General features: G+C 62.1%; 56 protein-coding genes and 2 pseudogenes (1 of these 58 only partly in view). 26 read left to right on the forward strand and 32 right to left on the reverse strand.

What is annotated here, in order from left to right:
- Positions 1–311: 311 nt before the first annotated feature.
- Positions 312–1,223: pseudogene (locus DMO26_RS26315) on the forward strand (YifB family Mg chelatase-like AAA ATPase); the annotation flags it as partial.
- 112 nt (positions 1,224–1,335) lie between these two features.
- Here the strand turns inward: DMO26_RS26315 and cysK are convergent.
- Positions 1,336–2,298: a cysteine synthase A gene (gene cysK / locus DMO26_RS26320; protein WP_117195303.1), complete on the reverse strand. Its 963-nt coding sequence runs from the start codon at positions 2,296–2,298 to the stop codon at positions 1,336–1,338.
- A gap of 278 nt (positions 2,299–2,576) precedes the next feature.
- On the opposite strand from cysK, the gene DMO26_RS26325 reads away from it, so the two are divergent.
- Positions 2,577–3,098 (forward strand): Dps family protein, encoded by a 522-nt coding sequence (locus DMO26_RS26325; protein WP_117195304.1) that lies wholly within the window; start codon positions 2,577–2,579, stop codon positions 3,096–3,098.
- Between the two features lie 33 nt (positions 3,099–3,131).
- Here the strand turns inward: DMO26_RS26325 and dut are convergent, their stop codons facing one another.
- Complete coding sequence (gene dut / locus DMO26_RS26330; RefSeq protein ID WP_117195305.1) at positions 3,132–3,602, reverse strand: dUTP diphosphatase; 471 nt, start codon at positions 3,600–3,602, stop codon at positions 3,132–3,134.
- Positions 3,603–3,692: 90 nt separating this feature from the next.
- Here dut and DMO26_RS26335 point away from each other — a divergent pair, with 90 nt between their 5' ends.
- Complete coding sequence (locus tag DMO26_RS26335; RefSeq protein WP_117195306.1) at positions 3,693–5,276, forward strand: peptide chain release factor 3; 1,584 nt, start codon at positions 3,693–3,695, stop codon at positions 5,274–5,276.
- Positions 5,277–5,285: 9 nt separating this feature from the next.
- Here the strand turns inward: DMO26_RS26335 and DMO26_RS26340 are convergent, their stop codons facing one another.
- Entirely contained in the window at positions 5,286–5,672 is a 387-nt protein-coding gene (locus DMO26_RS26340) for a RidA family protein (RefSeq protein WP_117195307.1), read from the reverse strand.
- Positions 5,673–5,751: 79 nt separating this feature from the next.
- On the opposite strand from DMO26_RS26340, the gene DMO26_RS26345 reads away from it, so the two are divergent.
- Positions 5,752–6,279 (forward strand): Lrp/AsnC family transcriptional regulator, encoded by a 528-nt coding sequence (locus DMO26_RS26345; RefSeq protein WP_117195308.1) that lies wholly within the window; start codon positions 5,752–5,754, stop codon positions 6,277–6,279.
- Between the two features lie 15 nt (positions 6,280–6,294).
- On the opposite strand, the gene DMO26_RS26350 is transcribed toward DMO26_RS26345, so the two are convergent.
- Positions 6,295–7,233, reverse strand: a complete 939-nt coding sequence (locus DMO26_RS26350) for a threonine/serine dehydratase (protein WP_117195309.1) — start codon at positions 7,231–7,233, stop codon at positions 6,295–6,297.
- Positions 7,234–7,284: 51 nt separating this feature from the next.
- On the opposite strand from DMO26_RS26350, the gene DMO26_RS26355 reads away from it, so the two are divergent.
- The gene (locus DMO26_RS26355; RefSeq protein ID WP_117195310.1) at positions 7,285–7,587 is read left to right on the forward strand and encodes an ArsR/SmtB family transcription factor; all 303 of its coding nucleotides are present in this window, start codon (positions 7,285–7,287) and stop codon (positions 7,585–7,587) included.
- Positions 7,588–7,852: 265 nt separating this feature from the next.
- Here the strand turns inward: DMO26_RS26355 and DMO26_RS26365 are convergent, their stop codons facing one another.
- On the reverse strand, positions 7,853–8,758 hold the full coding sequence (locus DMO26_RS26365; RefSeq protein ID WP_117195311.1) for a LysR substrate-binding domain-containing protein: 906 nt from the start codon (positions 8,756–8,758) through the stop codon (positions 7,853–7,855).
- 108 nt (positions 8,759–8,866) lie between these two features.
- Between DMO26_RS26365 and DMO26_RS26370 the strand changes: the two genes are divergently transcribed.
- Positions 8,867–9,574, forward strand: coding sequence for a glutathione S-transferase family protein (locus DMO26_RS26370; protein WP_117195312.1), 708 nt, complete (start codon positions 8,867–8,869; stop codon positions 9,572–9,574).
- Positions 9,575–9,801: 227 nt separating this feature from the next.
- Here the strand turns inward: DMO26_RS26370 and otsA are convergent, their stop codons facing one another.
- Complete coding sequence (gene otsA / locus DMO26_RS26375) at positions 9,802–11,178, reverse strand: alpha,alpha-trehalose-phosphate synthase (UDP-forming) (RefSeq protein ID WP_117195313.1); 1,377 nt, start codon at positions 11,176–11,178, stop codon at positions 9,802–9,804.
- Positions 11,175–12,002 carry a trehalose-phosphatase gene (otsB, locus tag DMO26_RS26380; RefSeq protein ID WP_226951429.1) on the reverse strand — a complete coding sequence of 276 codons (828 nt, stop codon included), beginning with the start codon at positions 12,000–12,002 and terminating at the stop codon, positions 11,175–11,177. The genes otsA and otsB overlap by 4 nt, the downstream gene beginning before the upstream one ends.
- Positions 12,003–12,197: 195 nt before the next feature.
- Here otsB and DMO26_RS26385 point away from each other — a divergent pair, with 195 nt between their 5' ends.
- Positions 12,198–13,004 carry a class II glutamine amidotransferase gene (locus DMO26_RS26385; RefSeq protein ID WP_117195314.1) on the forward strand — a complete coding sequence of 269 codons (807 nt, stop codon included), beginning with the start codon at positions 12,198–12,200 and terminating at the stop codon, positions 13,002–13,004.
- 16 nt (positions 13,005–13,020) lie between these two features.
- Here DMO26_RS26385 and DMO26_RS26390 read toward each other — a convergent pair whose 3' ends face one another.
- Positions 13,021–13,386 (reverse strand): MmcQ/YjbR family DNA-binding protein, encoded by a 366-nt coding sequence (locus DMO26_RS26390; RefSeq protein ID WP_117195315.1) that lies wholly within the window; start codon positions 13,384–13,386, stop codon positions 13,021–13,023.
- Position 13,387: 1 nt separating this feature from the next.
- On the reverse strand, positions 13,388–14,599 hold the full coding sequence (coaBC, locus tag DMO26_RS26395) for a bifunctional phosphopantothenoylcysteine decarboxylase/phosphopantothenate--cysteine ligase CoaBC (RefSeq protein ID WP_117195316.1): 1,212 nt from the start codon (positions 14,597–14,599) through the stop codon (positions 13,388–13,390).
- A 263-nt stretch (positions 14,600–14,862) separates the two neighbouring features.
- Between coaBC and DMO26_RS26400 the strand changes: the two genes are divergently transcribed.
- Positions 14,863–15,417 (forward strand): glyoxalase superfamily protein, encoded by a 555-nt coding sequence (locus tag DMO26_RS26400; RefSeq protein ID WP_117195317.1) that lies wholly within the window; start codon positions 14,863–14,865, stop codon positions 15,415–15,417.
- Here DMO26_RS26400 and DMO26_RS26405 read toward each other — a convergent pair whose 3' ends face one another.
- Positions 15,418–16,290, reverse strand: a complete 873-nt coding sequence (locus tag DMO26_RS26405) for a LysR family transcriptional regulator (RefSeq protein ID WP_117195318.1) — start codon at positions 16,288–16,290, stop codon at positions 15,418–15,420.
- A gap of 89 nt (positions 16,291–16,379) precedes the next feature.
- Between DMO26_RS26405 and DMO26_RS26410 the strand changes: the two are divergent.
- A pseudogene (locus tag DMO26_RS26410) lies at positions 16,380–17,627 on the forward strand (MFS transporter).
- On the opposite strand, the gene DMO26_RS26415 reads toward DMO26_RS26410, so the two are convergent.
- The 5 genes from DMO26_RS26415 to ubiE all read right to left on the reverse strand — a co-directional run bounded on the left by DMO26_RS26415 (position 17,624) and on the right by ubiE (position 23,891).
- The gene (locus DMO26_RS26415) at positions 17,624–18,406 is read right to left on the reverse strand and encodes a COG3904 family protein (protein ID WP_117195319.1); all 783 of its coding nucleotides are present in this window, start codon (positions 18,404–18,406) and stop codon (positions 17,624–17,626) included. The pseudogene DMO26_RS26410 and the gene DMO26_RS26415 sit on opposite strands and share 4 nt — an antisense overlap.
- Entirely contained in the window at positions 18,393–19,736 is a 1,344-nt protein-coding gene (locus tag DMO26_RS26420; protein ID WP_117195320.1) for a hypothetical protein, read from the reverse strand. The genes DMO26_RS26415 and DMO26_RS26420 overlap by 14 nt, the downstream gene beginning before the upstream one ends.
- 108 nt (positions 19,737–19,844) lie before the next feature.
- A complete protein-coding gene (locus DMO26_RS26425) occupies positions 19,845–21,440 on the reverse strand; it encodes an aromatic amino acid ammonia-lyase (RefSeq protein WP_117195321.1) in 1,596 nt (531 codons plus the stop codon).
- A gap of 107 nt (positions 21,441–21,547) precedes the next feature.
- Entirely contained in the window at positions 21,548–23,110 is a 1,563-nt protein-coding gene (gene ubiB, locus DMO26_RS26430; RefSeq protein ID WP_117195322.1) for a 2-polyprenylphenol 6-hydroxylase, read from the reverse strand.
- A gap of 4 nt (positions 23,111–23,114) precedes the next feature.
- Entirely contained in the window at positions 23,115–23,891 is a 777-nt protein-coding gene (gene ubiE, locus DMO26_RS26435; protein WP_117195323.1) for a bifunctional demethylmenaquinone methyltransferase/2-methoxy-6-polyprenyl-1,4-benzoquinol methylase UbiE, read from the reverse strand.
- Positions 23,892–24,042: 151 nt separating this feature from the next.
- Between ubiE and mutM the strand changes: the two genes are divergently transcribed.
- The 6 genes from mutM (at position 24,043) to DMO26_RS26470 (ending at position 30,080) form a co-directional block, all read left to right on the forward strand.
- Positions 24,043–24,921 (forward strand): bifunctional DNA-formamidopyrimidine glycosylase/DNA-(apurinic or apyrimidinic site) lyase, encoded by an 879-nt coding sequence (mutM, locus tag DMO26_RS26440; protein WP_117195324.1) that lies wholly within the window; start codon positions 24,043–24,045, stop codon positions 24,919–24,921.
- A gap of 60 nt (positions 24,922–24,981) precedes the next feature.
- Positions 24,982–25,755: an enoyl-CoA hydratase gene (locus DMO26_RS26445; protein ID WP_117195325.1), complete on the forward strand. Its 774-nt coding sequence runs from the start codon at positions 24,982–24,984 to the stop codon at positions 25,753–25,755.
- Between the two features lie 182 nt (positions 25,756–25,937).
- Positions 25,938–26,204 carry a 30S ribosomal protein S20 gene (rpsT, locus tag DMO26_RS26450; protein WP_117195402.1) on the forward strand — a complete coding sequence of 89 codons (267 nt, stop codon included), beginning with the start codon at positions 25,938–25,940 and terminating at the stop codon, positions 26,202–26,204.
- 859 nt (positions 26,205–27,063) lie between these two features.
- Positions 27,064–28,626: a chromosomal replication initiator protein DnaA gene (dnaA, locus tag DMO26_RS26460; RefSeq protein WP_117195327.1), complete on the forward strand. Its 1,563-nt coding sequence runs from the start codon at positions 27,064–27,066 to the stop codon at positions 28,624–28,626.
- A 220-nt stretch (positions 28,627–28,846) separates the two neighbouring features.
- A complete protein-coding gene (locus DMO26_RS26465; RefSeq protein WP_226951430.1) occupies positions 28,847–29,467 on the forward strand; it encodes a LysE family translocator in 621 nt (206 codons plus the stop codon).
- A 4-nt stretch (positions 29,468–29,471) separates the two neighbouring features.
- Complete coding sequence (locus tag DMO26_RS26470) at positions 29,472–30,080, forward strand: class I SAM-dependent methyltransferase (RefSeq protein ID WP_117195329.1); 609 nt, start codon at positions 29,472–29,474, stop codon at positions 30,078–30,080.
- A gap of 72 nt (positions 30,081–30,152) precedes the next feature.
- Here the strand turns inward: DMO26_RS26470 and hemW are convergent, their stop codons facing one another.
- The 5 genes from hemW to rph form a co-directional block, all read right to left on the reverse strand.
- Positions 30,153–31,331 (reverse strand): radical SAM family heme chaperone HemW, encoded by a 1,179-nt coding sequence (hemW, locus tag DMO26_RS26475; RefSeq protein ID WP_117195330.1) that lies wholly within the window; start codon positions 31,329–31,331, stop codon positions 30,153–30,155.
- Positions 31,332–31,338: 7 nt separating this feature from the next.
- Positions 31,339–31,983: an RdgB/HAM1 family non-canonical purine NTP pyrophosphatase gene (rdgB, locus tag DMO26_RS26480; protein WP_117195331.1), complete on the reverse strand. Its 645-nt coding sequence runs from the start codon at positions 31,981–31,983 to the stop codon at positions 31,339–31,341.
- Between the two features lie 58 nt (positions 31,984–32,041).
- Positions 32,042–32,347, reverse strand: coding sequence for an antibiotic biosynthesis monooxygenase family protein (locus DMO26_RS26485; protein WP_117195332.1), 306 nt, complete (start codon positions 32,345–32,347; stop codon positions 32,042–32,044).
- A 79-nt stretch (positions 32,348–32,426) separates the two neighbouring features.
- The gene (locus tag DMO26_RS26490; protein ID WP_117195333.1) at positions 32,427–32,834 is read right to left on the reverse strand and encodes a VOC family protein; all 408 of its coding nucleotides are present in this window, start codon (positions 32,832–32,834) and stop codon (positions 32,427–32,429) included.
- Positions 32,835–33,011: 177 nt separating this feature from the next.
- Entirely contained in the window at positions 33,012–33,728 is a 717-nt protein-coding gene (gene rph, locus DMO26_RS26495; protein WP_117195334.1) for a ribonuclease PH, read from the reverse strand.
- Positions 33,729–33,947: 219 nt separating this feature from the next.
- Here rph and hrcA point away from each other — a divergent pair, with 219 nt between their 5' ends.
- Together hrcA and grpE are read left to right on the forward strand one after the other, a co-directional pair.
- Complete coding sequence (hrcA, locus tag DMO26_RS26500) at positions 33,948–35,027, forward strand: heat-inducible transcriptional repressor HrcA (RefSeq protein WP_117195335.1); 1,080 nt, start codon at positions 33,948–33,950, stop codon at positions 35,025–35,027.
- A 144-nt stretch (positions 35,028–35,171) separates the two neighbouring features.
- Positions 35,172–35,816, forward strand: coding sequence for a nucleotide exchange factor GrpE (gene grpE, locus DMO26_RS26505; protein ID WP_117195336.1), 645 nt, complete (start codon positions 35,172–35,174; stop codon positions 35,814–35,816).
- 39 nt (positions 35,817–35,855) lie between these two features.
- Here grpE and DMO26_RS26510 read toward each other — a convergent pair whose 3' ends face one another.
- The 8 genes from DMO26_RS26510 to lptC all read right to left on the reverse strand — a co-directional run bounded on the left by DMO26_RS26510 (position 35,856) and on the right by lptC (position 42,522).
- Complete coding sequence (locus DMO26_RS26510; RefSeq protein WP_117195337.1) at positions 35,856–36,092, reverse strand: hypothetical protein; 237 nt, start codon at positions 36,090–36,092, stop codon at positions 35,856–35,858.
- A gap of 92 nt (positions 36,093–36,184) precedes the next feature.
- On the reverse strand, positions 36,185–37,189 hold the full coding sequence (locus tag DMO26_RS26515) for a serine hydrolase domain-containing protein (RefSeq protein ID WP_117195338.1): 1,005 nt from the start codon (positions 37,187–37,189) through the stop codon (positions 36,185–36,187).
- A gap of 158 nt (positions 37,190–37,347) precedes the next feature.
- Positions 37,348–37,812 carry a PTS IIA-like nitrogen regulatory protein PtsN gene (gene ptsN, locus DMO26_RS26520; protein ID WP_117195339.1) on the reverse strand — a complete coding sequence of 155 codons (465 nt, stop codon included), beginning with the start codon at positions 37,810–37,812 and terminating at the stop codon, positions 37,348–37,350.
- A gap of 78 nt (positions 37,813–37,890) precedes the next feature.
- Positions 37,891–38,466 carry a ribosome hibernation-promoting factor, HPF/YfiA family gene (hpf, locus tag DMO26_RS26525; protein WP_117195340.1) on the reverse strand — a complete coding sequence of 192 codons (576 nt, stop codon included), beginning with the start codon at positions 38,464–38,466 and terminating at the stop codon, positions 37,891–37,893.
- A gap of 250 nt (positions 38,467–38,716) precedes the next feature.
- A complete protein-coding gene (gene rpoN / locus DMO26_RS26530; protein WP_117195341.1) occupies positions 38,717–40,273 on the reverse strand; it encodes an RNA polymerase factor sigma-54 in 1,557 nt (518 codons plus the stop codon).
- A 191-nt stretch (positions 40,274–40,464) separates the two neighbouring features.
- Complete coding sequence (gene lptB / locus DMO26_RS26535) at positions 40,465–41,259, reverse strand: LPS export ABC transporter ATP-binding protein (protein WP_404947089.1); 795 nt, start codon at positions 41,257–41,259, stop codon at positions 40,465–40,467.
- Between the two features lie 24 nt (positions 41,260–41,283).
- On the reverse strand, positions 41,284–41,841 hold the full coding sequence (locus DMO26_RS26540; protein WP_117195343.1) for an LptA/OstA family protein: 558 nt from the start codon (positions 41,839–41,841) through the stop codon (positions 41,284–41,286).
- 12 nt (positions 41,842–41,853) lie between these two features.
- Positions 41,854–42,522 (reverse strand): LPS export ABC transporter periplasmic protein LptC, encoded by a 669-nt coding sequence (lptC, locus tag DMO26_RS26545; protein WP_117195403.1) that lies wholly within the window; start codon positions 42,520–42,522, stop codon positions 41,854–41,856.
- 198 nt (positions 42,523–42,720) lie between these two features.
- Here lptC and sppA point away from each other — a divergent pair, with 198 nt between their 5' ends.
- From sppA to DMO26_RS26560, 3 genes are all read left to right on the forward strand, one after another.
- Positions 42,721–43,677 (forward strand): signal peptide peptidase SppA, encoded by a 957-nt coding sequence (sppA, locus tag DMO26_RS26550; protein ID WP_117195344.1) that lies wholly within the window; start codon positions 42,721–42,723, stop codon positions 43,675–43,677.
- Positions 43,674–44,003: an integration host factor subunit beta gene (locus DMO26_RS26555; protein WP_264319374.1), complete on the forward strand. Its 330-nt coding sequence runs from the start codon at positions 43,674–43,676 to the stop codon at positions 44,001–44,003. The genes sppA and DMO26_RS26555 overlap by 4 nt, the downstream gene beginning before the upstream one ends.
- Positions 44,004–44,158: 155 nt before the next feature.
- Positions 44,159–44,494 (forward strand): LapA family protein, encoded by a 336-nt coding sequence (locus DMO26_RS26560; protein WP_117195404.1) that lies wholly within the window; start codon positions 44,159–44,161, stop codon positions 44,492–44,494.
- Positions 44,495–44,530: 36 nt separating this feature from the next.
- Here DMO26_RS26560 and DMO26_RS26565 read toward each other — a convergent pair whose 3' ends face one another.
- Positions 44,531–44,986, reverse strand: a complete 456-nt coding sequence (locus tag DMO26_RS26565; RefSeq protein WP_117195346.1) for an SRPBCC family protein — start codon at positions 44,984–44,986, stop codon at positions 44,531–44,533.
- A gap of 195 nt (positions 44,987–45,181) precedes the next feature.
- On the opposite strand from DMO26_RS26565, the gene DMO26_RS26570 reads away from it, so the two are divergent.
- The 5 genes from DMO26_RS26570 (at position 45,182) to DMO26_RS26590 (ending at position 50,496) form a co-directional block, all read left to right on the forward strand.
- A complete protein-coding gene (locus tag DMO26_RS26570) occupies positions 45,182–46,327 on the forward strand; it encodes a class I SAM-dependent methyltransferase (protein WP_117195347.1) in 1,146 nt (381 codons plus the stop codon).
- Positions 46,324–47,199: a TrmH family RNA methyltransferase gene (locus DMO26_RS26575; protein WP_117195348.1), complete on the forward strand. Its 876-nt coding sequence runs from the start codon at positions 46,324–46,326 to the stop codon at positions 47,197–47,199. Before DMO26_RS26570 ends, DMO26_RS26575 begins: the two co-directional genes overlap by 4 nt.
- Positions 47,196–47,699 carry a signal peptidase II gene (gene lspA / locus DMO26_RS26580; RefSeq protein WP_117195349.1) on the forward strand — a complete coding sequence of 168 codons (504 nt, stop codon included), beginning with the start codon at positions 47,196–47,198 and terminating at the stop codon, positions 47,697–47,699. The genes DMO26_RS26575 and lspA overlap by 4 nt, the downstream gene beginning before the upstream one ends.
- Positions 47,700–47,754: 55 nt before the next feature.
- Entirely contained in the window at positions 47,755–49,524 is a 1,770-nt protein-coding gene (locus tag DMO26_RS26585) for a hybrid sensor histidine kinase/response regulator (RefSeq protein WP_117195350.1), read from the forward strand.
- 99 nt (positions 49,525–49,623) lie between these two features.
- Positions 49,624–50,496, forward strand: a complete 873-nt coding sequence (locus DMO26_RS26590; RefSeq protein ID WP_117195351.1) for a GNAT family N-acetyltransferase — start codon at positions 49,624–49,626, stop codon at positions 50,494–50,496.
- 6 nt (positions 50,497–50,502) lie between these two features.
- On the opposite strand, the gene DMO26_RS26595 is transcribed toward DMO26_RS26590, so the two are convergent.
- The 3 genes from DMO26_RS26595 to DMO26_RS26605 all read right to left on the reverse strand — a co-directional run bounded on the left by DMO26_RS26595 (position 50,503) and on the right by DMO26_RS26605 (position 53,507).
- Positions 50,503–50,769, reverse strand: coding sequence for a type II toxin-antitoxin system VapC family toxin (locus DMO26_RS26595; RefSeq protein WP_226951431.1), 267 nt, complete (start codon positions 50,767–50,769; stop codon positions 50,503–50,505).
- A gap of 118 nt (positions 50,770–50,887) precedes the next feature.
- A complete protein-coding gene (locus DMO26_RS26600) occupies positions 50,888–51,145 on the reverse strand; it encodes a type II toxin-antitoxin system Phd/YefM family antitoxin (RefSeq protein WP_117195352.1) in 258 nt (85 codons plus the stop codon).
- A gap of 64 nt (positions 51,146–51,209) precedes the next feature.
- On the reverse strand, positions 51,210–53,507 hold the full coding sequence (locus tag DMO26_RS26605; protein WP_117195353.1) for an NADP-dependent malic enzyme: 2,298 nt from the start codon (positions 53,505–53,507) through the stop codon (positions 51,210–51,212).
- Between the two features lie 212 nt (positions 53,508–53,719).
- Here DMO26_RS26605 and mutS point away from each other — a divergent pair, with 212 nt between their 5' ends.
- A protein-coding gene (gene mutS / locus DMO26_RS26610; protein WP_226951432.1) for a DNA mismatch repair protein MutS crosses the window boundary here: on the forward strand, positions 53,720–55,428 show its 5' portion. Its footprint extends 940 nt past the window's final position; the window shows 1,709 of its 2,649 coding nt (coding positions 1–1,709); the start codon lies at positions 53,720–53,722; its stop codon lies beyond the right edge, outside the window.

The raw sequence follows: 55,428 nt of genomic DNA on the forward strand, positions 1-55,428 counted from the left end.
GACATAGCTGAAGAGTTCCCCCGTCCGAACATCGCCGCCACGCATTCCATAATCCCCAAAGCCCCTCGGACGCAGTGAATCATTTCGAAGCAGTCAATGCCAGTGGCTTTTTCAACAGCCTGCTAGATAGAGGGCGAGCACGGCGCAACCGTCAATAGGTTTTCACCATCTATGTGGGCGAAGTGTTGCTTTGAATTTTCGTCGCGGCAACGGGAGGAAGTGAAGCGCGATCCCGAGTGAAACCCAAGACAGGTATCGATCCTCATTGCCGTTTTTAGGTCGGTTGGCAGAAAATCACGAGAGTGACCTGAGGCGGACCTATTTTGCTGATGGTCGGCCCGCCCGGCTCGGGAAAGTCCATGCTCGCGGCACGCCTGCCGTTCATCCTGCCGCCGCTTTCGGCCGCCGAACTTCTGGAAGTCTCGATGATCCATTCGATCGCCGGGCAGCTTTCCGGCGGCAAGCTTTCCGATCGACGGCCCTATCGCGCGCCGCATCATTCCGCCACCATGGCGGCGCTGGTGGGCGGCGGCCTGCGCGCCAGGCCGGGTGAAGCCTCGCTTGCTCATCATGGTGTGCTCTTCCTTGATGAGTTTCCGGAATTCTCGCCCCAGGTGCTCGACGCGCTCCGCCAGCCGCTGGAAAGCGGAGAATGCATCATCGCCCGGGCCAATCATCGCGTTTCCTATCCCGCCAGCATCCAGCTCGTCGCCGCCATGAACCCCTGCCGCTGCGGCATGGCCGGCGAGCCGGGCCATAGCTGCGCCCGCAGTCCGCGCTGCGCAGCCGACTATCAGGCTCGCATTTCCGGCCCACTGATGGACCGTATCGACATTCGCATCGACGTACCTGCTGTCTCGGCCGTCGATCTCATCCGCCCGGCGCCGGCGGAAAAAAGCGCCGACGTGGCAAAACGGGTCGCCGGCGCCCGCGAGCTGCAGAGGGAACGTTTCGAACGGGCCGGTGCCTCGGGCACGCTCACCAATGCGCGCTGCTCGACCTAGCTGATCGAGACATTCGCCGAACCGGAGCCGAGCGGGCTGCAATTGCTGCGCGATGCGGCGGAGAAGCTGAAGTTCTCCGCCCGAGGTTATCACCGCGTATTGAAGGTTGCCCGCACGCTCGCCGACCTGGAGGGCAAGGCGACGGTCGGCCGTATCCATCTTGCCGAGGCGATCTCCTATCGCATCGCCGGCGAACGGCTGGCGACCGCGGTGGCGTGAATAGGGTGGGTGGTGAATGAGTTGTTGGGGATGGTGTTTTGCGGTTGCCGATGGCCGGTACCCGCCGATACTACCCACTACCCACTACCCACTACCCACTACCCACTACCCACTAATTCCCCAGCCCTTCGAACAGCGCCGTCGAAAGATAACGTTCGGCAAAGGAAGGAATGACGACCACAAGGTTCTTGCCGGCGTTTTCCTCGCGGCGGCCGACTTCGATGGCTGCGGTCAATGCGGCACCCGAGGAAATGCCGACGGGCACGCCTTCGAGCTTGGCGACAAGACGGGCCATCTCCATTGCCTCGGTGCTGTTGACGGTGACGATCTCGTCATAGATGTGCGTGTCGAGGATCCTCGGCGCAAAGCCGGCGCCGATGCCCTGGATCTTGTGCGGGCCAGGCTGGCCGCCGGACAGTACGGGGGATTCCTCCGGCTCGACGGCGATCACCTTGAGGTTCGGATTGCGGCCTTTCAGCATCTGGCCGGCACCGGTGATCGTGCCGCCCGTGCCGATGCCGGAGACGAAGATGTCCACCTTGCCCTCCGTATCGTTCCAGATTTCTTCGGCCGTCGTCTTGCGGTGGATTTCCGGGTTAGCCGGGTTTTCGAACTGCTGGGGAATGATCGCATCGGGCAGCGAAGCAGCCAGTTCCTCCGCTTTCGCAATTGCACCCTTCATGCCTTTGGGGCCTTCGGTCAGCACCAGTTCGGCGCCGAGCAGCGCCAGCATCTTGCGACGCTCGACCGACATGGTCTCCGGCATGGTAAGGATGAGCTTGTAGCCCTTGGCGGCAGCGGCGAAGGCGAGCGCGATGCCCGTATTCCCAGAGGTCGGCTCGATGAGCGTCGTCTTGCCGGGCGTGATCTTGCCCTCGGCCTCCAGGCTCTCGATCATGGCGACGCCGATACGGTCCTTCACCGAGGCGATCGGATTGAAGAACTCGAGCTTGGCGAGCAGGTTGGCCTTGACGCCCTTCTCCTTCGCCAGCTTGTCGAGCCGCACGATCGGCGTATCGCCGATCGTTTCGGTGATGGAGGAGTAGATCCGGCCGCGGCCCGGCTTCTTGGACATGTGCTTTCTCCCTGGTCGGTCACTGAGCTGTCTGAGAACATAGGTACAAAGGGGCCAGGAAGCCAGCCGGCTTTGATCCGGGATAAGCCGTTCCCGGAGAAAAACATGCGCTTGGAAAAGAGGATTAGGAATGGTTTGCTCATTGTTGACTGCGACAGAAGGTCCTCGCAATTCGGAAAATGTTCCCATTGAAATTGCCGCGGACGGCGGCACTTTAAATCACGTGGTCGCGAGGTTCCCGATGAACTCGCACTCGATCTTTCAAGGGGATTGGATCCATGTCCGACGACAGTACCGCTAAGAACCGTAAGCATGCAGCGCTTTCCACGCCGTCCGATCTCGGCTCGAATGCTGTGAAGGATATTGCCGCCGCGCTGACGACGCTGCTTGCCGATGTGTTTGCCCTTTATCTCAAGACCAAGAATTTCCATTGGCATATGTCCGGTCCGCATTTCCGGGATTATCATCTGCTTCTCGACGAGCAGGCCGAGCAGATCTTCGCGATGACGGACGAGATTGCCGAGCGCGCCCGCAAGATCGGCGGCACCACGCTGCGCTCGGTCGGTCATGCTTCCCGCCTGCAGCGCCTTTCCGACAACGATGCCGATTTCGTCACGCCGGACGATATGCTGGCGGAGCTTCGGGATGACAACAAGCGGCTGATCGGGCTTCTCAGGGAAACCCATGATCTCTGCGACGAGCACAACGACGTCGCGACCGCCAGTCTCCTCGAAAACTGGATCGACGAAGCCGAACGCAGACACTGGTTCCTGTTCGAGACCACCCGTCGCGAAAGATAGTTTCTCGTGCCGTTTTGAAATGCCGGCGTCGCCTCAGACGCCGGTCGAACCGAAGCCGCCCGCACCGCGCGCGGTGGCGCTCGTCTCCGAAATCTCCGCGACCCGCGCTTGCGTTACCGGCGCCACGACGAGCTGGGCGATCCGCAGGCCTCGGGTGATCACGAAATCCTCGTCGCCGAGATTGATCAGCAGCACCTTCACCTCGCCGCGATAATCGCTGTCGATCGTGCCGGGCGTGTTGAGGCAGGTAATGCCGTGCTTGAAAGCAAGACCGGAGCGCGGGCGTACCTGCATTTCGAAGCCTTCCGGGATTTCGAAGATAAAACCGGTCGGCACCAGCGCCCGCTTGCCCGGCGCGATCGTCAGCGGCGCCTCTTCCGCAACGGCAGCCCGGACGTCCATGCCGGCGGCGCCGGCGGTTTCATAGGACGGCAGGTCGAGGCCCGCGCCATGCGGCAGGCGGACGAGATTGAGCTTGGGCGAGGATGGGGTGTGGATGTTCATAGGGCATTACTTTGCCGCCAAGGCCTGCAGGTCAATTGCATTGACGGGCTTTAATCGCTAGATACGCCCGCAATTCACAGGATTTAAAAAATGCCCGAGACCATTGCCGAGGCGGTATCCCGCCGTCGCACATTCGCAATTATTGCCCATCCGGATGCCGGCAAGACGACGCTCACCGAAAAGCTGCTGCTGTTCGGCGGCGCCATCCAGCTTGCCGGCGAAGTGAAGGCCAAGAAGGATCGCATCCAGACCCGTTCCGACTGGATGAAGATCGAGCGCGAGCGCGGCATCTCGGTCGTCACCTCGGTCATGACCTTCGAATATGACGGCAACGTCTTCAACATTCTCGATACGCCCGGCCACGAGGACTTCGCCGACGACACCTATCGCACGCTGACAGCGGTGGACGCAGCGGTGATGGTGATCGACGCGGCAAAGGGTATCGAGCCGCGCACGCTGAAGCTTTTCGAAGTCTGCCGCATGCGCGATATCCCGATCATCACATTCGTCAACAAGATGGACCGCGAAAGCCGCGATCCCTTCGAGATTCTGGATGAGGTCGAAGAAAAGCTGGCGCTCGACTGCGCCCCGGTCACCTGGCCGATCGGCCGCTCGAAGACCTTCTGCGGCTCTTATCATCTTGCCGAAAATACGGTGCGCGGCTCGGATACCGAGGTGACGCCGACCAAGGTCAACGGCCCGCAATCCGTCGCCGACCGCCTGCCGGAAAACGAGCGCGACGCCTTCGTCGAAGAGACGGAATTGGCGATCGAGGCCTGCAGGCCCTTCGACAGGCAGGCCTTCCTTGAAGGCCATATGACGCCGGTCTTCTTCGGCTCGGCGCTCAGGAATTTCGGCGTCCGCGATCTTATCGATGCGCTCGGTGACTTCGCGCCGCCGCCGCGTGATCAGGTGGCCGACATCCGCAAGGTGCATGCCGCCGAAGACAGGATGACCGCCTTCGTCTTCAAGATCCAGGCGAACATGGACCCGAACCATCGCGACCGCATCGCCTTTGCCCGCATCTGCTCCGGCAAGTTGGAGCGCGGCATGAAGGCGCGGCTGTCGCGCACGGGCAAGCAACTGGGATTGACGGCGCCGCAATTCTTCTTCGCCTCGCAGCGCCAGTTGGCGGACACAGCCTATGCCGGCGATGTGGTCGGCATCCCGAACCACGGCACGCTGCGCATCGGCGACACGCTGACCGAGGGCGAGCCGCTGGTCTTCCAGGGCGTCCCGAACTTCTCGCCTGAAATCCTTCGCCGCGTCCGGCTGGAAGATGCCATGAAGGCGAAAAAGCTCAAGGAGGCCCTGCAGCAGATGGCGGAAGAGGGCGTCGTGCAGCTCTTTTCGCCGGAAGACGGCTCGCCGGCCATAGTCGGCGTCGTCGGCGCACTGCAGCTTGACGTCTTGAAGGAGCGGCTATCGGCGGAATACGGCCTGCCGGTTTCCTTTGAAATGTCGCGTTTCTCCGTCTGCCGCTGGGTCTCGTCGGACAATCCCACCGACCTCGAAAAATTCCTGACGGTCAAACGCGGCGACATTGCCCGCGATCTCGACGGCGATCCCGTCTTCCTGGCGCAGGACGCATTTTCCCTGCGTTATGAAGCGGAGCGGTATCCGACGATCAAGATGGTGGCGATCAAGGAATATCATGTCGCTAAGGCGGCGTGATTTCGCGCGTCACGCTGCGGCGATGATCTCGATCTCAACCAGCCAGTCGTCGCTCAGCGTTGCGACGACAATGGCGGTGGTCGGTATGCGGCGGCTTCCAAGCGCCGCCAGCCGCGCGTTCTGGTTCGCCTCCACATAAGAGGCGTCACGCAGATAGCTGGTCAGTCTCACGATATTGCTCGTGGTCATTTCCGCTTCGGCGAGAATGCGTTCCAGGTTCGACCAGATAAGGGCGAGCTGCGCATCGAGGTCGGTACCCGGGACCCCTGTCTTGTCGAGCCCCATCGTGCCGCTGACGAAGAGAAAGCGCTGCGGGTGGCGCACTTCCATGGCATGCACATAATCGGGCGTGGCGGCATAAATGTCGTCCGCGGGGTTTCTGACGATGAGGTACATCTATTTCTCATGGATTTTATCTGGCACTGGCGCAATCTTGCCGAAGATTATTCAGGAGAGAAGCGGAAGATTCGGAAAAATGGAAAATATAGAAGACATTCGGCCGAAGCGGCGGGAGCCGGCCGTACTCGATTCCTTCGACCGAAGAATATTAGCCGCGCTCGCTGCCGATGCGGACCGGAGTTATGCCGCGCTCGGCGAAAAGGTCGGCCTTTCGCCGCCGGCGGTACATGAGCGGGTGAAACGGCTGAAACGCTCCGGTGTGATCCGCGACGTGGTGGCACGGCTGGATGGCACCGCGGTCGGCAAGCCGCTGATCGCTTTCGTGCATGTCGAGGCTGCTGGCTGGGGCAAGAGCGAGCGATTGATGCAGATCGCCCGCTTTCCGGAAGTCGAGGAAATGCATTCCGTCGCTGGCGATGCGAGCATGATCCTCAAGGTGAGGATGGAAAGCCCGCAGGCGCTGGAATTCCTGCTGGGCCAGATCCATTCCGTGCCCGGAGTGCGCGGCACGAAGAGCTATATCGCGCTTTCCACCTATCTCGACCGGCCGGTTCAGGCAGAGGTCACGGCCGACTGGCCGAATGTGCCCCTTCCGCCGGAATGAGGATTGCCGGTGTTTTTAGCCGAACTTGACGGCCGTTGTGTTGGAACCGCAGACCAGCACGCAAACCTTCTCGTCCGGCCCCGGCACATATTTCCCGGAAAGCAGCGCCGCGAAGGCTGCCGCTCCGCCCGGTTCTGCAACGAGCCGTGCGCCGGCCCACAGCGCTTTCTGGGCATGGAGGATATCTTCATCCGTGACCAGCACCGGCGGCTCGACGAACCGCTGCGCCACGGGGAACATCAACTGCCCCACCTGTTTCGGCGCCAGCGAATCCGCCGCGATGCCACCGGCCGGCGCATCCACCGGCTTGCCGGCCTTGAAGGCTTCGTGAAGCGTCGGCGCACCGTCGGATTCGACGGCGACGATCTTCACCCGCCCGCGCAGCCACGACGCAATGCCGCCAATCAGCCCGCCACCGCCGACCGCGACCAGCAGCGTGGTCATATGTGGCAGGTCTTCCTCGATCTCCTTGCCGAGTGTCCCCTGGCCGGTCAGCGTTTCCGCCTGGTCATAGGCATGGATCGGCAGTGCGCCGCTTGTCTCCACATAGGTTTCGCTCGCAGCCAGCGCATCCGCATAACGGTCGCCGCCCACCACCAGTTCGGCGCCATAGGAGCGGATCAGGTCGATCTTGGCCTGTGAGGCGACGCTCGGCACGAAGATATGCGCCGGCACGCCCCGTTCCCGCGCAGCATAGGCCACCGCCGCGCCGTGATTGCCGCCCGAGGCGGCGACGACGCCGGCCGACGGAACTTCACGGGTCAGGAGGCTGGTAAAGGCGCCGCGCACCTTGAACGAGCCGGAATGCTGCAGGAGCTCGAGCTTCAGATCGGCCGGCATGGCCTTGCCCCCGAAATCCTTCAGATCGATGCGCATGACCGGCGTGCGGCGGATGAAGGGGCGGATGAGCTTTTCGGCTTCGGCTATGCGTTCCTGCGTGACTTCGATCGACATGATGACCTCTTGGAATATTGACTTTAGTTCGTTACTTGGCAAATTAACGAAATGCAAGATTCCGATATTCTGAAAGCCTTCGCCAACGATCGCCGGCTCGTCATTCTGGATTGGCTGAAGTGCCCACGCGAGCATTTTATGCCGCAGGTCGATGGCGATCTGGTGGAGGACGGCGTCTGTGCCGTGTTGATCGCCGAAAAGCTCGGAGTCTCGCCGGCAACGCTCAGCGAACATATGCGCATTCTCGTCCAGGCGGAACTCGTGCACGCCAGACGAATCAAGCAGTGGATCTTCTATCGCCGCAACGAGGAAAGGATCGAGGCACTGAAGAACGGGCTCTTCGCCAACCTTTAGAGCGTTTCCTGGTTATATTGAAGCATTCTGCCGGAGCAGGTTTTCGTCAGGGCGGAGGCGATTGGCGAGAGGCATACCTCGTGGTACGTCCGAGCCGATCGCCTCCGCCCTGACGGAAAGATGCCCGGCCCTCGGGTTGGCTGAAACGGGCCGCCTGATCGACCGGCCGGCTTGGCCGTAGAGCCTGGCTACGACGCGCGCCGGCCGGTCGACCATCCGACTCCGTTTGAGCCAACAGAATGCTTCAATATAACCAGGAAACGCTCTAACACGCTTCGACCCCGATCTTCTCGCTGAGGAAATCCACCACTGCCCGCACGGCTGGAAGCTGACCGCGGCGGTGCGGCATCAGGATCGTGGTGGTGATGCTGCCGACGGTCCATTCGGGCAGCAGACGGACGAGCCTGCCATCTTCCAGGGCGCCGCGGCAGACGGAGGTCGGCAGGCACGTGAGGCCGAGACCTGCGAGCGCGGCCTTCATCATCACCATGGGTTCGTCCGCGGCAGTGACAGGCTTAGGCGTTACGGAAACTTCCTCGCCCTCGGTCGAGACCATTCGCCAGGTCGTGTCGTTCAGCCCGGCGGTGATGGCGGGATAACCGCCGATCTCTTCAGGCCGCTGCGGCACGTCATGCGCCTCGACGTAGTCCGGCGAAGCCACCAGGAAGAAGGGATGCGTGGCAAGTTTGCGTTGCAGGAGGCTGGAATCCGGCAGCGATGCTTGGTGGCTGCGCACGGCGATATCGAAACCCTCCTGCACGATGTCGACGAAGCGGTCGCTCACGTGCAGCGAGAGCATCAACTTCGGAAAACGTCGGGATAGTTCGGCCAGGTGATCGGCGATGATGAACTGCGCGGTCGGCACCGCAGCCGTCATTCGCACGATGCCGCTCGGTTCGCCGAGATGCGTACGCACGATGGCCTCCGCCATCTCCGCCTCGATCACCGAAGCCTGTGCGTGCCGGAAGAAATCCCGGCCGAGATCGGTCAGCGAGAAACTGCGCGAGGTGCGCTGGATGAGCCGCACCCCGAGGCGGTTCTCGAGTTCGGCCACCCGCTTACTGACAGTGGATTTGGGTACTCCAAGCCGGCGGCCGGCGGCGGAGAATCCGCCATGCTCTACCGCCTGGACGAAGAAATGCAGGTCGTTGAGGTTCAGTGGCGCGGCCATACATCCTCCAGATTTGTGAACTTTGAGGTGCAATAGTGGCATCTGGTGCCGCATCGTCCATGAAATCATATTCACGTCATCCGCAAAATCAAAGAGAGGAATGATGCGATGACACCGATTCTGTTTTATGGCGTGCCGGAAGGATGCTCCTTCGGCTCGATCGTCGCGCTCGAATGGACGGGCGCTCCCTACCGCCTCTGCCGCATCGACATGCCCGGTACGGTATCGAGCAATGCGTATGGCCCGATCAACCCAGTGCACGAAACCCCGTCGCTGATGCTGCCGAATGGCCATGTGCTGAGCGAAAGCATGGCGATCCTCAACCACATTGCCGCCCGCACGGTTGCCAAAGGCTGGGGTTTCGAGCCGAAGTCGGAAAAGTTCGATCGGCTGAACCAGATGCTCGCCTTCCTCAACACCAGCTTCTTCAACGCTTTCAGCCCGCTCTGGCATGTGGTGGAGCACGAGTTGGAGGCATCGGCAAAGGAAGTGATCCGTGCTTATGGCATCGCCAAAGTGGAAAAGGCGCATGCTCAGCTCGAAACCCTGCTCGGCGGCCGCGATTGGCTGGTCGGAGAGGAGAAGAGCTTGGCGGACGCCTATTTCGCAGGCATTGCCCGCTGGAACGATTTCCACCAAGCCGTCGATCGTCGGCAGTTCCCGGCGGTGAGCGCACTCTACGATCGGCTGCAAGGGGACGCGGCGATGCGTTTCGCCTGGGCAATCGAGCATGAGGCGGAGGCAAAAACCACCGGCCAGTTCCTCGGCCATGTGACCCTTCAAGAGGCGCTGGGCGAGATCAGGCAGGCCGCTTGACCGAGGTATCGCTGGCCGCGGCGATGCGGATGCGGCGCGCCTCCAGGCTGACACCCCTTTTGCCGGTTGGCGGTGCTTGAGCCGCTCTCCACTTTACGGCACGCCGCTTCTCGACCTCAAGCCGGACCGCACCCGCCAGCGTCCCAGATCTTAACGACCGCAGATCATCGAGAAGTGATCACCTGCCGATACTCGGTGCGCACATGTGCTGTCGCGGTGCCTTTGGGTCATGCCGATGTAAGATCCTGCAGGAAATCCCTGCACCAGCGGTTGATGTCATTCTTCAGGAGATGCTCCATCATCTTCTCCCAGCGCTGCTTGCGCTCTTCGAGCGACATGGTGAGGCCGCGGGCGATCGCATGCGCTGTCCCCTCGATGTCGTAGGGGTTGACGAGGAGTGCGCCGGTCAGCTCGCGGGCCGCTCCCGCAAAGCGCGACAGCACCAGCACGCCGGGATTTTCCGGATCCTGGGCGGCGACATATTCCTTGGCGACGAGGTTCATGCCGTCGCGCAGCGGCGTCACCAGCCCGATCCGCGCCAGTCGATAGAGGCCGGCAAGCACGGGCCGCCCGATCGAGCGATTGATGTAACGGATCGGCACCCAGTCGACCGTGCCGATCGCGCCGTTCACCCGGCCGGCCTGTTCGGCCACGGTGCGTTGCATCTGTTCGTATTCAGGTACTTCCGAACGGGATTTCGGCGTGATCTGCAGATAGGTCACCTTGTTTTGGAAGCCCGGGTTGAGAGTGACGAATTTCTCGAAAGCATCGATGCGCTGAGTGATTCCTTTGGAATAATCCAGACGGTCCACGCCGATGATCAGATCGCGGCCCTCGACGCTCTGCTTGGCCTTGCGCACCATCACGTTGCTGGCCGCCTTCCTGGCATATTCCGCAAAGGCGGCGGTTTCGATGCTGATCGAATACCTGCCGCCCTTGAAGGTGCGGCCATAGGAGGTGAACTTGCCTTCGCTCAGCCGCTCGCCGATCCCTTCCCGTACCAGGCCGCCGCCGAAATTATCGAGGTCGTGATCCGTCTGGAAACCGACGAGGTCGTAATGGGACAGCCCCCGCATGATCTCCTCGTGGACGGGCATCGTGAACAATACGTCCGCAGGCGGCCATGGAATATGCAGGAAGAAGCCGATCTTGTTGGTAAGTCCCATCTGACGCAGTTCCGCCGCAAGCGGGATCAGATGATAATCATGTATCCAGATGATGTCGTCCTCCTTCAGCAGCGGCGCGAGCCGATGGGCGAAGAAGCGGTTGACGCGGAAGTAACCGGCCATCTCCTTGCGACCGTATTCGGCAAGGTCCAGGCGATAGTGGCAGATGGGCCAAAGTACCCGGTTGGCAAAACCGTGATAATACTCTTCCACGTCCTTCTTGGTGAGATCGGTCAGCGCATAGGTGATGTTTCCATGCGTCTTTATGTCGAGCGGCGCGGGCTCCTTCACGCCGCTGGATTTGCCGGACCAGCCCATCCAGATGCCGCCATGCTCTTCGAGCGCTGCCTGCAATGCCACGGCAAGTCCGCCGGCGGGCGCCTCGCCGCTTTTCTGGGGCAGGGTTACGCGGTTTGAAATGACCACAAGACGGCTCAAGGTGTTTCCTTTCGGCCAGGCTGGAACGCGGCCTCGGCAGCCGCCGCGATGATCACGCGAAGTGCGCCGGCCGATGGAAGGGTAGCTGTCGCCTCGGTCGCGGCGGGGGTCTCGGCGATGCGGATCGAATGGCCGCCGAACTCGTTGGCGACTCGAAACATCGCCTCGTCGGTCACGTCGTCGCCGATGGCAATGGGCCGGCGGCCTTCGAACGGCGGCTGATCGAGAAAGGCCTTCAGTGCATGACCCTTGCTCGCCTGTGCCGGACGGATTTCCTCCACCATCTTGCCGTGCTGCAGCGCGAAATCCGGTCCCGCCATAGCGAGATAGCGCTCCATCATCGCCGCGATTGCCTCGCGGCATTCGGGCACCTGGCGATAGTGCACCGCGACTGCCGCGCCCTTGTCTTCCACCAGAACGCCGGGCCATTGCATCGCCTCGCGGCGAAGTGCGGCTTTCAGCGTTTCGAACTCGCCGCCGACCTCGATGCGGCTGATTGCGCCGGACGGATCGCGGCGCTCGGACCCGTGCAGCCCGGCGATCGGGAATTTATAAGGCTCGAAAAGCCGGTCGGCATAAGGCAATGCCCGCCCGGTGACGAGGGCGAGTGCACCGCCGAGCCTGCGGAAGAGGTGATGCAGGTCTCGCGGCAGGCCGGGCGGAACCACGATTTTGTCGGGCGTATCGGCAAGATCGATCAGCGTACCGTCGATATCCAGAAACAGCGCCCATCGCTCCGGTTCGAGCACGAGCTTTTCAAGGATCGGATTGCCCGGGTTTCCGCCACGGATGGCGGTCGGGCTCGGCATTTCCTGACGCGGCATTCGGGTCCATTTAGGTCTCGACGCGGCTTCGGCAAGCGCGAAACACAACGGCATGTCGCAAAAATTGATATTTCGTTTGCCAAAAATCTGTCACGAGAGTCCCGGTTTTATGTTTCGTTAAGCATTTGTCGAGACCCTGAAATTCCGGATATTCGAGCCGCGGACGGGCGGCCAGCGTTGGAGCAGCAAAGACCCATGTGCCGTTGGGCAGCCTATCGCGGCGAACCGCTTTACCTCGAAGAGCTTGTTTCCTCGCCGGCTCATTCTCTGATCGAGCAATCCCATTGCGCCACCCGCGCCAAGACGGCGACGAACGGCGACGGTTTCGGTATCGCCTGGTACGGCGACCGCCCCGAGCCCGGGCGCTATCGTGACATTCTGCCGGCCTGGTCCGACTGCAACCTGAAGAGCCTCGCGCGGCAGATCCGCTCGCCGCTCTTCCTGGCCCATGTGCGGGCGGCGACCCATGGCGGTACGCGGCGCGACAACTGCCACCCCTTCGTGCACGGTCATTGGTCCTTCATGCACAACGGCCAGATTTCCGGTTTCGACGCCATCCGCCGGCACATGGAATCGATGCTCGGCGACGAGCTTTTCCATGCACGCACCGGCACGACGGATTCCGAACTGCTCTTCCTGCTGGCGCTGGAGTTCGGCCTGGACGGCAACCCTATCGGTGCCATGGAAAAGGCGATCGCTACGGTGGAAAGCCTGTCGCGCGAAAAATCCGGCGAGGCGCTGGTGCGCTTCACCGCGGCCTTTTCCAATGGCCGTGAACTCTATGCCATCCGTTACGCGACGGATCATAAGCCTCCGACGCTCTATGCGGCCCCGATGGGGGAGGGCAAAGGCGGCAAAACGGGCTACTGTCTCGTTTCCGAGCCACTCAACGACGAGGCGGATACCTGGGCGGAAATTCCCGACGGCAGCGCCGTAAAGGTTTGCCCGGATGGCATGCAGGCCCTGCTGTTCCAGCCGCAGGTGCTGCAGAACGCTGCCTGACCCCTGTAAGCAGTCGTCACGACGTCAGCGCGATTCCCAGTTCCTGCCGGAGCTTTTTCGTCAGACCGGCTGCCACCAGTTCATGCGAGCGGGTCAGGTAGTGCTTCACCTCCTCGGCAGAAAGAGGCGCGTGGATATGGATCTCCACCCATTTGCGTTTGGCGAAATACGGCGCCTGCCCGATGCCTTCGAGCGCCGTCAGGATCTCGAAACTTTCTTCCGTGCATTTCGCTACCACCCGTGCTTGTCCGTCTTCGCCGGAGAGCAGGGTGAAGACCTTGCCGCCGACTTTCGCCACATGCGAATCCCACTGGTCGACGAAGGATGTGCCGGGCAGGCTTTTCACGAATGCGTCGAAACCCTTGCGTTCGAAAACGCTCATCTCATGTCTCCATCAGGCGGGCGGCGATCAATGCCGCCAGACGGTCCGCGACCTCCTCTTTGCCGAGGTCCGGCCATTCGTCGATGCCGTTCGCGCTGATGATCTTCACCTTGTTGCGGATGCCGCCCATCACGCCGGTCTCCGGCGAGACGTCGTTGGCGACGATCATGTCGGCACCCTTGCGCTCCAGTTTCGCTCGGCCGTTGTTCACCACGTCCTGCGTTTCGGCCGCGAAGCCGACCACCAGTTTCGGCCGCTTTTCGTGATGACCGACGGTTTTGAGGATGTCGGGGTTTTCGGCAAGTTGCAGCGGCGGTGGCGGCTCGCCCGGTTGTTTCTTGATCTTTTGGCCGGCGGAGGAGGCGACGCGCCAGTCCGCGACGGCCGCTACCATCACCGCGATATCGGCCGGCAGGCGTGAGATCACCGCCTGAAGCATTTCCTCGGCCCGCTCCACATGCACGGTCCGCACACCTGCCGGATCGGGTATCGTCACCGGACCCGAGACGAGGGCGACGTCGGCACCAAGCTTTGCCAGCGCGGCGGCGATCGCATGGCCCTGCCGGCCTGAGGAGCGGTTGGCGATGTAGCGCACCGGGTCGATGGGCTCGTGGGTCGGGCCGGAGGTGACGATGACGGTCCTGCCGGCAAGCGGCTTCGGCCCGCCGTCGAGCAGTTTGACGACCGCCGAAACGATCTCCAGCGGTTCGGCCATTCGCCCGACACCCGCCTCGTTGCTTTCCGCCATCTCGCCGGCCATCGGACCGACGAAATGGATACCGTCGCGCTTCAACGTCTCGGCATTGCGCCTGGTCGGCGGCGCGTCCCACATCTTGGGGTTCATGGCGGGCGCGATCAGTACCGGCCGGTCGGTGGCGAGCAGCACGGCGCTGGCAAGGTCGTCTGCCAGCCCATGCGCCATCTTCGCCATCAGGTCGGCGCTTGCCGGTGCGACGACCACCAGATCGGTATCGCGGGCGAGCCGGATATGCCCGACGTCCTGTTCGTCCTCGCGCGAAAAGAGGTCGAGATAGACATGGCCGGCGGAAAGCGCCCCGACCGCGAGCGGCGTGATGAATTCCTGCGCCGCCTTGGTCATGACCGGCCGCACGCTCGCCCCGTGCTCGCGAAGCCGGCGGATGAGATCGAGGCTCTTGTAGGCCGCGATGCCGCCGGAAATGATCAGAAGGATGCGCTTGCCCGAAAGTTCCATGCCTTGACCCGCGATGACAGTGGCCGGAAGCTAAGCCTTTGCCGTTCGAAGTCAATCGGCATCGATGGGGGGCAGTTTGCCCCGGCTTGCATGGAGATCGGGACTGCGCTACTCCTGTCCGCGGCCGGATGCGGCCAGCCGCCCGCGGGTTTTCAGCCAAGGTGAATGCATCCTACGAATTCTCATCCTTGCCACTGGCTTAGATGACGAACGGTTCAGCAATGCGGGCACTGACACGCCGTTCGTTGTTTGGAGGATAGAGAATGCGCGATTTTCGCGATGCAAAACTGATGGCCCAAAATCTACGCGAGGCGCTCGCCTTCCGCAAGATCGACGTGACCCACAGCCAGGCTCTGGAACTGGTCGCTGCCGAATTCGGCTACGACGAATGGAATGTACTCGCTGCCAAGATCGCGGCGGCCGAACCACAGCCTGAAAAATCGGACGATATCTGGATCCAGCCGGCTATCCCGATCTTCCGGATATTTTCGATCGAAAAGGCAATGGAATTCTACTGCGACTTCTTAGGCTTCAAGCTGGACTGGGAGCACCGTTTCGGCGAAAACTTTCCGCTCTATTGCCAGGTCTCCCGCAGCGGTTTGCTGATGCACCTGTCGGAACATGCGGGCGATGCCTCGCCGGGCGCGCGCACCTTCGTGCCGATGCGGGGCATCCGCGCCTTCCACGCCGAGCTGAGCGGCAAAAACTACCGCTATATGAAGCCGGGTCTGGAACAGGCTGATTGGGGCCTGGAACTGGCCGTTACCGACCCCTTCAGCAATCGCATCACCTTCTGCGAGCGGGAAATTAAGGGCTGATCACACCAATCCCATCAGGTTGAGCGCGATCGGGGAGCGCTGTGCCTTCAACATGGCGAGCCCCAGCCGTGCGATCAGCGGCGGCCCTTCGATCGGCCGGAAGACCACGCCTTCGATCGCCAATTTGGCGATCGAAGCGGGTACGATCGACACGCCGAGATCGGCGGCCACCAGATTGATCACCGAGGGGATCTGCGGCGCCTCCTGCGTCACCGCCAGATCGAACCCCGCCTCGCGGCAGCCGCGCACGATATCGTCGTAGAGGCTGAGGCCCACCGTGCGCGGGAAAAGAATGAAGGGCTCGCCGGCCAGCGCTGAAAGCGGCACCTGACTGTGTCCGGCAAGCGGATGATGCGCCGGCAGCGCGATCAGCATCGGCTCGTCGGGCAGGCGTTTCATCCGCACTTCCCGCGGATCTTCCAGTCCGGGGCGAATGAAGGCTGCGTCCAGTTCACCGCGTACCAGCTTTTCCATCAGCCAGTTGCTGTTCATCTCGCTCAGCGCCAGCGCCACATCCGGCCACTGGTTGCGAAAGCGCCGGATCGCACCGGTCACCAGCGGATTGAAAGCGGCGGAAGCCGTGAAACCCAGGGCCAACCGCCCGGTTTCGCCGCGTGCTGTCCGTTGGGCGGAAAGGATGGCGTTGTCGGCGGAAGCCAGGCAAGCCTTCGCCTCGGCCAGGAATGCAATGCCGGCCGCCGTCAGTTCCGCCCCGTGCGGCACGCGATGGAAGAGCGCAGTGCCGATCTCCATTTCGAGAACGCGGATCTGCTGGCTGAGCGGCGGTTGGCCGATGCCGAGCTTTGCCGCCGCGCGGGTGAAGTTGCCCTCCTCGGCGACCGCCAGAAAGTACCGGATATGCCGCAGCTCCATATGCAGAACCTATCGAGATTGTCTGCTCCATATATTGGACACATGAGGATCGCCTGGCTACCTTTTCCTCATCGAAAGGTTTTCTGATTATGCCGCGTGCCGCCGACCTCCGGACAGATGCCCTCGCGTCTCCCGATATTCATCTCGTAAAACCTGCCGGGAAAGAGGCGGAAAAGCAGTTTCTGATTCGCGGCACCCCGCCTTACCGCCGCGCGAGCCTGGCCTTCTTCATGTCCGGCTTTGCCACCTTCGCGCTGCTTTATTGCGTGCAGCCGCTGATGCCGATCTTTTCGCAGGATTTCGGTGTGAGCCCGGCCGCAAGTTCTCTGTCGCTCTCGCTTTCCACCGGTTTTCTCGCGGTGGCGATCTTCTGCGCTGCGGCGGTCTCGGAGCGGTTCGGGCGGCGCAGCTTGATGTTCGTGTCGCTGCTCGGCGCCTCGCTCTGTACGATCGCCTGCGCCACTATGCCGGATTGGAATGCACTTCTGGTCATCCGGGCTCTGGAAGGTTTTCTGCTCGGCGGGGTGCCGGCCCCGTCGCCATGGCCTATCTTTCGGAGGAGATCGATCCCAAGGGGCTCGGCGCCTCGATGGGCCTTTACATCGCCGGCAACGCCTTCGGCGGTATGGCGGGCCGCGTCCTCACCGGCATGCTGGCGGAATATTTCTCCTGGCGCCTGGCTCTGGCCGGCATGGGAGCGATGGGCATCGCCGCAGCGATCGGTTTCCTGGTCCTTTTGCCGCCGTCGCGCAATTTTCACCCGCGCAAATCCGATGCGCGATACCATATCGATGCTTGGCTCGGGCACCTGAGGAACCCCGCGCTGGCCCTACTTTTCGCCATCGGCTTCCTGGCGATGGGCGCCTTCGTGACCATCTATAATTATGCGGGCTTCCGCCCAGACCGAACTCGGCCTGATCTTCACGGTCTACCTCTTCGGCATCGCAGCCTCCTGGGCGGCGGGGCATTTCGGTGATCGCTTTGGCCATTTCCTGGTCATGCCGATAGGCATTCTCGTGGCTGTGGCGGGGGTGGTGGCCACGCTCGCGCCGTCATTGTGGCTGATCATCCTCGGCATCGTGCTGCTCACCGCCGGCTTCTTCATGGCCCATTCGGTGGCGAGCGCGCTGGTCGGCAAGCTGGCGCGCGGCACCAAGGGCCACGCATCGTCGCTCTATCTGCTGGGATATTATCTCGGCTCCAGCATTGCTGGCTCGCTCGGCGGCCATTTCTGGAGCGCCGATGGCTGGCGGGCGGTCGCCGCCTTCACCGGCATCATGCTGCTCGCCTCGCTTGCCGCTGCACTGCAGGCCGGGCGAATCGCCCGGAGGGACTAGCCCTTCCTTTTCGCCGTGGGCATGGATTCCACGGGTGTGGTCAGCCTGAAATCGGCCATTTCAGCAGGGGTAAGGTAATAGAGCCGGTCCGGGGGCGTTTCGAGCGCGTTGATCCAGAGACCCGCGCCGATGCCCATCGCGTCGAGATGCCGGGCGACCCGTGCGGTGGTCGATTGCGCCGAAGACATCGCCTGTTCCGCCGTCGGCTGGTTCCTGGCCCCATTGAATACCTGATGGACGCCGATCACCGCATCCTTCTCCGCCACACGGCCGAGGCCGCCGGCAAAGACGATCGGGCAGGAGGAGGCGCAAAGCGCCTTGCTGGCGACCTTCGTATTGAGCTTCTTCTCCCTGATCAGTTTCGACATGGCCAGCGCATCGTCGACTGAACCGCCGGGAGAATTGAGCGCCACCACCTTCACATATTCGCCGCGCGCCTCGATCTCCTGCGCAAACCGTCCGGCTGCACCCAGATCGATCGTTCCTTCGGCCAGGAGCATGCCGCCGGGTTTCAGTTCGAACTTCATCGGCTGGCGCAATACTTCCTTCGGGCTTGCAGGCTGCACCGGCGGTGCCGCCGGCACACCTTCGGTAAGCGCCGGCGGCAACACGGGCTGGTCCTCATGCATCGGATCGAAGCCCGGCAGCTCCGCATTGGCGGTGGCGATTTCGCGAATGTCAACGACCAGAAACGCGGCCGCCACACACAGCAGGATGTAGAAGGCGCCGCGCATCAGCGCCCCGTCGTCGAGCCTCCTGACCGCGTCACCGATCCTCATGCGTCCGGTCCCGTGTCCGCGATTTGAGGTCGATGCTGGTGATGTTGTTAGGCTCGGCTTCGATGGATGCCGTCTCTGGCGCGGCTTGCGGTTCCGGCTCCTGGCCGGCCTTCGCCTTCGCAACTGCCTGCTCAGCATGGATGCCGTCGGCGGTTACCGCGCGCTGCACTTCGAGCGCCCGCAGCAGTTCGGCAGCGGTGATCCTTTCGGCAAACGGCAGGCTTTCCTCCTGCCGGCGGATCGCGCTGTGCACCACGGCAAGGATGAATACCATTACGCCGGGCAGCAGGTCGATCGAGATTGCCCCGGCCCATGCGGGAATGAAGTCCTGCGCATAATGCAGCACGGCTTCGGCGGAAGACAGCGGCACGAAACGCCGCTCCTGCACCGGCGAACGGGCCAGGATCTCGTCGGCGGCCTTGGCAAGCGCCCTGGATTGCGCCGAAACGGAGGTGCGCACCGTATCCATCACCTGGTTCTGGCGATTGACGAGATCTGCCGCGCCGCCATCCGGGACAGGCGCGATGAAACCGAGCGACAGATCGTCCGCCGCACGGCGGATCGACGGGGCGATCGAGGTTTGAGCGAGCGACGTGATGACGCCGGTCAGTGCCACTGCCTCGGTGGAGAACTGGTCGGCGCGCGGCTCGATCGCGCCGGGCGCGGAAACCAGCGAGCGCATCGTCTCCAGCCGCTTCTGTCCTTGTTCGAAGAGATCGGTCACCTGCTCGCGCGAGGCATTGATGCCGGCTTCGAGCGACTTCATCTGTGCCGACATCTGCGAAAGAAGCTGAACGACGCTGCCGGAGCCGGTCGTGCCGGTCAGCGAGCCTGACTGGCGTTCGATCGCCGCAAGCTGGGCGAAACGTTCCGAGGCGCGCTGGATATCCGGCAGCAGGCTCTGGGCGGCGAGCGCATTCTGGTGTGCCCGGTCGAGATCGGCCGTATAATCCTCCACCGTCTCGGCGAGATGCTGCTCGACGGCGGCTGAACCGGCAAGCGCAGCCGCATTCAGCCAGCTCGACATGGCCAGGATCATCGCCGCACCCGTCGCCATAACGCCGAGCATCGCGGTGCGGCCGGTGCGGGTCGTCACATGCGGATAGAACCGTGCCATGTAGGACCAGAAGGCGTAGATGCCGACCGAGACCGAAGCCGAATAGATGACGGCCGCAAAGAAGACGGCGGTGGGCGATCCGTCGAGGATCGTGCGGGCGCCGAGATAGGTATAGACACCCGACGCGAGCGCCAGCACCGCGAGCGCAAAACGGGTCGTCGTTTCCACGGCGGCAATGCCGCCCTGCAGTCTCTGAGAAGCGCCAAGCGCCATGCCGTGTCTCCGAAAAGGAATGTATTCCTTAACAAGCGGTGAAGAAACCGGCGAAATGAAGGCCGCTCCCGGTTGCGGTTCTCCGAACCCGTTTGGCCCCGCTTCAGTTCAGGCGGTCAGAGGCCGCAGCTGATGAAGACTGCCGATGCGAAAACCGCCGAGGACGAAAAAGCCGTCGATTGCATGGATCGGCGAGATGGCGATGAGTTGCGTCAGAAATTGTTCCGAGGACAGGTCCTCCTCGATCGCCTCGACCTCGGCGGAGAGAGGCCGGTCGACGGAGTAGAAGGCTGCATGCCGCCTGACTATGTCGTAGACGAGCTTCACGGCGCCGCCCGGTTCGTCGCCATGGATGTCCATCGCCTGGGCGGCGAGCAGGGCTTCCAGCGCCGCAAGCCGTTTCAGGGCCTGCATCTGCCTCTCGAACCGCTCGATGACGAGCGGCAGGAAGGCAGCCTCGTCCTCCATGCCGCCGGCGACGACGAGCGATTGCGCCGAGACCGGATTGGTCATCGAAAGCACGCGCGAAAAGATCTCGCCGGCGAGCTTGATGATCGGTCCGAAGCCGGTGGCGATCGCTCCTTCCGGTACGAGATTGACCGGCAGCCCGCGCCTTTGCCCGTTGCCGAGCAGGACACAGCGGTTGAAGGCGTTGCGGGCCGCATGCGCCATGCAGAGCGATGCCGATTCCAGAAGGACCGTGACGTCGAGCGGCAGAGAGCCGCCCGAGGTCAGAACCCGACCCTGGGCAATGACGGGATTGTCGTCCGAACGGCCCGTTGCCGCCAGCACCTTGTGGCCCGCCGCCAGCAGGCTTTCGAAGACCGAGCCGAACACCTGGGCGATCATGCGCAGGCTGAGCGGGTCCTGCACATGCGTGCCGTCCGGCCAGTCCCAGCCTTCTGAGGCGTTGCACAGCCACTTGCCGATCATCGCCTCGCGCGCCGTGCCGACATGGGTGACGGCGACCCAGGGGTCGCGCGAGGCTCCCATGGCGCCTGAGGCGGCAAGGCCGGTGGCCAGCAGGGTACGCAGCGCTCCGGCTGCGGCGCGGATCGTTTCAGCCGCTGCTGCGAAGCTCACCGAATTGACACTGAGCGATGCCAGGCTGTCGCGCGGCGCCATACGGGTGGGTTTGAGGCCGGCGCGGCGGAAAGCGTCTGCCGCCGGAAGACGTTCGCCACGGTAAACGGCCTCGCCGACACCGGTCAGCACCGCGCCGATCTGCCCCATCAGGCCGATGTCGGCGCAGCCGATCGAGCCGGTGCGCCGCACCACGGGAATGACGTCCGCGGCAAGAAGATCGAGATAGGCATGCACGAGTTCTGTCGAGCAGCCGACATAACCGGTGAGCGCGGTGTTGACGCGCAGCGCCATCGCATTGCGGACGACGGAAATCGGAAACGGGTCGCCGGTGCCGAAGTGATGGGCCCGCACCAGACCGAGGTTGAAGGCATCCAGTTCGGCATTCGACCAGGCGACGTCCTTCATTGCGCCGACCCCGGTTGTCGCTCCGTAGACCGGCGTGCCCTCGGCGATCGCCCCTTCGAGGATATCCCGCGCCGCCTGCACGCGTGCCAGCCCGGCGGGTTCCGCCGTCACCTTCGCTTTGCCCTGGCCGATCAGCAGCAATTCGGCAAAACCGATCGGCTGGCCGCTCAGCTCGATGTGCGTGTGTTCAACGGATGTGAAATCGTCGGGCATGAAATCCTCTTTCCACGCAAACTAGCGCGGCGGAGAGGGGAGGGAATATCCCAAATTGCGGACATCCCATGTCGCATCCATGCGGATACAGGTTCGATACGAGCTTTTCAGCCGAGCGCGAATGCCAGGTAGACGAGCGAAAGCGCGATGATCCAGAGCGCAACGCGGCCCGAGCGGCTGTGCCGCGCTTCCGACTTGCCGATCGCCTCGGCCGTTTCCGGATCGAAGCGCAGGCCGTGCTCGCTCATATGGACGAGTTCCTTGTGCAGCGTCTCGGTCTTGGAGGCGATTTCCGGCAGGGCCTCGGCGAGTTTCACGGCCGCCTTCACGCCGTCGCGCAAATCCGAGACGACGCGTTTCGGGCCGAGATTGTCGCGGATCCACTGGCCGACCACCGGTTCGGACGCCTTCCACATGTTGAAGCGCGGGTTGAGCATGCGCGACACGCCTTCCACCACCACCATGGTCTTCTGCAGAAGGATGAGTTCCGGCCGCGTCTGCATCTCGAAAAGGTCGGTGACTTCGAAAAGCAGCGCCAGAAGCCGCGCCATGGAAATAGTCTCGGCCGGTTGCCCGTGGATCGGCTCGCCGATCGCCCGGATTGCCTGGGCAAAACTCGCCACATCGTGATGCGCCGGCACGTAGCCCGCCTCGAAATGCACCTCGGCAACCCGCATGTAATCGCGGGTGATGAAACCGAAGAGGATTTCCGCAAGGAAGCGCCGCTCCTTCTTTCCAAGCCGCCCGACGATGCCCATGTCGACGGCGACGATCATGCCGGAGGAATCGACGAAGAGATTGCCGGGATGCATGTCGGCATGGAAAAAGCCGTCCCGCAGCGTGTGCCGCAGGAAGGACTGGATCAGCAGTTCGGCGAGCTTTTCGAGATCGTGCCCGGCTGCCCTGAGGCCTGTGACGTCGGACATCTTGAGGCCGTCGATCCATTCCATGGTGATGACGTCGCGGCCGGTCCGCTCCCAGTCGATCTGCGGCACGCGGAAACCGGGGTCGTCCTTGGTGTTTTCGGCGATTTCGGAAAGGGCCGCAGCCTCGAGGCGCAGGTCCATTTCCATCTTGGTCGTTTGTTCGAGGGTGCGTGTCACCTCGACCGGCTTCAGGCGCCGGCTCGATGGCACGAAACGCTCCTGCAGGCGCGAGAGCAGGTACATGCTCTCGATGTCGTGGGCGAAACGCTGGCGCACGCCGGGCCGCACGACTTTGACGGCCATCTTCCTGCCGTTCACCTCGGCGGGATGCACCTGCGCGATGGACGCCGCCGCGATCGGTTCGCCGAAGGACGTATAGAGATCGTCGATCGGGCGGCCGAGCGAACTTTCGATCGCGGATTTCGCCGCTTCGGTCGGAAAGAACGCCATCCGGTCCTGCAGCAGCGCGAGATCGACCGACCAGTCGATGCCGACCACGTCCGGCCGCGTCGCGAGGAACTGGCCGATCTTGACATAGGAGGGGCCGAGCCGGTCGACGGCACGCGTCAGCCGCTCGCTGCGGGCCTGTTTCTTGGCGCGAAACCGGGCCAGCGGATCGACCAGCGATTTGACGATGCCGACGACGGGCGGCATGTCCTGCGTCGGCAAGGCCGAGACCACGCCCTCGCGCACCAGAACCCAGCCGACGCGGACAAGCCGGAAATAAGCGCCGATCGTGCTCATGCGGTCAGAGCTTCCAGCCGGAATGCAGCGCTGCAATGCCGCCGGTGTAGTTGGTGTAGGTCACGCGCGAAAAACCGGCATTGCGGATCATCGCGGCAAAATTCTCCTGGTTAGGGAACTTGCGGATCGATTCCACCAGATACTGATAAGGTTCCGCGTCACCCGTGATCATCCTGCCGAAGCGCGGGATCGCCTTGAACGACCATTCGTCGTAAAAGCGTTCGAGCAGCGGGAGTTCCACTTCCGAAAACTCCAGCACCAGCAGCCGGCCGCCCCGTTTCAGCACGCGATAGGCTTCCTTCAGCGCCACATCGATATGCGGTACGTTGCGGATGCCGAAGGCGACCGTGTAGGCGTCGAAGGAATTGGCCTCGAAGGGCAGCGATTCCGCATTCGCCTCTACGAAATCGAGGTTTTGGGAAAGCTTCCTCTTTTCGGCCCGCTCGGCGCCGACGGCAAGCATCGAACCGTTGATGTCGAGCACGGTCGTGTGCGCCTTGCGCTCCGATGCCTCGACGATTCGGAAGGCGATGTCCCCCGTCCCGCCCGCGACATCCAGGGTTTTGTAGCCCCCGTCCTTTCTCGGGTTGAGCACATTGATCATCGCATCTTTCCAGACCCGATGCATGCCGGCCGACATAACGTCGTTCATCACGTCGTAGCGCTTGGCCACCTTGTGGAAGACGTCGTTGACCAGGCCCTGCTTCTCGCCATCGGCCACCTTGCGGAAGCCGTAGGAGGTCTCCATGCCGCCTTCGGCGTTGGTGCGGGCCTCGGTCATCGGTGAACTCCTTAATTCTCTACCTTCGGGCGACCATAGCGAAGTCGTTCCGCTCTCGCTATCTGTGGCTCGCCTATTATAGATGAATGCGACATCGGGTCCGGTCTATAGATCAGGAACCGGGTGCTTGGAACAGGAAGTTAGGTAGATCATGCCCGAATTGCCAGAGGTGGAAACGGTTCGCCGCGGCCTTGCGCCCGCGATGGAGGGCGCGATCGTCGAAAAGCTCCAACTGAACCGCCCGGACCTGCGATTTCCGCTGCCGGAAAATTTCGGCGAAAAGGTTGGCGGCCGCCGTATCGTCTCGCTCGGCCGCCGTGCGAAATATCTGCTGATCGATCTGGAGGACGACCTGACCGTCATCAGCCATCTCGGCATGTCCGGATCGTTCCGGATCGAGAACGAGACACCCGGTAAATTCCATCATCCGCGCTCCAAGGACGGCAAGCACGACCACGTCGTCTTCCATCTGAAGCATGAGAAAGGCTCGCTCCGGGTCATCTACAATGATCCCCGCCGTTTCGGGTTCATGCAGCTTTGGAAGCGCAGCGAACTCGACCTCTACCCGGCATTCGCCGGACTTGGACCGGAGCCCACCGGCAATGCCCTCGACGCCGATTATCTGGCCGGCCGCTTTGCCGGCAAGGCGCAGCCGCTGAAAGGAGCACTGCTCGATCAGACGGTGATCGCCGGCCTCGGCAATATATATGTGTGCGAGGCGCTGTGGCGCTCGCACCTTTCGCCGAAACGCCCGGCAGGCAGTGTCGTCACCAAGACCGGCAGGCCGAAGAAGGAGCTGGAGCTTCTCAACGCCTCCATCCGCGAGGTGATCGCCGATGCGATCGCGGCCGGCGGCTCTTCGCTCAAGGACCATATCCAGACGGACGGCTCGCTCGGTTATTTCCAGCATTCCTTCTCCGTCTACGACCGGGAAGGGGAGGCTTGCCGCACGCCGGGCTGCGGCGGTACGGTCGCCCGCATCACCCAGGCGGGTCGCTCCACATTCTATTGTCCGGCTTGCCAGAAATAGGACCCGCCGAAAATAGCGCATCAGAAACGAAGACAGGCCGGAAACCCGAGGAGACGCCGGATGAGTTACGAAACCCTGCTGACCGAAACCCGAGGCGCCGTCGCGCTCGTCACGCTCAATCGTCCTAAGGCGCTGAATGCGCTGAATTCCGCCGTCATGGCGGAGCTCGCCGACGCGCTTTCCGGTTTCGGCAGGGACGAGACGATCGGCGCGATCGTGTTGACCGGTTCGGAAAAAGCCTTTGCCGCCGGCGCCGACATCAAGGAGATGCAGGGCATCGATTTCGTCGAGGCCTATGTGAACGACTTCATCTCGGGCTGGGAGGCGATCGCTGCGACCCGCAAGCCGATGATTGCCGCCGTCTCCGGTTTTGCGCTCGGTGGCGGCTGCGAGCTTGCCATGATGTGCGATTTCATCATCGCCTCGGAGACGGCCAAGTTCGGCCAGCCGGAGATCACGCTCGGCGTCATTCCCGGCATGGGCGGTTCCCAGCGCCTGACGCGCGCTGTCGGCAAGGCGAAAGCCATGGATCTCGTGCTCACCGGCCGGATGATGGATGCGGCGGAGGCCGAGCGCGCCGGGCTGGTGTCGCGGATCGTCGCACCCGAGCGGCTGATCGACGAAGCGGTGGAGGCGGCGGAAAAGATCGCTGCCTTCCCGCGCGCCGCGGTACTGATGGCCAAGGAAGCGGTCGCCCGCTCCTTCGAGACGACGCTTGGCGAGGGGTTGAGGTTCGAGCGGCGGCTTTTCCACTCGCTGTTTGCCACCGCCGACCAGAAGGAAGGCATGGCGGCCTTCGTCGAAAAGCGCAAACCTCAGTTCCGGAATCGGTGAAAGAGGATCGTTACCGATCAAAATCTGCGTTGACGGGAGCGGGTATTCCGGCTATATGCCCGCCCACAGTTGGGAAAGCCCGATCGCGGCTTCCTCTATTGCTCCCGAATTGCTGGATCGAGGGTCGCAGGACCGACGCGGCAACGGCGGAGTTTTGGTTCGAATTCGTAGAGAGGCATGAAATGGCCAATACAACTTCGGCGAAAAAGGCGACCCGCAAGATCGCTCGCCGTACCGCCGTCAACAAGGCTCGTCGTTCGCGCGTCCGTGGTTTTATCCGCAAGGTCGAAGAAGCCATCGCATCGGGCGATCTCGCCGTAGCCGCCGAAGCCCTCAAGGCTGCCCAGCCGGAGATTGCTCGCGCCGCCTCCAAGGGTGTGCTTCATAGCAACACGGCATCCCGCAAAGTGTCCCGTCTTGCGGCACGCGTGAAGGCCCTGTCGGCCTAATTATTGTCACAAACTGGTTCATAAAAAAGCCTGGTCGATTGACCGGGCTTTTTCTGCTTCTCTCAGCCTGCCTGATATTTACCCGGCTCATTGACATTTTCGTGTCAGGGTCGTGACATAAAAAACATATAAAAATCAATAACTTGCTAGAGGTCCATGAGTCTCCGTCCAGCTTACGCTGCGGCAGAAAGCCCTCGGAACGAGTCAAGGGAATTTTTATTTTTCCTGTGAACAATGCCGCCTGCAGTATGTCATTTTTGAATCCCATTGATTCAACAGCGATTCTCCATCGGACGTTCTGCGGCATTCAAACCATGCCCCGCGAGTCAACGCCCGGCTCTTAATTTTGCGTAAAATTCATCATTGATCTTGGCATTTGATCCTGCCTAAATGGCTTTCAGCAAGGGGCGCGGGGATTACTTCAAAGGGCTGCCGGCAACCGTCTGTTACAGATGGTGTGGAGACCTTATTGCCTCTTGCTACGGGAGAAACGTGCCCGTTTTCCAGATAACCATCGGTTGCAGGCCGGAAATTGGCATTTTCCGGAGGCGGTCGATTTTGTCAACGCCCAACTCGGCCTCGTTGCCGAACGAAGGAGGTTGGATAGGGTCCGGACGGCTCATGATGAGGATGAGGCGTTTGTACGCGCGGGATGGCTCCCGCAGGTTTGTGCTCGTGTACGAGGCGGGCTCAGGCGAGCTTTTGTCGACTGCGAGGCGGCAGGGGCTTTGAAAAAGGGGACGGGCGGCGACGGTTCTCAATGACTGGGAATGGTTTTGCTGTGCCTTAAAAACGAGGTTTGTCCTGGCGGCGTAAACGAGAACCGCCGGGCTGCAGAGATTGGAAGGCGGCGATTAAAATGCAGATGAATACCGTATCGGCCCGTGCAGGTAATGGGGACCACGCGCGGCAGGCGCTCGATTCAGTTTGCTCCCAGGCGGCAGGGGAAACATCAGAAATGAAGCATGATGCTCTTTTCGAGCGGTTCAGCGCACGTCTGAAAGCACAGGTCGGCCAGGACGTATATGCAAGCTGGTTCGGCCGCTTGAAGCTGCACTCGGTCTCGAAGAGCGTCGTCCGGCTCACGGTGCCGACGACTTTCCTGAAGTCATGGATCAACAACCGGTATCTTGATCTGATCACCTCCATTTTCCAGGCGGAAGATGCGGAAATCCTCAAGGTGGAAATCCTGGTGCGCAGCGCAAGCCGCAGCACCCGCGCTCCGGCGCTGGGCGAAGAACGCGTTCAGCCCGAGCCGCAGGTTCAGTCGGCCTCCTTTCCGCGTCGCGAAGCTCCTCGCGAAATCGGCAGGGTAGCCTCTTTGCCGGCGCCGGCTGCCGCTCCGGCGGCCCGTCCGGCCCAGGCGCCGCTTTTCGGCTCGCCGCTCGATAGCCGTTTCACCTTCGAAACCTTCATCGAAGGCCCTTCCAACCGGGTCGCACTCGCCGCCGCCAAGACGATTGCCGAAGCCGGCGCCGGCGCGGTGCGTTTCAATCCGCTCTTCATCCATTCGGGCGTCGGGCTCGGCAAGACCCATCTCCTGCAGGCGATCGCCAATGCTGCCGTCAGCAGCGAGCGCATGCCGCGCGTCGTTTATCTGACGGCGGAATATTTCATGTGGCGCTTCGCCACTGCGATCCGCGACAACGACGCGCTGACGCTGAAGGACTCGCTGCGTAACATCGACCTTCTGATCATCGACGACATGCAGTTCCTGCAAGGTAAGATGATCCAGAACGAATTCTGCCATCTTCTGAACATGCTGCTCGACAGCGCCAAGCAGGTGGTGGTTGCCGCCGACCGGGCTCCCTGGGAACTGGAATCGCTCGATCCGCGGGTTCGTTCCCGCCTTCAGGGCGGCGTGGCGATCGAGGTCGAGGCGCCGGACTATGAAATGCGTCTCGAAATGCTGAAAGGACGTCTGGCGACGGCGCGTCAGGACGATCCGTCGCTCGATATTCCGACGGAAATCCTGAGCCACGTGGCCCGCAACGTCACCGCCAGCGGTCGCGAACTCGAAGGTGCCTTCAACCAGCTTCTGTTCCGTCGTTCCTTCGAGCCGTCGCTGTCGATCGAGCGCGTCGACGAACTGCTCGCCCATCTGGTCGGTGCAGGCGAGGCGAAGCGCGTCCGCATCGAAGACATCCAGCGCATCGTCGCGCGCCATTATAATGTCTCGCGCCAGGAACTGGTGTCCAACCGCCGCACGCGCGTCATCGTCAAACCGCGCCAGGTCGCCATGTATCTGTCGAAGACCATGACGCCGCGCTCATTTCCGGAAATCGGCCGTCGGTTCGGCGGTCGCGATCACACGACGGTGCTGCATGCGGTCCGCAAGATCGAGGAAATGATCTCCGGCGACACGAAGCTCAGCCATGAGGTCGAGCTGCTGAAGCGGCTGATCAACGAAAACAACGCCTGATGCTGTCGGATCGTCGCGCCTCGCGCGACGATCCATGGCTTTTCGGGTGGAGCGACGAAATCTCCGGCCCGGATTCGGATGATCTCGGCCCGTTGTTGGCTGTCTCGGTCTATCTGTGCGGATAGAAGTATTGCGGCCCTGCTTCGGGGCAAACGCGATTCTCCTTGACCTGCCGGCATGCTTGGCTCATCAACCGAATGACAATGCGCGTTGGAGTCCGATGATGTTTCTTCTGTCGGTCGCGATGATCTGGGCCGTGGCCTGCGTCACGCCGGGGCCGAACACTCTCTTGATCATGCGCTACTGCCTGACCGCGCCGCGGCAGGTGGCAATCGTTGCCGCGATTGGCACGATCACAGGCACCTTCTGCTGGGGACTAGCCGGCTGGCTCGGCATCAATGTTCTCTTTCAGGCGGCGCCCTTTGCCTATCTGGCGCTGAAGATCGTCGGCGGGCTTTATCTTGTTTGGCTGGGCCTCAAGATATTCCTGGATGTCCGCAAGACGCGCCGGGTGGACGATATCGGTGCGGCCAAGGTCGATGTGCCGCTGAAGACGGCCTATCGCATGGGGCTTGCCACCAATCTGGCCAACCCGAAGTCGGCGCTGTTTGTCGCTTCCCTCTTTGCGGCGACCATGCCGGCCGGCACGCCGTTTCTTTATGGCCTCGCGGCGATTGCCGTGATGGTCGCCGTCTCGGCCACCTATTATACGATCCTGATCGGCCTCATCACGCATCGCACGGTGGCGGCCGCCTATCTGAAGGCCAAGAAAAAGATCGATCTCGGCGTCGGCATGGTCTTCGTCGGTTTCGGCACCAAATTGCTCCTGTCTCAGAGGTAGCGGGATGAGCGGCATCGACAATCCGACGACCCGTTTTTATTCCGACAATGCCGCCACCTATGCCGCACGTCTTTCCGAAGCGAGCCTGATGCGGCTCGACCGGTTCCTGGAAAAATTGGCGCCGGGCGCGGAAATCCTCGAACTCGGCTGCGGCAACGGTCGCGACAGCGCCGAGATGATCCTCCGCGGATTTCGGGCTGTGCCGACTGACGGCACGCTGGAAATGACGGCGGAGGCTTCGAAGCGCCTCGGAATTCCGGTCGGGGTCCTGCGTTTCGAAAATATCGATATGATCGAGGCCTTCGACGGCGTCTGGGCCAATGCCTGCCTGCTGCATGTACCGCGCCCCGAACTCGGCGATATCCTTGCCAGGATCCACGCGGCGCTTCGCCCGGGCGGCGTCTTTTACGCCAGCTTTAAGGCCGGCGAGGCCGAGGGGCATGATAGCCTCGGCCGCTTCTTCAATTATCCCTCGAAGGACTGGCTGGAGACGGCCTATTGGGCCATGCCCTGGGCCTTAGTGGAGATCGAGGGCAATAAGGGAAGTGGTTACGACAGCCGGCCGACCGATTGGCTGCATGTCTTGGCGGTGAAAGATTCGCCCTCTCCCTGATGGGAGGGTGAGGTGCCGGAACTTATTCGCATCTTGCAGAAATGCGGTAGACCGGTGCCATGCCGCCAATCGTCAACACGCGAGATCCGCCACCACCGCATCCAGGACCAGCATGCCGGACGGCGTGCAGCGCAGGCGCGAGTTTCCAAGCCGTTCGATAAACCCATGCTCCAGCAGCCGCTCTTCGCGGATGGGATCCGGATCGCGGCCGGAAAGCTGCTGCCAGCGGGCCAGATCGACACCTTCCCGTAGTCTCAGTCCCATTAGCAGCAGTTCGTCGGCCTGTTCCTCGTAACCGAGGACTTCCTCTTCCAGCATGCCGTGGCCGATGCGTTCCACCTGTTCGAGCCAGGTTTCTGGCCGCCGTTCGGTAGAGGTGGCGATTTTGGCAGAGCCCCTTGTCAATCGGCCGTGCGCCCCCGGGCCGATGCCGGCATAATCGCCGTAGCGCCAGTATGTCAGGTTATGCCGGCTTTCGGCCCCCGGCCTTGCGTGATTGGAAACCTCGTAGGCCGGCATGCCGTGGCGTCCGGTGATCTCCTGGGTTGCCTCGTAGAGTGCCGCCGACTGGTCGCCGTCCGGCACGATTAGCTTGCCCGCCTTGTGCAGGCCGAAAAAGGGCGTGCCCTCCTCGATCGTCAGCTGATAGAGCGACAGATGGTCGACGGCATAGGAGATGGCTTCCTCGAGTTCCGCCTCCCAGGCCTTAACCGTCTGGTTCGGCCGGGCATAGATGAGGTCGAAGCTCATGCGCGGAAAGATGTCGCGCGCCAGCCGGATCGCCTTCAGTGCATCGGCAACGTCGTGCAGCCGGCCGAGAAACTTGAGATCCGTGTCGTTCAGGGCCTGCACGCCGAGCGACACCCGGTTGACGCCGGCGTCCCGATAACCCCGGAAACGGGTCGCCTCGACGCTGGAGGGGTTGGCCTCCATGGTGATTTCGATCCCGTCCGGCACATGCCAGTATTTTGCAATGCCGTCCAGGATCGCGGCGACAGTGGCGGGATCCATCAGCGAGGGCGTGCCGCCGCCGAGGAAGATGCTGGTGACCGTCTTCGGCCCGCTCATCTTCCGCATCACGTCCATTTCCTTCAGGAAGGCGGCGGTAAAGCGCGGCTGGTCCACCGGCTGGTGGCGCACATGGCTGTTGAAGTCGCAATAGGGACATTTGGCCGCGCAGAAGGGCCAATGGACATAAACGCCGAACCCGGGTTCTCCGGTATCGGGCAGAAGGGGTGCGGCGGGATTCAATGCTAACTCACGCCTCCAGGCACGTTTCCACGAAACGCTTGAAAGCGCGGGCGCGGTGCGAAAGCGCTTCCGGTTCACCGGGCTTCCAGCCGTGTTTCTGATCGCTCGTCATTTCGCCGAAAGTAATGTCGTAACCTTGCGGCTGGAAGATGGGATCGTAGCCAAAACCTTGGCCGCCGCGCGGCGGCCAAGCGACGGTGCCCTCCACCTCGCCGCGGAACATTTCCGTATGCCCGTCTGGCCAGGCAAGGCAGAGAACGCTGACGAACCGGCAGGAACGCTGCTCGGGCTTTGTCGCGCCTTTTTCCTGAAGCGCCTTCTCCACCTTTTCCATCGCCATCTGGAAATCGCGGCTGCCGTCCTCGCGCTCCGCCCAGTTCGCCGTATAGACGCCCGGCGCGCCGTCCAGCGCATCGATCACGATGCCGCTGTCGTCCGAAAGCGCCGGCAGGCCGGATGCCTTGGCGGAGGCCAGCGCCTTGATCGCCGCATTCTCCTCGAAGGTCGTGCCCGTCTCGTCCGGCTCCTCGAACTTCAGCTCGGCTGCCGATTTCGCCGAAAAGCCGAACGGGCCGATCAGATCGGCGATCTCGCGGATCTTGCCCTGGTTGTGACTGGCGACGACGATGGTTTTGGTGTCGAGTTTGCGCATTCTTGGTCTTTATGAAATGAAAAACGGATAGTCGCTGGGCTTGTCGGTCGGGTTTAGCCTAGACTTCTTCGACCACTTCATGATGTGCCACGAAATCGTCGAAATCGACCAGCGCGGCGATCGCACCCGGCTCGACGACGGCCTTGTCAGGTGTGTCGCCGGCGAAATCGCGAATGGCCTTCATATCTTTCCAGCGTGTCAGCACGACAAACTCTACGCGATCGTCCAGCCGCCGTCGGCTGAGGTGTGCGCCTACAAATCCCGGCAGTTCCTTCAGTTCCGGCACCACATGATTCCGAAAGTGAATCGGATAGGCGTCCGAATTGGCAGCGGAGGCGCGGCCTCGCCATTCGCGTATGATCATGGGGAACTCCCGGGTCCTGCTGTTGCGCTTATATCGGAGTTTGGCGGTGGAGACCAAGAGCCTTGTGGGCGGCCGCCCCCTAGTCGAGATTCCAGAGCTTAGGTTCCGCACATTCGAGACTGTTGCCGGCCGGATCGCGAAAATAGATCGAGCGGGCGCCGTTCGGCCAGCGGAAATCGCTTTCGATTGTTATGTCTGCCTTGTTCAGCTTTTCGGCCATCCTGTCAATCGTTTCGCCGTTCATGCGGAAACAGGCGTGCCCGGGACCGGTCGCGCCGTGCGGCGGCACCGGCAGGGCGTCGGCTGACGGCGGCTTCACGGTTTCGGCAGGGTTGAAGATCAAAAGGATGCCCGGACCGCAGCGGAAGAACACATGCCGGTTGCCGGTGCGCAGCACTTTTTCGAGCCCCAGAACGCCGCTGTAAAAGGCCTCCGCCGCATCAAGATCATCGGCATAGAGCGCGGTTTCGAGAATGCCTTCGATCATCTTCCCTTCTCCCGCGTGCTGCCCCTCATCCGCCTGCCGGCACCTTCTCCCCGCAGGCGGGGAGAAGGAAATATGCCGCACCATTTCCCGTCAGAGCGACGTCGAATGATCGGTGAGGCACGTCCCCTCTCCCCGCGTGCGGGGTGAGGGTTAGGGTGCGAGGCATCGGCCAATCGCTTACGCGATCGCCTGCTTCTGCAGCGCCACCAATTCCTGCGTGCCGTCCTGTGCAAGCGAGAGCAGCTTCAAGAACTCTTCCTGGCTGAACGGCGCACCTTCCGCCGTGCCCTGCACCTCGACGATGCCGCCGGCGCCGGTCATTACGAAATTGGCGTCCGTCTCGGCAGCCGAGTCTTCCAGATAGTCGAGGTCGATCACCGGCTGATTGGCGAAGATGCCGCAGGAAATCGCGGCGACGTGATCCTTCAGCACCTTCTCGACCTTGACCATCGAGCGTGCTTCCATCCACTTCAAACAGTCATGGAGCGCGATCCAGCCGCCGGTGATGGAGGCCGTGCGGGTGCCGCCATCCGCCTGGATGACGTCGCAGTCGACCGTGATCTGCTTTTCGCCGAGCGCTTCGAGATCGACGACGGCGCGCAGCGACCGGCCGATCAGCCGCTGGATCTCCTGGGTGCGGCCGCCCTGCTTGCCCGCCGCCGCTTCGCGCTTCATGCGTTCGCCGGTGGCGCGTGGCAGCATGCCGTATTCGGCTGTGACCCAGCCCTTGCCGGAATTCCTGAGCCACGGCGGCGTCTTTTCTTCGAGGCTCGCGGTGCAGAGCACATGCGTATCGCCGAACTTCACGAGGCACGAGCCTTCCGCGTGCTTGGAGAAATTGCGCTCGAAAGAAACCTTGCGCATCTGGTTGGTCTGTCTGCCTGACGGCCGCATGCTTCGCTCCCTGTAATTCGGTTTTCGCCTTCTAAAGCAATTCCTGGAAAAGTGTGAGCGGTTTTCCGCCTGCAATCATGAAACCGAAAATCCTTCGCCCGGCCGCCGACAGGGACTTTAAGGCGGGCGATGGTGGCGACTGCCGATTTTCTCTTTGGCGAAGGCGTCGCGAATGACTATATTTTTCCGGAAGACCAACGGCCAGGGTGAAAGCAGTAGATGGAATTTTCGGTATCGACGGCGAGGGACAGCGGCTCTGTGCTTGACGACCGTTCGCGCGAAATCTTCCGCCGCATCGTAGAGAGTTATCTGGAAAACGGCGAGCCGCTCGGCTCCCGTAATCTGTCCCGCCTTCTGCCCATGTCGTTGTCTCCCGCCTCGGTGCGTAACGTCATGAGCGATCTGGAAGAGCTCGGCCTCATCTATTCGCCGCATATCAGCGCCGGCCGCCTGCCCACCCAGTCCGGGCTCAGGTTCTTCGTCGACGCTTTCATGCAGGTGGGTGATCTCTCGGACGAGGAGCGGGCCAATATTGACCGTCAGATCAGGCCGGCCAATCGCGATCAGACGATGGAAGCCCTGATGGCGGAAGCGAGCCTCATGCTGTCGGGCGTGTCGCGCGGGGCTGGCATCGTCATCACCACCAAAAGCGACCCGGTCCTCAAACACGTGGAATTCATTCGGCTGGAACCCACCAAGGCGCTTGCCGTGCTGGTCGGCGATCACAATCAGGTGGAAAACCGTATCATCGATCTGCCGGCCGGCGTGACCTCGTCGCAATTGACGGAGGCTGCGAATTTCCTGAACGCGCATCTCTCCGGCCAGACACTGCCCGAGCTGCGAGGCGAGCTCAAGAAGCTCAAGGATCGGGTGCAGAATGAGCTTTTTTCTCTCTCGCAGGATCTCGTCGAACGGGGGCTTGCCGTCTGGTCAGGCGATGTCCAGGAGGGAAAGCCGAGCCAGCTCATCGTGCGCGGCCGCGCCAACCTGCTCCAGGGTCTCGACGAAGCGGCCGATCTCGACCGTCTGCGGCTTCTGTTCGACGATCTCGAAAAGAAGGACAGCCTGATCGAGATCCTCGATCTTGCGGAAAAGGGGCCGGGGGTCCGGATTTTCATCGGCTCGGAAAACAAGCTGTTTTCGCTCTCCGGATCGTCGCTCATCGTCGCGCCCTACCGCGACGGCGAAGACCGGATCGTCGGCGCCGTCGGCGTCATCGGGCCGACGCGGCTCAATTATTCGCGCATCGTGCCGATGGTCGACTATACGGCCCAGTTGCTGGCGAGGCTGTCCCGCTGAAGCCTTTTCGTGCCGTTTGCGCTTGGGTGACCTAGTTTCCTGCCAAGCCTTGATTTTTTCACCTTTAGCCTCGATATCGGGGCACAAAACCAAGCCCATCGATCCAAGCCCGGAAGTCCGGGCCAGGAATAATCGGAGACCGTCATGACCGACGAAACCAAGAAGAATGGACCTGACGCAACGGCCGCCGACAACACGGCGGAAGCCGTGGCATCTGCTCTGGAAGAGGCGGCCAAGCGAAATGCTGCCGAAGCGCCGGCTGCCGAGCCGGATCCGCTCGAGTTGCTGAAGGCGGAAAACGCTGAACTGCGCGATCGCTTCCTCCGTCTCGCCGCCGAGATGGACAATCTGCGCCGCCGCACCGAACGTGACGTGAAGGATGCGAAGTCCTATTCGGTCGCGGGTTTTGCGCGCGATATGCTCGCCGTGTCAGACAACCTGCGCCGGGCGCTCGATGCCGTGCCGACCGAGATGCGGGCGGGAGCCGATGCGACGCTCACCACGCTTCTCGAAGGCGTGGAAATGACGGAGCGCTCCATGCTTTCGGCGCTCGAACGCCACGGCGTGAAGAAGATCGACGCCGAAGGCGAGAGGTTCGATCCGAACTTCCACCAGGCCATGTTCGAAATTCCTAACTCGAATGTGCCGAACAATACGGTGGTCCAGGTAGTCCAGGCAGGTTTCACCATCGGTGAGCGTGTCCTGCGCCCGGCCATGGTCGGCGTCGCCAAGGGGGGGCCGAAAGCGGATGCCGCCGCGGCCGAACCCGCCGGCGAAAAGAACCTCTGAGGATTGAGAGGGCGGACGGCTTTGCCTCGTCCGCCTGTTCTAATGCGCGGTGTCCAGCGCCTTGCTGGCCAGCGTCCTGATCATCTCGAGCTCGCTGTGCAGGTGCTGGCGCGTCCTGCGATCGGCCTTGCCGATCGGATTGCCCTCGTCGCCGGCGATCATGAAGATCATGTCCAGTTCGTCGAGCAAATCGGGATCCTTGATCGCCAGCAGCGTGATGAGGGCTTTCAGCAGTTTGTCATTGGCTGCAATGCGGGCACGGGTTTCGTCATTCATATCTGCCTCCACAGCTTCAGCGAGACATGTGGCGGAAGCGGCGAAAGGCAAATTCAAAACCGCAGCGTTCATCAGACGTCCGGTCGACCTCGCTACGGCCGATCGGGCAATTCGGCTTGCGCCTCCATGACGAGGCCGACGAATTCCCATAGTTTTCTGAACTGTTCCGGTGTGCGCTCCACCGATTGGGCCAGATGCGCAATGACGATCTCCCGTTCCGGCATCACCGCGATCATCTGCCCGTAATGGCCGTGGGCGAAGTATCGAAAGGCAGGCAGGAACCGTCGAAATTCATTCGGCTTGGTGTGTTGCGCTTCGCCCTCATGCCCCGTCGTCCACCACATGTAGCCGTAGCCGGACTGTCCATCGAAGGAATGAGCGTGGACGCTGTCGCGCACCCAGCCGCCCGGCACCACCTGTCGATCTCTCCACCGTCCGTTATTGAGATAAAGCCATCCGAAACGCGCCATGTCCCGGCTCGTCATGCGCATGTGATAGGCCGGATGGATCGATTCCGCGCCACGCCGATAGGCGCCGTCCGATGCCGCAAAATCCTGCATGCCGATCGGCTCGGCTAGGTCCAGATAGACGCCCTCGAAGACGGACTGCCCCGTTGCCGCCTCGTAGATCGTCCCCAGCGCGTTAAAATCCCAGTTGTTGTAAAGCCAGTGCGATCCCGGAGCCTTGCTTCCCCGGGGCGGCTTGGCCTTCATGGCGGCCGATTCGGCGATCGCGGGATGGTAGATTCCCGATCTCGCCTGCAGCAGATGCCGGACGGTTGCCTGGCGCTCGGCGTGGCTGAGGCCTTCGACATCGTCGATGCCAAGAATTTCCAGCGTATCGCCCAGCCTGATGCGTCCGCGCCCTACCTCGATGCCGATCACCGCGCTGAGAACGCTCTTGCGGATGGAGCGGATCAGCACCTTCTGGTCCTGCGGCCCACCGCTGGCGACGACCGCACCCCGATGGATCACAGTCGCCGAAATGGTTCCGAATTCGATCGCAGCCTGTCTTGCTCTCTCCAGAAGGTCGATCCGCCAGCCGCCGGCTTCGGCATTCCGGAACTCCCAGGCACCATCCGGAAATGTCCTATCCATCCCATCCTCGCCCTGTCCCTCGATTGCCGGAATGTAGATCGGAGAAGATGACGGTTTTGCGTCGGACTATAGCGAAGACGCCAAAAGACAAAATCGCCCGGCGCTTGTCCAGCGGCCGGGCGGTTCCGTTTCGTCCCCACGAAAATGGTTGGGCGGCGTCAGGCCGCGTGGTTAGCCTGTTCCTCGTTGAGGAAGGCGTAGATCGCCGAAGCGGAGTCGGTCTTGCGGAGCTTGGCCACCAGTTCCTGGTCGCGCAGCACGCGGGCGATGCGCGACAGCGCCTTGAGGTGGTCGGCGCCGGCGCCCTCGGGAGCGAGCAGCAGGAACACGAGATCGACCGGCTCGTCGTCAAGCGCTTCGAAATCGACCGGCGCGTCCAGGCGCGCAAAAATCCCCTTGATAGAGGAAATATTGCCGAGCTTGCCGTGCGGAATGGCGATGCCGTGGCCGACACCCGTCGAGCCCAGCCGTTCCCGCTGCAGAATGACGTCGAAGATTTCCCGCTCGGCTATGCCGGTGAGCTTGGAGGCCTTGGCCGCCAGCTCCTGCAACAGCTGCTTTTTGGAGTTCACTTTCAGGGCAGGAATAATCGCATCTTGCTGCAGCAAATCTGCCAATGCCATTCTCGTCATCCTTCGTGCCGCAAGAGCTTTTGCCCTAGGCGAAGGAGAGCGCCGCTTCCGACGCTCCCCCAAGATTTTTCAGTTCTTGATATTGGTGGAGTCGATCCAGCCAATATTGCCGTCGTTGCGGCGGTAAACAATGTTCAGATGTTCCTTGCCGGGGCTGCGGAACAGGAGAACGGGTTCATCTGTCATATCGAGTGCCATGACGGCGCTCGCCACCGACATCGTCTTTAACTGCTTTGAGCTCTCCGCGACGATGGTCGGCGCGAAATCCTCAGGTATTTCATCCGCTTCATCCGGTACGCCATCCATGACCGTGTAAGCAACTTCGGCAAAGCCGTTCACGTGGTTGCCCGCATGATGATCCTTGAGCCGCCGCTTGTAGCGACGAAGGCGCTTTTCGATCCGCTCTGCGGCGGCGTCGAAGCTTGCCTGCGGGTCATTCGCTTCTCCCGCCGCATGCAGGACGATCCCGGTGTCGAGATGCACCTTGCAGTCGGCAGAAAACCGCGAGCCGGACTTCTCCACGATCACCTGGCTCGAATAACCGCCGTCGAAGTATTTTGTTACCGCTTCTCCGATGTGGTCCTCGATCTTTTGACGGAACGAGTCACCAATTTCCATATGTTTACCGGATACACGCACACTCATGGAGTTCTTCCTTCTTGTCGTGACTTGCGTGTTTCAGTCTACGCCAAGCCGCCGCCTCATCCAAGCCGTTCGCATGCGACAAGGTGAAATTGCTGCGATCGTGCCTGCCGGGGATGGTGGGTATGTCAGTTCCAGGTCCCGTGCCGCTGCGGCGGGCTTCTAATCCGCGCGGCTTTCAATGTCAACAAGCGCGGCTCTTGGGATATTTACGTAGTTCTGTGGAAAATCGCCCCTCGGGAGAGGACAAGCCTCAGAACGCGGCGACCTTGGCGAGCGCCCGCTTTTCCCGGCGCCGCTGCACCGAGGAGGGGATGTTCATCGCCTCGCGATATTTCGCCACCGTCCGGCGGGCAAGCTCCACGCCGCCGTTCTTCAGGCCGATGACGATGTCGTCATCGGAGAGCACCGCTTCCGGCGTTTCCTGGGCGATAAGCTGGCGGATGCGGTGGCGCACGGCTTCCGCCGAATGGCTGTCGCCGCCTTCTTCCGCCGAGCCGATCGACACGGTGAAAAAATATTTGAGCTCGAACAGGCCGCGCGGTGTCAGCATGTATTTGTTGGAGGTGACGCGGCTCACCGTCGATTCATGCATCTTGATCGCTTCGGCGACGGTCTTGAGGTTGAGCGGCCGCAGGTGGTCGACGCCGTGCATCAGGAAGGCGTCCTGCTGGCGGACGATTTCGGCGGCCACCTTCATGATCGTTTTGGCGCGCTGGTCGAGACTGCGCGTCAGCCAGTTGGCGTTCTGCAGGCATTCCGACAGGAAATTGCTGTCCTCGCCGTTTTTGCGACAATGTTTCGAGACCGTCTGGAAATAGGCCTGGTTCACCAGCACGCGCGGCAGCGTGTCGGGATTGAGCTCGACCATCCAGCTTCCGTCCGGCGCGGCGCGCACGATGATGTCGGGCGAAATCGTCTCGGAAGGGCCGCTTTCGAAACCGGCGCCGGGTTTCGGATTGAGATTGCGGATCTCCGCCAGCATATCGAGCAGGTCTTCGTCGTCGACGCCGCAGATTTTTCGAAGCGAGGCGAAATCGCGCTTGGCCAGCAGATCGAGATGTTTGACGAGGGCGTCCATCGCCGGATCGAGCCTGTCCTTCTGGCGAAGCTGGATCGCCAGGCATTCGCTGAGCGAGCGGGCGAAGACGCCGGGCGGATCGAGGCTCTGCAGTGAGGTCAGGATGGCTTCCACGTCGCCGGCGCCCTTGCCGAGCCGGGCTGCGATCTCCGCGATGCCGTCCTGCAGGTAACCGGCGTCGTCGAGCTGGTCGACCAGATGCTGGGCGACCAGCCGATCGGTCGCGCCAGTCATCAGGAAGGGGATCTGCTGGTTCAGATGGTCGCGCAGCGTCACATGGCCGGCGACGAAATCGTCGAGGTCGTAGTCCTCACCGGATTCGCCGCCCGGCATGGACTTCCATTGGCTCAGAAGTTCCGGCGCATCGGCACGGCGGGCCGGGCCGTCATCGGGAAAGACGTTCTCGAAGCCCGTGTCGAGATTGTCGCCCAGCCGTTCGGCGGTCGCCGGCGAGGAGCCTTCGTACCAGTCCCCATCGGGTGCCAGGGACGGCCTGCTCTCGCCGTCGCCGTTGGCACTGTCGAACGTGTCGTCCTCGAAGCCTGTTTCCGTGCCGCTTTCGCCGTCGCCTGCCGTAATTTCGAGCAGCGGGTTCTTCTCGACTTCCTGGGCGATGAACTGGTTGAGCTCGAAATGCGTCATCTGCAGCAGCTGAATCGATTGCATCAGCTGCGGGGTCATCACCAGCGATTGGGTCTGCTTCAGGAAAAGGCCGGCGGATAAACCCATGATGGAACGCGAAACTCCCCTGAGATCCCTTGTCGTGACCCCGTCATGGGGTGACGACGCACTCCTCCGGACAAGCCCCATATGGCCGGATTTGCATCTGGCACAAGAATTGCTTTTTTGAAAGATTTGGTCAAGCGCTGCGGTGCGGGAAAGGTAAACTTCTTTGACGCACCGCCGCAAGGCAGATCGGCCTAGAGGCTGAACTTGTCGCCGAGATAGAGACGGCGGACATCCGGGTTGTTGACGATGTCGTCGGCCCGGCCATGCGTCAGAACTTCGCCCGCGTGGATGATATAGGCCCGGTCGATGAGGCCGAGCGTCTCGCGCACGTTGTGGTCCGTTATCAGAACGCCGATCCCGCGCGCCGTCAAGTGGCGAACGAGGTTCTGGATGTCGGAAACCGAGATGGGATCGACGCCGGCGAAAGGTTCGTCGAGCAGCATGAAGGCCGGATCGGTGGCCAGCGCTCGGGCGATTTCCAGGCGGCGACGTTCGCCGCCGGAAAGCGCCACGGCTGCGGACTTCCGGAGCTGGCTGATATGGAATTCCTCCAAGAGCTCGTCCAGCTTGCTTTCCCGCTTGTCCCTGTCCGGCTGGTGCACTTCCAGCACCGCGCGGATATTTTCCTCGACCGTCAGGCCGCGGAAGATCGAGGCTTCTTGCGGCAGATAGCCGACGCCGAGGCGGGCGCGGCGATACATCGGCATGCGGGTAACCTCGTTACCGTTGATCGCGATCATGCCTTCGTCCACCGGAACGAGCCCGGTGATCATGTAAAAGCAGGTGGTCTTGCCGGCGCCGTTCGGACCGAGGAGGCCGACGGCCTCGCCGCGGCGCACGACCAGAGACACGCCATTGACGACGCGGCGCGTATCATAGGTCTTCGAAAGCCCATGCGCGACGAGCGTGCCTTCGTAGCGCGCTTTATCGCGTACCACGAAAGGCTCGGGCGCGGACGGCTTCCTTGCCGATAGACTGGAGAGCAGCGGTATTTTCACGTGGTCGATCTGTTATGGCTTCGGCTGCTGGCGCGACTTCGGATCGAGCATGATCTCGACGCGCCCGCCGCCGCATGGATCGAGCTTGGCCTGTCCGGTCGCCATCTGAACGGTCAGCTTGCAGCCCTTGAAGACATTGGTGCCTTCGGAAAGCACGACCTGCTTGCCCGACAGCACGAAGGTCTGAGAGGTCATGTCGAACTCGCCCTTGTCGGCGGTCGCCTGCTGGGTGCCGGAGGTCAGGAAGACCGTATCGTCGAGGAAGATCTTGTCGATATTGGCGTTGCCGGAGGTCACCGACGCGCCTTCGCCGGTATAGAGCACGGTCATCTTGCCCGCCTTCATCGTCGTGGTGCCTTGCACCACCTGGACGTTGCCGGTGAAATAGGCCTTCTTTTCCTGCTCCTTGATCTCGAGCTGGTCGCTGCCGATCTGGATCGGCTGGTCGCCGGAAAGCTTCAGGCCGTCCAGCTGGGTGGTCGATTGGGCGTGGGCCGTGGCGGCGAGACAGGACAATCCTGCCGCGATCAGCACTGCGGTATTGCGGGGAAGAAAGCGGCGATGGGTCATGGCGGCCGGGCTCTATTTGCCTTGGTTTCGGATGGTGGCAGGGTCGAGGTGAAGCTGAACCTTGCCTTTGAATGTGATGGTGCGTCCCTTATCCGTTATCTTTAAAGACTCTGCAACAATCGAGCCTTCTTTCATCGAGATATCGACAGGGGTGGGTGAATCCATCACGCCGGCATTGATGTCGAGATGGGCGGACTTGAATCTCGCGGTGATGCCGTTCGAGAGGTTGACGTCGAACGGCGAAGCGAGATCGAGCATGTCGGTGCCGCGGTCGAAATCGGCGGCCGTTGCGGTCACGCGAGCAATGACGTCGTCATTGACCGGCACGGCGGCCTTCACGTCCTCAAGCGTGATCATGTTCGGGTTCTGGATGTCCTGCAGCGCGCGGTTGGCGGTCATCGAATAGCTGATGCCCTGGTTGTTGCGGCCGGAAATGGCCGGCCGCTCCATGACGATCTTGCCGTTCTCGATCCGGGCATTTTCGATGGACAGGTTTTCCGGGAGATAGGTCCGGATGATCGAAATGCCGATGAATGCAGCGGAGATCACCCCGGCCAGGATCGGCAGCAGGATCTTCAGTTTGCGCACGAGCGCCGAATGGGCAAGCGCCGCCTGATAGGCGTCCGCATGCGTCTCCAGTGCCCCAACAAGGCCTGCCGTCTTTCGGATATGCTGCAGCATGAGTGCCGGGTCGATCCTTTGGCCCCGTTCCGGGCGCCCGAAATGGGGCCGGAACGTCGGGGCAGTCTTCTGTCCGCCAATATGGTTTTTATTCATCAACAAACAATAATGAACAACATAAAAACGTGATGCCGCCTGCTGTAAAACGCGCTAGAGAGCCTATTTAGCAACGGAAGCGGAATTGGAAGGGCATTTTCCATGGATCAAATGGCAATCGCGGATCGGCGCAGTCTGCGCCGCAAGCTGAGCTTCTGGCGTGTCGTCGCTTTGGTCTTCCTCGTCGGCATCGGCTTTGCGCTCTATCGGACGTTCGCCGGCCCGGGCGTCGGTTCCGCCGTGCCGCATGTCGCCCGTGTCGAAGTCTCCGGTGTAATCACCGACGACAAGGAACTCCTGGAGCGACTCGACCGGATCGCCGACAGCAGCCAGGCCAAGGCGCTGGTCGTGTCCATCTCCTCCCCGGGCGGCACGACCTATGGCGGCGAGCGCATCTTCAAGGCGATTCGCCAGGTGGCCGAGAAGAAGCCGGTCGTTTCCGACATCCGCACGCTCGCCGCCTCCGCCGGCTATATGGTCGCCACTGCCGGAGACCAGATCGTCGCGGGCGAAAGCTCGATCACCGGCTCTATCGGCGTCATCTTCCAATATCCGCAGATCGACGAGGTGATGAAGAAAGTCGGCATCTCGCTGGAAGAGATAAAGTCGGCGCCGCTGAAGGCCGAGCCGTCACCCTTCCATCCGGCGAGCGAGGAAGCCAAGACGATGATCCGCAACATGGTCATGGACAGCTATGCCTGGTTCGTCGATCTTGTCGCCGACCGCCGTAAGATGCCGCGCGAAGACGTGCTGAAGCTGGCCGACGGGGCGATCTTCACCGGCCGCCAGGCACTTGGCGTCAAGCTGGTGGACAAGCTCGGCGGCGACGACGATATCCGCGCCTATCTCGAATCGCGCGGCATCTCGAAGGACCTGCCGGTGGTCGACTGGAAGGAGCGCCGTTCGTCCTCGTCCTTCTGGTTCGCGAGCGCTATGGCGGAATTACTCAAACTGACCGGATTGGGTCAGGCGCTCGCTCCCGATACGCTCCGGACCTTCGGCGCAGACAAGTTGTTCCTTGACGGTCTTGTCTCGGTTTGGCAGGTTGGGCGCGGATAAAAAACCAATTTTTTCAGGGGGCAACCGTGATCAAGTCAGAACTGGTGCAGATCGTTGCGGCTCGCAATCCGCATCTCTACCACCGCGACGTCGAGAACATCGTCAATGCCGTGCTCGACGAGATCACAGATGCCCTGGCATCGGGAAACCGGGTCGAATTGCGCGGTTTCGGCGCCTTCTCGGTCAAGAATCGTCCCTCCCGTTCCGGCCGCAATCCGCGTACCGGCGAAAGCGTCTTCGTCGAGGAGAAGTGGGTTCCCTTCTTCAAGACCGGCAAGGAACTGCGCGAGCGCTTGAACCCCGGCCTTGCCGATGAAGACGATTGATCGAATTGAGGGCCGTCGTCCGCGCAGACGAACCGCTTTCGAGAGACAATCAACCCAGGCCGCGGCCTTCCGCCGCCCTTGAATCCCCTTAAACCGCGCCTATTCTGCAACGGATGCCGCTGAAAGCGGTAGATGTCTGGATGCCGGAGATTGTCATGAACAAGCTCAAAAAGATCATCAGCCTCGCGATCTTCGTTCCGCTCGGCATCGTGCTGATCGTACTGGCGGTGGCCAACCGCCAGACGGTCACGCTGGCGCTCAATCCGTTCCGGCCGGAAGACGGCGTGCTGTCGGTGAGCGCGCCCCTGTTTCTCTTTCTGTTCATCGCCGTTTTGATCGGCATGCTGATCGGCTGGGCCGTCACCTGGATCGGTCAGGGCAAGCACCGCAAGCAGGCCCGCATCGAGGCGCGCGAAGCCGTCAAATGGCAGAATGAACACAAGGCCGTGGTCGCAGGACGCACGGCTTCGTCGCAACTGCCTTCCAAATAGTCCGATTTCAGGCCTCGGATCGCAGGCCCTTCGATATCAAGCCTGGGTGGCCCTGGCGACCACGGCCTTGTTGAAGTCCGCGAAGAACTGCGCCGCGAGCTTCTGGGACGTGGAGTCGATCAGGCGCGAGCCGAGCTGTGCGAGCTTGCCCCCGACCTGTGCCTTGGTCTGGTAGCGCAGCAGCGTGTCGCTGCCGTCTTCCACCAGCGTCACGGTCGCCGAACCCTTGGCGAAACCGGCGATGCCGCCCTTGCCTTCGCCGGAAATTGTGTAGCTCTCCGGCGGGTTGATGTCGGAAAGGGTCACTTCGCCCGAAAAACTGGCCGAAACCGGCCCGATCTTCAGTTTCACGGTTGCTGCGAGTTCGGTAGGGGACTTCTGCTCCAGCGTCTGGCAGCCTGGAATGCACTGCCGCAGGATTTCAGGATCGTTCAATGCCGCCCAAACCACTTCGCGGGGTGCCGCAATCCGCTCTTCGCCGCCCATGTCCATGTGATGATCCTCCGAAAAATGCGTCTTCTCAGGCTTATTGCAAGGCCCGGATTGTTTGCCAAGGGGACAGTTGGGGGACAATATGAAGAATGTAGTATCGTATGACAAGAAATAAAACGCAGTCCTGACTGATTCGTGCGTCTTTGAAGAACGGCGGCTAGATGCTATCTGCTGGTCACCAGAAATTCCAAGCGGATGAACGCATTGAAGAACAAGGAAAGGCGGCCGGCCGGAAGAGGCCAGGCTGCAGCCGGCACCCGCCCCTCGCGTGGGCCTGCCGGACAGGCAAGATCACCGTCTCCGAAACCGTCCGGCCGTCCGCCCGAGAAGGCCGCCAAGCCGGCGCCGGAAAAGGCCGCCAAACCCACCCAAGCCGCACCTGTCGAAACCCGTGCGCTTCTGTCGCGAAACGGCGAACGGCCGGCGGAACGGGTGCCGGTCATCCTGGAATCCGCCGGTGCCGGCGATTTCCACCTGATCGACAGCGGCAATGGCCTGAAGCTCGAGCAATACGGCCCCTACCGTATCGTCCGGCCGGAGGCACAGGCGCTCTGGCAGCCCTCGCTGCCGGCGCATCTCTGGGAAAAGGCCGACGCCGTGTTCACCGGCGATACGGACGAGGATGGCATGGGCCGCTGGCGTTTTCCGAAGGAGGCGCTCGGTGAAACCTGGCCGCTTTCCCTGGCGGGCGTCGATTTTCTCGGCCGCTTCACGGCCTTCCGGCATGTCGGCGTTTTTCCGGAGCAGATCGTCCATTGGGATTGGATGAAGGCGCGCGTGGAAGAGGCCGAAAGAGAAAAAGAGCGGCCGGTCCGGGTGTTGAACCTTTTCGGTTATACGGGCGTCGCCTCGCTGGTCGCCGCCGCCGCCGGCGCGGAAGTCACCCATGTGGATGCCTCGAAGAAGGCGATCGGCTGGGCACGCGAAAACCAGGCGCTTGCCCGGCTCGATAAGGCGCCGATCCGCTGGATATGCGAGGACGCGATGAAGTTCATCCTGCGCGAGGAGCGGCGCGGCAATAGATACGACATCATCCTCACCGACCCGCCGAAGTTCGGCCGCGGCCCGAATGGCGAGGTCTGGCAGCTTTTCGACCATCTGCCGCTGATGCTGGACATCTGCCGCGAACTCCTTTCCTCGAAAGCCATCGGCCTGGTGCTCACGGCCTATTCCATCCGCGCGAGCTTCTATTCCATTCACGAGCTGATGCGCGAGACGATGCGCGGCGCCGGCGGTGCGGTCGAATCGGGCGAACTCGTCATCCGCGAGGCGGGCCTGGACGGCAAAAGCCCCGGCCGTGCGCTTTCCACGTCCCTCTTCAGTCGCTGGGTGCCGGCATGACCGACGATTTTCAGAAATCCGCAGCCCACAGGCCGGGACCGGGGCGGGTCGGCCAGGTGAAGGAAGTCACCTCGCTTGCCAATCCGATCATCAAGGACATCAAGGCGCTCACGAACAAGAAGGACCGAGAGGAAAGCGGCACCTTCATGGCGGAAGGCCTGAAGCTCGTCATCGAAGCCCTGGAGCTCGGTTGGTCGATCCGCACGCTGGTCTACGCCAAGGCCGCCAAGGGCAAGCCGCTGGTCGAGCAGGTGGCCGCAAAGACCGTCGCCCATGGCGGGCTTGTCCTGGAAGTCAGCGAAAAGGTGCTGTCATCCGTCACCCGCCGCGACAATCCGCAGATGGTCGTCGGCATCTTCGAGCAGCGCTGGAAACGGCTGGACGATCTCAAACCGCAAAGAGACGAGACTTTCGTGGCGCTCGACCGCGTCCGCGATCCCGGCAATCTTGGCACGATCATCCGCACGGCCGATGCAGCCGGCGCTTCCGGCGTCATCCTCGTCGGAGAAAGCACCGATCCCTTCTCGCTCGAAACCGTGCGCGCTACCATGGGCTCGGTCTTCGCCATGCCGGTCGTCAGATGTTCGGCGGAAGAGTTTCTCGCCTGGCAGAAGCGTTCCGGCGCGCAGGTCGTCGCGACCCATCTCTCCGGCGCCGTCGACTACCGTACGGTGGATTATGCGAAGAAGCCGACCGTCCTTCTGATGGGCAACGAACAGTCCGGCCTGCCGGACAATCTCGCCGGGGCCGCCGACCGCACCGTGCGTATTCCGCAGCAGGGCAGGGCGGATTCGCTCAACTTGGCCGTCGCCACCGCCGTGATGCTGTTCGAGGCTCGCCGCCAACTGCTTTCCCTGGATGAGAAGAAATGACCGGACGCCGCGCTTTTTTGTCGAGGCCGCTCGCGGCCGTGATCGTCATCGTGTTCGCCGTCATCCTCGACCAGGTGATCAAGATCGCCGTCGAAAACTACCTGCCGATGGAAGAACCGGTGCCTCTTCTGCCGGTTCTGGCGCTTTACCGCACCTATAATCTCGGCGTCGCTTTCTCGCTTCTGTCGGGCATGGAGCGGGAATTCATCGTCGGCATGCGGGTCCTTATCGTCGCCTTCGTGCTCTGGCTCTGGCGCCGCACGCCGAAGGACCGGCCTTTTGCCCATTCCGGGTTCGCGCTGATCATCGCCGGCGCTGTCGGCAACCTGATCGACGGCTTCGTTTACGGCCACGTGATCGACTATGTCCTGTTCCACACCGAGACATGGTCCTTCGCCGTCTTCAACCTTGCGGACAGTTTCATCACCATCGGCGCGGGTCTGGTGATCCTCGACGAACTTTTCGGCCCGAAAAACAAGCCGGAAACGACCGATCAGTAAAATTTTACCGGATTGATCTAAGGATTGGGAAAGAAACCTCGGTAGTCTTTCCCGCATGCGCGATATTGCCGAAATACATGAACGTATCTCCAGAGCGTTCGCGTCTCCCGCCGCGGCCGATGTCGCCGCGCCGGCGGCCGAACAGGTCGTGCCTGCCTTGGGATTGCAGGCGAACGGCCGGGAGAGGCGTTCCCGCAATGCGTTCGCCGCTCTCTTCGCGCGGATTTCCGCATGGCGGCAGAAACGCACGGTCGCGCGCCTCCATCAGGCCTGGAAGGATGCCGAGTCGGCAAGCGCCGCAAAATCCCGGCAGATCGCGACCGTCGTCCATGAGATACGCACCCCGCTGAACGGCATTCTCGGCATGACCCATCTGCTCGGCCAGACGAAACTGACGGCCGAGCAGCAGAATTACCTGAGCGGCATCCGCCAGTCCGGCTACGCGCTGGCGCAGCTCGTCGAGGACCTGCTCGATTATTCGACGCTGGAGGCCGGCCGCTTCAAGCTGAACAACCGTGCCGAAAACCTGCGGCACCTGATCGAAAGCGTGGTCGAGATGCTGGCGCCGCGTGCGCACGAAAAGCGCATTGAGATCGCCGCGACCGTCGCCGCCGACGTGCCGGATCTTCTGGATTTCGACCCGGCGCGCATCCGCCAGGTCCTCTTCAACGTCATCGGCAATGCCGTGAAGTTCACGTCCGAAGGCGGCGTGCTGGTCCGCGCCTTCCTAGAGAACGATACCGTGGCGATCGCCGTCGTCGATACCGGCCCGGGCATGACCCTCGTTGAGCAGGAACGGATCTTCGGGGAGTTCGAACAGGCCGGCAGCCCGGAGGCGCGCAGCGGCGGCACGGGCCTCGGGCTCGGCATCGCCTCCCGCATCCTTGCCGAATTCTCGGGCTCGCTTTCCGTGATCAGCCGCAAGGGGATGGGCAGCACGTTCACGATCCGCTTTCCGCTGCACCTTGCGGAAGCGTCGCAATCCGGGGCGGTCGAAAGGGACCAGTTGCTGGCGAAATCGCGGGTCCTGTTGCTGGCACCCGACGGCCCGGCCGCAAAGGCGACCGTCGCCACCATCGAGACGCTCGGCGGACGGTGCCGGCACGTCTCGAACACGGCCGAAGCGCAGATGCTGATCGATCGCGCCGCCGCCGGCCCGGTCGCCTATACGGACCTGATCGTCGACCATCGGCTCGCATCGGATTACGCCCATGAAAAGGCGCATGCGCCTCTCCACCGCATCCTGCTCGTCAATCCGGAGGAACGTGCCTCCCAGCCGCAGGATTTCTTCGACGCCTGGCTCATCCGACCGCTGCGCGAAAAGTCCCTGATCGATGTGTTGAGCGGCCGCCTGCGCGGCTTCGGCACGCGCGACGCCTTGAACGACAATCAGGCGGTGCCGCCGCCGCCGGTGATCGAGAAACATGCCGAAGGGCTCGACGTCTTGCTCGGCGAGGACGACCCCGTCAACGCGCTTCTCATCCGGGTCGCTCTGGAAAAGGCCGGCCACCGGGTGCGCCGTTTCGAGGATTTTACGGCTTTGATCGAGGCGGCTGCCGACGAGGAAAGGCGGCCCGACCTCATCCTGTCCGACATGCACATGCCGGGCGGAACCGTCCTCGATCTCCTCTCGGCGCTGCATGCCGACGCCCGCCCGCCGCTTCCCGTGATCGTACTGACCGGCGACGGTCGGGACAAGGCGAAGCGCGAAGCATTGCTTGGCGGGGCCAGCTGCGTGTTGGAAAAACCTGTTGATCCGATGAGGCTTTTGAAGGAGGTCCAGGCGCTCGGCGTTCTGGCCGCCGAGCGGCAACAGGCACGTTGACGAGATCGGGTCGGGAACATATTGTGACAGCAACTGTCACGTTCTTGTCGCAGAGAAGTGATTAATGACGGTGATCTAACCGGTACGGGAAGAATCACCATGGCTATTGAACTCCTGAACCGTGAATTGACCCCTGAAAAAAACCAGGCGCCGGCCCCTATTCCGGCAAGCGGCGATACATTCGGCCGCATAGGCTCGCTTGAAACCCGACTGGCTCGCAACGAGCGCGAAATCGATGCTGCGCAGGCGGTTCGGTATCGCGTTTTCGTCGAGGAGATGAATGCGACCCTGAACCCCGAGGCGATGCGCATCCAGCGTGACGTCGATGCCTATGATCCTATCTGCGACCATCTTCTGGTCGTCGATCACGCGATCGAAGGCGATATCGAGGAACAGATCGTCGGCACCTATCGCCTGCTCCGGCAGGAAGTGGCGCTCGCCAACGGCGGCTTCTATTCCGCGTCCGAATTCGACATCGAGCCGCTGCTCGCCCGGCACCCGGACAAGCAGTTCATGGAGCTCGGCCGTTCCTGCGTGCTGCCGGACTACCGCACCAAGCGCACGGTGGAACTGCTCTGGCAAGGCAACTGGGCCTATTCGCTGAAGCATGGCATGAACGCCATGTTCGGCTGCGCCTCCTTCCCCGGCACCGATCCTAAGGAGCACGCGATGGCGCTCTCCTTCCTGCATCACACGGTTCTCGCGAAGGGCGATTGGGCGGTTTCCGCGCTTCCGGAACTGCACCAGTCGATGGATCTGATGCCGACGGAGGAGATCAACGGCCGCAAGGCGCTCTCCTCCCTGCCGCCCCTGATCAAGGGTTACCTCCGCCTCGGCGCCATGGTCGGCAACGGCGCGGTCATCGATCACGCCTTCAACACCACCGACGTCCTGATTGTCCTGCCGATCGCCTCGATCTCGGACCGCTACATCAATTATTACGGCGCCGACGCCGGCCGGTTCGCAAGCTGATATGTTCTAGCGAACGAGCCGGATCGGCCCGTCATACTGTGCGACCCTTTCATCGGATGTAAGCAGAAGCATGCCTTCCGAAGTGGCTTGCGCAATTAAAATGCGGTCGAACGGGTCCTTGTGAATGATCTCGAGGCTGGCAACGAAAAGTCCGTGAGCTGCGGTGATCTGGACTTCATGAAAATCGTTTTTGATCAGCTGCTCATATAGAAACCGAGGATGCAAAGCCAGCCGCGCCTTACCGGTGGAGTGTTTGATTGACAGTTCCCATATGCTGGCGGAGCTGAAGAATACTGTATTTCAGGATCCTCGATCATGCTGCGTGCATCTGAAGGAAGCCTGTCGGATGCGCCGACGAGCCATATTAAAAAATGAGAATCGAGAAGGATTCTCATTTGTGCTCGCTGTAGAAGAGGTCTTCGATTTCCTTGTCGAGCGCTTTGTCGAGGTCTTCTGGAATGAAGAACTGACCGTCAAGAAACCCGATCCGGCGCTTCTTTTTCGGCGTCTCTTCTGCCGCCTCGTTGAGCGGCACCACCTTCACCATGGGCTTGCCGGCCTTGGCGATGACGAAACCTTCGCCCTTCGCGGCCTCTTCGACAAGGCGCGAAAGATGGGTCTTCGCTTCATGGATATTGACGGTCTTCATGGCAAATATCCGGGCGGACTTAGTCCACTGAACTTAGTCCACCCGGGGCGCTTTTCAACGGGACTTATGTCCCGGCGTTGTAGGCCGCGATCGCCGCCATATTGACGATGTCTGAGTCCTTGGCGCCCATCGAGGTGATCTGCACCGATTTGTCGAGGCCGACGAGCAGCGGGCCGATGACGGTCGAGGCGCCGAGCTCCTGCAGCATGCGGGTCGAGATCGAGGCGGAATGGATGGCCGGCATGATGAGCACGTTGGCCGTGCCGGAAAGCCGGCAGAAAGGATACTGCTCCATCCGATGCGGATTGAGCGCCACGTCGGCCGCCATCTCGCCGTCATATTCGAAGTCGACACGCCGCTGGTCGAGGATTTTCACCGCTTCCCGCACCCGCTCCGAGCGTTCGCCGATCGGCTGGCCGAAGGTGGAATAGGCAAGCAGCGCGACGCGCGGCTCGTAGCCCATGCGTTTGGCGACCCGGGCGGCTTCGACGGCGATATCGGCGATCTGCTCGGCATTCGGCATGTCGTGCACGGCTGTATCGGCGACAAAGATCGTCCGGCCGCGGGAAATCACCAGCGATACACCGATCACCTTGTGACCCGGCTTGGCGTCGATGCAGCGGCGAACGTCCTGCAGCGCGGTGGCATAGTTACGGGTCGTTCCGGTCACCATCGCATCCGCATCGCCGATCGCCACCATCGTGGCTGCGAAATGGTTGCGGTCGTTATGGATCAGGCGCTGCACGTCGCGGTGAAGGAAGCCCTCACGCTGCAGGCGGGCGTAAAGATGATCGATATAGGCATCCACCCGGTTCGAGAGGCGGGCGTTGACGATCTCGATGCCGGGGCGGTCGAGGTCGATGCCGGCCTTTTCAGCCGTGGCACGGATCACGTCGTCGCGGCCGAGCAGGATCGCCGTGCCGAGCTTATGATGCGTGAAGGTGATCGCCGCACGCATGACCTGCTCTTCCTCGGCCTCGGCGAAGACGACCCGCTTGGGGAAGCGGCGGACGCGCTCGTAGATGCCCTGGGTGGTTGCTGCGATCGGGTCGCGACGGGCGGAAAGCTCGCGGCCATAGGCGGCAAGGTCGGCGATGTTCCGGCGCGCGACGCCGCTCTCCATGGCCGCTTCCGCGACCGCCACCGGGATCGCCGAGATCAGCCTGGGATCGAACGGCACCGGAATGATGTATTGGGCGCCGAACCGAGGACGGTTACCCTGGTAGGCGGCGGCGACGTCGTCCGGCACATCCTCGCGGGCAAGGTTTGCAAGCGCTTGCGCGGCTGCGATCTTCATCGCATCGTTGATCTGGGTGGCGCGCACGTCGAGCGCACCGCGGAAGATGTAGGGGAAGCCGAGAACGTTGTTGACCTGGTTCGGGTAGTCGGAACGGCCGGTGGCCATGATCGCGTCGTCGCGGATGCGGGCGACTTCCTCCGGGGTGATTTCTGGATCCGGGTTCGCCATGGCGAAGATGATCGGCTTATCGGCCATGGAGCGGATCATGTCTTCGCTGAAGGCGCCCTTCTGCGACAGGCCGAACACGACGTCCGCGCCCTGCATCGCCTCTTCGAGCGTCCGCTTGCTCGTCTTCACCGCATGGGCCGACTTCCACTGGTTCATGCCTTCGGTGCGCCCCTGGAAGATGACGCCCTTGGTGTCGCAGAGGATGATGTTTTCCGGGTTGAAACCCATCGCCTTGATGAGTTCGACGCAGGCGATTGCCGCAGCGCCCGCGCCGTTGCAGACGAGCTTGGTGGTCTTCAGGTCGCGCCCGGTGAGCTCCAGCGCGTTGATGAGGCCGGCGGCGGCGATGATCGCTGTTCCGTGCTGGTCGTCGTGGAAGACCGGGATATCCATCAGCTCGCGCAGGCGGCTTTCGATGACGAAGCACTCCGGCGCCTTGATGTCCTCCAGGTTGATGCCGCCGAAGGAGGGGCCGAGGTAGCGCACGCAGTTGATGAACTGGTCGACGTCTTCTGTATCCACTTCGAGATCGATGGAATCGACGTCGGCAAAGCGCTTGAAGAGGACCGACTTGCCTTCCATGACCGGCTTAGAGGCCAGCGCCCCGAGATTGCCGAGGCCGAGGATCGCCGTGCCGTTGGAGATGACGGCCACCATATTGCCGCGCGTCGTGTAATCATAGGCCGTCGCCGGATCGGCGGCGATCGCCTTCACGGGAACGGCAACGCCTGGAGAATAGGCGAGCGAAAGATCTCTCTGCGTCGCCATCGGCTTGGTTGGAACGACTTCCAGCTTACCGGGGCGGCCTTCGGAATGGAAATCGAGCGCTTCCTGTTCCGTCACCGAAGCGCGCGCCCGTGCGGCCTTCTCCGTGGCCTTGTCTTTCGCAGGCATGTTCCCTCCAGGTTTTTGTGGGCAGCCGTCCTCTTGGCCGCGGCAGATGTTGTATTACAAGGGCCTTCATCGATAGTGTCGTGAATTCCCGTGCGCAACAAAAAATCGATTCCGTGACCCAATTCGAAAGATTCTCGCCCCAGGCTCAGAGTGGCGAAGCCCTGAATGCCTCCGAGCTCGCCTCGGAAGAAAGCCGTGCGTCGGCGACGCCGATGATGGAGCAGTATATCGAGATCAAGGCGAACAACCCGGGTTCGCTGCTCTTTTACCGTATGGGCGATTTCTACGAGCTGTTCTTCGAGGACGCGGTGGATGCGTCGCGCGCGCTCGGCATCACGCTGACCAGGCGCGGCCAGCACATGGGTCAGGATATCCCGATGTGCGGTGTGCCCGTCCACGCGGCGGACGACTATCTCCAGAAACTCATCGCGCTCGGTTTTCGCGTCGCCGTCTGTGAGCAGGTGGAGGATCCGGCGGAGGCCAAGAAGCGCGGTTCGAAATCCGTGGTGAAGCGCGACGTCGTGCGCCTCGTCACGCCCGGCACGATTACCGAGGAAAAACTCCTCATCGCCTCGGAATCGAACTATCTGATGGCGCTCGCCCGCATCCGCGGCTCGTCCGAGGCGCAGATGGCGCTCGCCTGGATCGATATCTCGACGGGCGTCTTTCGTCTGGCGGAGACCGATCAGTCGCGGCTCCTCGCCGATATCCTGCGCATCGATCCGCGCGAGCTGATCCTGCCCGACACCATCTTTCACGATGCGGAGCTGAAACCGGTTTTCGACGTGCTCGGCAAGGTCGCGGTGCCGCAGCCGGCCGTGCTGTTCGACAGCGCCAGCGCCGAAGGACGCATCGCCCGTTATTTCGGCGTCGGCACGCTGGATGGTTTCGGCACGTTCTCGCGCTCGGAACTCGCCGCGGCGGCCGCGGCGGTCGCCTATGTGGAAAAGACGCAGATTGCCGAACGCCCGCCGCTTGGCCGTCCGGAGCGGGAAAGCGGCGCCTCAACCCTGTTCATCGATCCGGCGACGCGCGGCAACCTCGAACTTACCCGCACGCTTTCGGGCGAGCGCGACGGCACGCTTCTGAAGGCCATCGACCGCACCGTTACCGGCGGCGGTGCCCGCCTGCTCGCCGAGCGGCTGATGTCGCCGCTGACTGATCCCGGCCGCATCAACCGCCGGCTCGATTCCATCTCCTTCCTGCTGGAGGAGCCCAATCTCTGCTCCGGCCTGCGTTCGGCATTGAAACACGTGCCGGATATGCCGCGCGCCCTCTCGCGACTGGCGCTCGACCGCGGCGGTCCGCGTGATCTCGGCTCCATCCTGCAGGGCCTCGAAGCTGCCCGCGGCGTTGCCTCCTTCATGGAAGCCGCCATGCTGCCTGAAGAGCTCGGCGAAGCGCTCGCCGATCTGAAAGCGCTTCCGCTGCATCTGGAATCGATGCTCGCCAACATGCTGGCCAACGAACTGCCGCTCTTGAAGCGCGACGGCGGTTTCCTGGCGGAGGGCGCCAATTCCGAACTGGACGAGGTCCGGGCACTCCGCGATCAGTCGCGCAAGGTGATCGCCGGCCTGCAGCTGCAATATGCCGAGGAGACCAGCATTAGGTCGCTGAAGATCAAGCACAACAATGTGCTCGGTTATTTCATCGAAGTGACGGCCGGCAATTCCGGCACCATGACTGACACGCCGGAAGGCAAGGCGCGGTTCATCCATCGACAGACCATGGCAAGCGCCATGCGCTTCACCACGACCGAACTTGCCGATCTGGAAAGCCGCATCGCCAATGCCGCCGACCGTGCGTTGACCATCGAACTCGAAGCCTTCGAGAAAATGGTATCGGCCGTCACATCCGAAGCCGAAACGATCAAGGCGGGTGCCCGCGCGCTCTCCATCATCGATGTCGCAGCCGGTCTCGC

Origin of the sequence: Rhizobium terrae (assembly GCF_003425685.1) — a bacterium.
Classification (GTDB): Bacteria; Pseudomonadota; Alphaproteobacteria; order Rhizobiales; family Rhizobiaceae; genus Neorhizobium; species Neorhizobium terrae.

Coding starts and splice junctions, on each gene's coding strand:
- cysK (WP_117195303.1), bottom strand. CDS start 2,298: ATGTCCAAGAAGCCGGGCCGCGGCCGGATCTACTCCTCCATCACCGAA.
- DMO26_RS26325 (WP_117195304.1), top strand. CDS start 2,577: ATGTCCGACGACAGTACCGCTAAGAACCGTAAGCATGCAGCGCTTTCC.
- dut (WP_117195305.1), bottom strand. CDS start 3,602: ATGAACATCCACACCCCATCCTCGCCCAAGCTCAATCTCGTCCGCCTG.
- DMO26_RS26335 (WP_117195306.1), top strand. CDS start 3,693: ATGCCCGAGACCATTGCCGAGGCGGTATCCCGCCGTCGCACATTCGCA.
- DMO26_RS26340 (WP_117195307.1), bottom strand. CDS start 5,672: ATGTACCTCATCGTCAGAAACCCCGCGGACGACATTTATGCCGCCACG.
- DMO26_RS26345 (WP_117195308.1), top strand. CDS start 5,752: ATGGAAAATATAGAAGACATTCGGCCGAAGCGGCGGGAGCCGGCCGTA.
- DMO26_RS26350 (WP_117195309.1), bottom strand. CDS start 7,233: ATGTCGATCGAAGTCACGCAGGAACGCATAGCCGAAGCCGAAAAGCTC.
- DMO26_RS26355 (WP_117195310.1), top strand. CDS start 7,285: ATGCAAGATTCCGATATTCTGAAAGCCTTCGCCAACGATCGCCGGCTC.
- DMO26_RS26365 (WP_117195311.1), bottom strand. CDS start 8,758: ATGGCCGCGCCACTGAACCTCAACGACCTGCATTTCTTCGTCCAGGCG.
- DMO26_RS26370 (WP_117195312.1), top strand. CDS start 8,867: ATGACACCGATTCTGTTTTATGGCGTGCCGGAAGGATGCTCCTTCGGC.
- otsB (WP_226951429.1), bottom strand. CDS start 12,002: ATGCCGCGTCAGGAAATGCCGAGCCCGACCGCCATCCGTGGCGGAAAC.
- DMO26_RS26385 (WP_117195314.1), top strand. CDS start 12,198: ATGTGCCGTTGGGCAGCCTATCGCGGCGAACCGCTTTACCTCGAAGAG.
- DMO26_RS26390 (WP_117195315.1), bottom strand. CDS start 13,386: ATGAGCGTTTTCGAACGCAAGGGTTTCGACGCATTCGTGAAAAGCCTG.
- coaBC (WP_117195316.1), bottom strand. CDS start 14,599: ATGGAACTTTCGGGCAAGCGCATCCTTCTGATCATTTCCGGCGGCATC.
- DMO26_RS26400 (WP_117195317.1), top strand. CDS start 14,863: ATGCGCGATTTTCGCGATGCAAAACTGATGGCCCAAAATCTACGCGAG.
- DMO26_RS26405 (WP_117195318.1), bottom strand. CDS start 16,290: ATGGAGCTGCGGCATATCCGGTACTTTCTGGCGGTCGCCGAGGAGGGC.
- DMO26_RS26415 (WP_117195319.1), bottom strand. CDS start 18,406: ATGAGGATCGGTGACGCGGTCAGGAGGCTCGACGACGGGGCGCTGATG.
- DMO26_RS26420 (WP_117195320.1), bottom strand. CDS start 19,736: ATGGCGCTTGGCGCTTCTCAGAGACTGCAGGGCGGCATTGCCGCCGTG.
- DMO26_RS26425 (WP_117195321.1), bottom strand. CDS start 21,440: ATGCCCGACGATTTCACATCCGTTGAACACACGCACATCGAGCTGAGC.
- ubiB (WP_117195322.1), bottom strand. CDS start 23,110: ATGAGCACGATCGGCGCTTATTTCCGGCTTGTCCGCGTCGGCTGGGTT.
- ubiE (WP_117195323.1), bottom strand. CDS start 23,891: ATGACCGAGGCCCGCACCAACGCCGAAGGCGGCATGGAGACCTCCTAC.
- mutM (WP_117195324.1), top strand. CDS start 24,043: ATGCCCGAATTGCCAGAGGTGGAAACGGTTCGCCGCGGCCTTGCGCCC.
- DMO26_RS26445 (WP_117195325.1), top strand. CDS start 24,982: ATGAGTTACGAAACCCTGCTGACCGAAACCCGAGGCGCCGTCGCGCTC.
- rpsT (WP_117195402.1), top strand. CDS start 25,938: ATGGCCAATACAACTTCGGCGAAAAAGGCGACCCGCAAGATCGCTCGC.
- dnaA (WP_117195327.1), top strand. CDS start 27,064: ATGCAGATGAATACCGTATCGGCCCGTGCAGGTAATGGGGACCACGCG.
- DMO26_RS26465 (WP_226951430.1), top strand. CDS start 28,847: ATGATGTTTCTTCTGTCGGTCGCGATGATCTGGGCCGTGGCCTGCGTC.
- DMO26_RS26470 (WP_117195329.1), top strand. CDS start 29,472: ATGAGCGGCATCGACAATCCGACGACCCGTTTTTATTCCGACAATGCC.
- rdgB (WP_117195331.1), bottom strand. CDS start 31,983: ATGCGCAAACTCGACACCAAAACCATCGTCGTCGCCAGTCACAACCAG.
- DMO26_RS26485 (WP_117195332.1), bottom strand. CDS start 32,347: ATGATCATACGCGAATGGCGAGGCCGCGCCTCCGCTGCCAATTCGGAC.
- DMO26_RS26490 (WP_117195333.1), bottom strand. CDS start 32,834: ATGATCGAAGGCATTCTCGAAACCGCGCTCTATGCCGATGATCTTGAT.
- rph (WP_117195334.1), bottom strand. CDS start 33,728: ATGCGGCCGTCAGGCAGACAGACCAACCAGATGCGCAAGGTTTCTTTC.
- hrcA (WP_117195335.1), top strand. CDS start 33,948: ATGGAATTTTCGGTATCGACGGCGAGGGACAGCGGCTCTGTGCTTGAC.
- grpE (WP_117195336.1), top strand. CDS start 35,172: ATGACCGACGAAACCAAGAAGAATGGACCTGACGCAACGGCCGCCGAC.
- DMO26_RS26510 (WP_117195337.1), bottom strand. CDS start 36,092: ATGAATGACGAAACCCGTGCCCGCATTGCAGCCAATGACAAACTGCTG.
- DMO26_RS26515 (WP_117195338.1), bottom strand. CDS start 37,189: ATGGATAGGACATTTCCGGATGGTGCCTGGGAGTTCCGGAATGCCGAA.
- ptsN (WP_117195339.1), bottom strand. CDS start 37,812: ATGGCATTGGCAGATTTGCTGCAGCAAGATGCGATTATTCCTGCCCTG.
- hpf (WP_117195340.1), bottom strand. CDS start 38,466: ATGAGTGTGCGTGTATCCGGTAAACATATGGAAATTGGTGACTCGTTC.
- rpoN (WP_117195341.1), bottom strand. CDS start 40,273: ATGGGTTTATCCGCCGGCCTTTTCCTGAAGCAGACCCAATCGCTGGTG.
- DMO26_RS26540 (WP_117195343.1), bottom strand. CDS start 41,841: ATGACCCATCGCCGCTTTCTTCCCCGCAATACCGCAGTGCTGATCGCG.
- lptC (WP_117195403.1), bottom strand. CDS start 42,522: ATGCTGCAGCATATCCGAAAGACGGCAGGCCTTGTTGGGGCACTGGAG.
- sppA (WP_117195344.1), top strand. CDS start 42,721: ATGGATCAAATGGCAATCGCGGATCGGCGCAGTCTGCGCCGCAAGCTG.
- DMO26_RS26560 (WP_117195404.1), top strand. CDS start 44,159: ATGAACAAGCTCAAAAAGATCATCAGCCTCGCGATCTTCGTTCCGCTC.
- DMO26_RS26565 (WP_117195346.1), bottom strand. CDS start 44,986: ATGGACATGGGCGGCGAAGAGCGGATTGCGGCACCCCGCGAAGTGGTT.
- DMO26_RS26570 (WP_117195347.1), top strand. CDS start 45,182: ATGAACGCATTGAAGAACAAGGAAAGGCGGCCGGCCGGAAGAGGCCAG.
- DMO26_RS26575 (WP_117195348.1), top strand. CDS start 46,324: ATGACCGACGATTTTCAGAAATCCGCAGCCCACAGGCCGGGACCGGGG.
- lspA (WP_117195349.1), top strand. CDS start 47,196: ATGACCGGACGCCGCGCTTTTTTGTCGAGGCCGCTCGCGGCCGTGATC.
- DMO26_RS26585 (WP_117195350.1), top strand. CDS start 47,755: ATGCGCGATATTGCCGAAATACATGAACGTATCTCCAGAGCGTTCGCG.
- DMO26_RS26590 (WP_117195351.1), top strand. CDS start 49,624: ATGGCTATTGAACTCCTGAACCGTGAATTGACCCCTGAAAAAAACCAG.
- DMO26_RS26600 (WP_117195352.1), bottom strand. CDS start 51,145: ATGAAGACCGTCAATATCCATGAAGCGAAGACCCATCTTTCGCGCCTT.
- DMO26_RS26605 (WP_117195353.1), bottom strand. CDS start 53,507: ATGCCTGCGAAAGACAAGGCCACGGAGAAGGCCGCACGGGCGCGCGCT.